At 60.4% G+C, this 48,668-nt stretch carries 40 protein-coding genes and 1 rRNA gene (1 of these 41 only partly in view); 17 read left to right on the top strand and 24 right to left on the bottom strand.

Going from position 1 to position 48,668, the window contains the following annotated elements; genetic code table 11:
- Positions 1–36: 36 nt before the first annotated feature.
- Positions 37–150, top strand: a 5S ribosomal RNA gene (rrf, locus tag B5G16_RS08370).
- Between the two features lie 309 nt (positions 151–459).
- Here rrf and B5G16_RS08365 read toward each other — a convergent pair.
- The 3 genes from B5G16_RS08365 to dapF are packed head-to-tail and all read right to left on the bottom strand — an operon-like array spanning position 460 to position 2,304.
- Positions 460–1,263 carry an alpha/beta fold hydrolase gene (locus B5G16_RS08365; RefSeq protein ID WP_087263192.1) on the bottom strand — a complete coding sequence of 268 codons (804 nt, stop codon included), beginning with the start codon at positions 1,261–1,263 and terminating at the stop codon, positions 460–462.
- A gap of 12 nt (positions 1,264–1,275) precedes the next feature.
- Positions 1,276–1,470: a hypothetical protein gene (locus B5G16_RS08360; RefSeq protein WP_087263190.1), complete on the bottom strand. Its 195-nt coding sequence runs from the start codon at positions 1,468–1,470 to the stop codon at positions 1,276–1,278.
- 27 nt (positions 1,471–1,497) lie between these two features.
- Positions 1,498–2,304 (bottom strand): diaminopimelate epimerase, encoded by an 807-nt coding sequence (gene dapF / locus B5G16_RS08355; RefSeq protein ID WP_087263214.1) that lies wholly within the window; start codon positions 2,302–2,304, stop codon positions 1,498–1,500.
- Positions 2,305–2,514: 210 nt separating this feature from the next.
- Between dapF and B5G16_RS08350 the strand changes: the two genes are divergently transcribed.
- The gene (locus tag B5G16_RS08350) at positions 2,515–3,261 is read left to right on the top strand and encodes a nitroreductase family protein (protein ID WP_087263188.1); all 747 of its coding nucleotides are present in this window, start codon (positions 2,515–2,517) and stop codon (positions 3,259–3,261) included.
- Between the two features lie 7 nt (positions 3,262–3,268).
- The gene (gene tamL / locus B5G16_RS08345) at positions 3,269–5,647 is read left to right on the top strand and encodes a translocation and assembly module lipoprotein TamL (RefSeq protein ID WP_087263186.1); all 2,379 of its coding nucleotides are present in this window, start codon (positions 3,269–3,271) and stop codon (positions 5,645–5,647) included.
- 106 nt (positions 5,648–5,753) lie between these two features.
- Here the strand turns inward: tamL (B5G16_RS08345) and tamL (B5G16_RS08340) are convergent, their stop codons facing one another.
- The 8 genes from tamL (B5G16_RS08340) to B5G16_RS08305 form a co-directional block, all read right to left on the bottom strand.
- Positions 5,754–8,063, bottom strand: a complete 2,310-nt coding sequence (gene tamL / locus B5G16_RS08340) for a translocation and assembly module lipoprotein TamL (protein ID WP_087263184.1) — start codon at positions 8,061–8,063, stop codon at positions 5,754–5,756.
- Positions 8,044–12,762, bottom strand: coding sequence for a translocation/assembly module TamB domain-containing protein (locus tag B5G16_RS08335; protein WP_335340992.1), 4,719 nt, complete (start codon positions 12,760–12,762; stop codon positions 8,044–8,046). Before B5G16_RS08335 ends, tamL (B5G16_RS08340) begins: the two co-directional genes overlap by 20 nt.
- Positions 12,763–12,880: 118 nt before the next feature.
- Entirely contained in the window at positions 12,881–13,792 is a 912-nt protein-coding gene (locus B5G16_RS08330) for a helix-turn-helix domain-containing protein (protein WP_087263182.1), read from the bottom strand.
- Positions 13,793–14,082: 290 nt separating this feature from the next.
- A complete protein-coding gene (locus B5G16_RS08325; RefSeq protein ID WP_087263180.1) occupies positions 14,083–14,625 on the bottom strand; it encodes an OmpH family outer membrane protein in 543 nt (180 codons plus the stop codon).
- Between the two features lie 29 nt (positions 14,626–14,654).
- Positions 14,655–15,164, bottom strand: a complete 510-nt coding sequence (locus B5G16_RS08320; RefSeq protein ID WP_087263178.1) for an OmpH family outer membrane protein — start codon at positions 15,162–15,164, stop codon at positions 14,655–14,657.
- A gap of 93 nt (positions 15,165–15,257) precedes the next feature.
- Positions 15,258–17,801, bottom strand: coding sequence for an outer membrane protein assembly factor BamA (gene bamA / locus B5G16_RS08315; protein WP_087263175.1), 2,544 nt, complete (start codon positions 17,799–17,801; stop codon positions 15,258–15,260).
- A 33-nt stretch (positions 17,802–17,834) separates the two neighbouring features.
- Positions 17,835–18,551, bottom strand: coding sequence for an isoprenyl transferase (locus B5G16_RS08310; protein ID WP_087263172.1), 717 nt, complete (start codon positions 18,549–18,551; stop codon positions 17,835–17,837).
- 68 nt (positions 18,552–18,619) lie between these two features.
- Positions 18,620–19,498: an NAD(+)/NADH kinase gene (locus B5G16_RS08305; RefSeq protein WP_087263170.1), complete on the bottom strand. Its 879-nt coding sequence runs from the start codon at positions 19,496–19,498 to the stop codon at positions 18,620–18,622.
- A 116-nt stretch (positions 19,499–19,614) separates the two neighbouring features.
- On the opposite strand from B5G16_RS08305, the gene B5G16_RS08300 reads away from it, so the two are divergent.
- Genes B5G16_RS08300 through B5G16_RS08290 form a run of 3 tightly spaced genes read left to right on the top strand, consistent with a single transcriptional unit; the run spans position 19,615 to position 22,389 of the window.
- Positions 19,615–20,334: a pyridoxine 5'-phosphate synthase gene (locus B5G16_RS08300; protein WP_087263168.1), complete on the top strand. Its 720-nt coding sequence runs from the start codon at positions 19,615–19,617 to the stop codon at positions 20,332–20,334.
- Positions 20,335–20,336: 2 nt separating this feature from the next.
- Positions 20,337–20,984, top strand: coding sequence for a GDSL-type esterase/lipase family protein (locus tag B5G16_RS08295; protein ID WP_087263210.1), 648 nt, complete (start codon positions 20,337–20,339; stop codon positions 20,982–20,984).
- A gap of 4 nt (positions 20,985–20,988) precedes the next feature.
- Positions 20,989–22,389 carry a CCA tRNA nucleotidyltransferase gene (locus tag B5G16_RS08290; RefSeq protein WP_087263166.1) on the top strand — a complete coding sequence of 467 codons (1,401 nt, stop codon included), beginning with the start codon at positions 20,989–20,991 and terminating at the stop codon, positions 22,387–22,389.
- A 33-nt stretch (positions 22,390–22,422) separates the two neighbouring features.
- Here B5G16_RS08290 and B5G16_RS08285 read toward each other — a convergent pair whose 3' ends face one another.
- Entirely contained in the window at positions 22,423–23,391 is a 969-nt protein-coding gene (locus B5G16_RS08285) for a DMT family transporter (protein ID WP_087263164.1), read from the bottom strand.
- A gap of 125 nt (positions 23,392–23,516) precedes the next feature.
- Here B5G16_RS08285 and B5G16_RS08280 point away from each other — a divergent pair, with 125 nt between their 5' ends.
- Positions 23,517–24,656 carry a DMT family transporter gene (locus B5G16_RS08280; RefSeq protein ID WP_239406039.1) on the top strand — a complete coding sequence of 380 codons (1,140 nt, stop codon included), beginning with the start codon at positions 23,517–23,519 and terminating at the stop codon, positions 24,654–24,656.
- On the opposite strand, the gene B5G16_RS08275 is transcribed toward B5G16_RS08280, so the two are convergent.
- Genes B5G16_RS08275 through B5G16_RS08265 form a run of 3 tightly spaced genes read right to left on the bottom strand, consistent with a single transcriptional unit; the run spans position 24,602 to position 25,989 of the window.
- Positions 24,602–24,997, bottom strand: coding sequence for an acyl-CoA thioesterase (locus B5G16_RS08275; protein WP_087263162.1), 396 nt, complete (start codon positions 24,995–24,997; stop codon positions 24,602–24,604). The genes B5G16_RS08280 and B5G16_RS08275 overlap by 55 nt on opposite strands.
- A 1-nt stretch (position 24,998) precedes the next feature.
- Entirely contained in the window at positions 24,999–25,598 is a 600-nt protein-coding gene (locus B5G16_RS08270) for an L-threonylcarbamoyladenylate synthase (RefSeq protein WP_087263160.1), read from the bottom strand.
- Positions 25,599–25,605: 7 nt separating this feature from the next.
- Entirely contained in the window at positions 25,606–25,989 is a 384-nt protein-coding gene (locus tag B5G16_RS08265; protein WP_087263158.1) for a VOC family protein, read from the bottom strand.
- A gap of 227 nt (positions 25,990–26,216) precedes the next feature.
- On the opposite strand from B5G16_RS08265, the gene B5G16_RS08260 reads away from it, so the two are divergent.
- A complete protein-coding gene (locus B5G16_RS08260; RefSeq protein ID WP_087263156.1) occupies positions 26,217–26,942 on the top strand; it encodes a YebC/PmpR family DNA-binding transcriptional regulator in 726 nt (241 codons plus the stop codon).
- Between the two features lie 154 nt (positions 26,943–27,096).
- On the opposite strand, the gene B5G16_RS08255 is transcribed toward B5G16_RS08260, so the two are convergent.
- On the bottom strand, positions 27,097–27,735 hold the full coding sequence (locus B5G16_RS08255; protein ID WP_087263154.1) for a rubrerythrin family protein: 639 nt from the start codon (positions 27,733–27,735) through the stop codon (positions 27,097–27,099).
- Between the two features lie 163 nt (positions 27,736–27,898).
- Between B5G16_RS08255 and B5G16_RS08250 the strand changes: the two genes are divergently transcribed.
- Positions 27,899–28,387, top strand: coding sequence for a hypothetical protein (locus B5G16_RS08250; protein ID WP_087263152.1), 489 nt, complete (start codon positions 27,899–27,901; stop codon positions 28,385–28,387).
- Positions 28,388–28,524: 137 nt separating this feature from the next.
- Here the strand turns inward: B5G16_RS08250 and B5G16_RS08245 are convergent, their stop codons facing one another.
- The 6 genes from B5G16_RS08245 to B5G16_RS08220 all read right to left on the bottom strand — a co-directional run bounded on the left by B5G16_RS08245 (position 28,525) and on the right by B5G16_RS08220 (position 36,862).
- Positions 28,525–31,095, bottom strand: coding sequence for a calcium-translocating P-type ATPase, PMCA-type (locus tag B5G16_RS08245; protein ID WP_087263150.1), 2,571 nt, complete (start codon positions 31,093–31,095; stop codon positions 28,525–28,527).
- 4 nt (positions 31,096–31,099) lie between these two features.
- Positions 31,100–32,545 carry a rod shape-determining protein RodA gene (gene rodA, locus B5G16_RS08240; RefSeq protein WP_087263148.1) on the bottom strand — a complete coding sequence of 482 codons (1,446 nt, stop codon included), beginning with the start codon at positions 32,543–32,545 and terminating at the stop codon, positions 31,100–31,102.
- On the bottom strand, positions 32,535–34,361 hold the full coding sequence (locus B5G16_RS08235) for a peptidoglycan D,D-transpeptidase FtsI family protein (protein WP_087263146.1): 1,827 nt from the start codon (positions 34,359–34,361) through the stop codon (positions 32,535–32,537). Before B5G16_RS08235 ends, rodA begins: the two co-directional genes overlap by 11 nt.
- Complete coding sequence (locus B5G16_RS08230; protein WP_087263145.1) at positions 34,358–34,876, bottom strand: rod shape-determining protein MreD; 519 nt, start codon at positions 34,874–34,876, stop codon at positions 34,358–34,360. The genes B5G16_RS08235 and B5G16_RS08230 overlap by 4 nt, the downstream gene beginning before the upstream one ends.
- A 1-nt stretch (position 34,877) precedes the next feature.
- Complete coding sequence (mreC, locus tag B5G16_RS08225) at positions 34,878–35,732, bottom strand: rod shape-determining protein MreC (protein WP_087263143.1); 855 nt, start codon at positions 35,730–35,732, stop codon at positions 34,878–34,880.
- Between the two features lie 110 nt (positions 35,733–35,842).
- Positions 35,843–36,862 carry a rod shape-determining protein gene (locus B5G16_RS08220; RefSeq protein WP_087263141.1) on the bottom strand — a complete coding sequence of 340 codons (1,020 nt, stop codon included), beginning with the start codon at positions 36,860–36,862 and terminating at the stop codon, positions 35,843–35,845.
- 294 nt (positions 36,863–37,156) lie between these two features.
- Between B5G16_RS08220 and B5G16_RS08215 the strand changes: the two genes are divergently transcribed.
- The 5 genes from B5G16_RS08215 (at position 37,157) to B5G16_RS12565 (ending at position 41,533) form a co-directional block, all read left to right on the top strand.
- Positions 37,157–38,164, top strand: coding sequence for an NAD(P)H-dependent glycerol-3-phosphate dehydrogenase (locus B5G16_RS08215; RefSeq protein WP_087263139.1), 1,008 nt, complete (start codon positions 37,157–37,159; stop codon positions 38,162–38,164).
- 6 nt (positions 38,165–38,170) lie between these two features.
- Complete coding sequence (locus B5G16_RS08210) at positions 38,171–39,502, top strand: glucose-6-phosphate isomerase (RefSeq protein ID WP_087263137.1); 1,332 nt, start codon at positions 38,171–38,173, stop codon at positions 39,500–39,502.
- Between the two features lie 393 nt (positions 39,503–39,895).
- Positions 39,896–40,471 (top strand): hypothetical protein, encoded by a 576-nt coding sequence (locus B5G16_RS12570; RefSeq protein ID WP_143260851.1) that lies wholly within the window; start codon positions 39,896–39,898, stop codon positions 40,469–40,471.
- A gap of 37 nt (positions 40,472–40,508) precedes the next feature.
- Positions 40,509–41,075: a hypothetical protein gene (locus B5G16_RS08200; RefSeq protein ID WP_143260850.1), complete on the top strand. Its 567-nt coding sequence runs from the start codon at positions 40,509–40,511 to the stop codon at positions 41,073–41,075.
- Between the two features lie 26 nt (positions 41,076–41,101).
- Positions 41,102–41,533, top strand: a complete 432-nt coding sequence (locus B5G16_RS12565) for a hypothetical protein (protein WP_143260849.1) — start codon at positions 41,102–41,104, stop codon at positions 41,531–41,533.
- A 90-nt stretch (positions 41,534–41,623) separates the two neighbouring features.
- Here the strand turns inward: B5G16_RS12565 and gdhA are convergent, their stop codons facing one another.
- Both gdhA and B5G16_RS08190 read right to left on the bottom strand, forming a co-directional pair.
- Positions 41,624–42,961 (bottom strand): NADP-specific glutamate dehydrogenase, encoded by a 1,338-nt coding sequence (gene gdhA / locus B5G16_RS08195; protein WP_087263130.1) that lies wholly within the window; start codon positions 42,959–42,961, stop codon positions 41,624–41,626.
- Positions 42,962–43,056: 95 nt separating this feature from the next.
- The gene (locus tag B5G16_RS08190; protein WP_087263128.1) at positions 43,057–46,038 is read right to left on the bottom strand and encodes a PEP/pyruvate-binding domain-containing protein; all 2,982 of its coding nucleotides are present in this window, start codon (positions 46,036–46,038) and stop codon (positions 43,057–43,059) included.
- Positions 46,039–46,124: 86 nt separating this feature from the next.
- Between B5G16_RS08190 and B5G16_RS08185 the strand changes: the two genes are divergently transcribed.
- The 3 genes in view from B5G16_RS08185 to B5G16_RS08175 are tightly spaced (at most 20 nt apart) and all read left to right on the top strand, a layout consistent with a single transcriptional unit that may run on beyond the window.
- Positions 46,125–47,330 carry a hypothetical protein gene (locus B5G16_RS08185; RefSeq protein ID WP_087263126.1) on the top strand — a complete coding sequence of 402 codons (1,206 nt, stop codon included), beginning with the start codon at positions 46,125–46,127 and terminating at the stop codon, positions 47,328–47,330.
- Positions 47,331–47,345: 15 nt separating this feature from the next.
- Complete coding sequence (gcvT, locus tag B5G16_RS08180) at positions 47,346–48,449, top strand: glycine cleavage system aminomethyltransferase GcvT (protein WP_087263124.1); 1,104 nt, start codon at positions 47,346–47,348, stop codon at positions 48,447–48,449.
- Between the two features lie 20 nt (positions 48,450–48,469).
- Positions 48,470–48,668, top strand: the 5' end (the start) of a protein-coding gene (locus B5G16_RS08175) for a dihydroorotate dehydrogenase-like protein (protein ID WP_087263122.1). It continues 770 nt past the right edge of the window; only the first 199 of its 969 coding nucleotides appear in the window; its start codon is at positions 48,470–48,472; the stop codon falls past the right edge of the window.

Here is a 48,668-nt window from a genome sequence, read left to right as displayed (position 1 = left end):
TATCGGGAATGTATCTCCCTCTGTGAAAACGTTCTTTTAGGTGGTTATAGCAGTGAGGTTCCACCTCTTCCCATTCCGAACAGAGAAGTTAAGCTCACTAACGCCGATGGTACTGCGGTCATCCCGTGGGAGAGTAGGTAGCCGCCTCTTCAAGGTCAGATCGAAAGGTCTGACCTTTTTTGTTTTTATGTTTATAGCCGGGAGCGAGGGAGGAGAGTTCGTGATGCCTTGCCGGCTGAACGGGAGGGGCCGGATCTGAAAGGGTCGGAGGAGGGGACAACGAGTTTTACGTTCGGGATTCTGGCCCGATAACCGATGCCGGGAAAGGCGACAGGCCGCCAAAGTTGCAGACAGATTTTGAAAATCTCTCCTTGACAGAAACAGGCTACGATGAAAAAAGAGGACCGGCTTTCATAGGACCGTTCCTCTTTGGCTTTTTGGTTGGATCTTCTTACCGGATTATTTCGCCGTCCTGACAAAGTCAAGTAATGCCTGGGCCGTTGCTTCGGGCTCTTCGAGAAAGCCCATGTGTCCCGAATTTTCGAGCCAGACAACCCGGGCTTCGGGATGGTCGGCGACCATCTTCTCGGCTACCTCTGCCGGAATGTATCCGTCCTTGCGCCCGAGAATGAAGAGCACCGGGACCTTTGTTGCCCGCAACATCGCATTCTGATCCTTGCGGCCGATCATGCCGTTCAGAAGCGCTACGATCCCGTCGTCTTCGGTAACGAAAACCTGCTCGGTCAGATCCTCGATGTAATCCTTCATCCGGTCGCGGTTCTCCTCGGCAAAGCCCGCCGCCGGGGCGACCCGCGCCAGCAGTTCCTTCTTTCCCGCCCGTACAAGGGCGATCTCGCGTCGTCGGTTCTCGGCCTTCTCCGGCGTGTCGGGGTTGGGCGTCGAGCTCAACAGCACCACTCCGTCGAGCATCTCCGGGTGGCGTTCGCAGAAGGCAAGCGCCACGTAGCCGCCCATCGAGTGCCCGACGAGCGTACAGCGGGCAATTCCCAACGCCCGGAGGGCATCGGCCACCGTGTCGGCCAGGAAATCCATCGAATGTTCTTCGCCCTGAACGACCGAGATGCCGTGTCCCGGCAGATCGAGCGTCACGACCCGGACCTCCTTATATAAATAAGGTATGAAATCCTCCCAGACGAGCATCGATTCGAGATAACCGTGCAGCAGGACGATGCAGTGGTCGCCTTTCTGGGAGTCGCAGATGTGCAGGGCAGTGGGACCTGCCATGATGAATTTTTCGATCATGCGCAATCTGGGTTATTCTTCCTCGTCATCGAGGTAATCGAGAGCGGATTCGCGCTTGACATAGGATGTGTACTCCTCATCGTCGTCCTCCTCGAATTTGCTGTACAGTGCATGCCGTTCCTTGCCGCTTTTGCGCATGGGTTCGAGGCGTTTGGCTTTTCGAAGTTCGTCCGCGTCGTGTTCGCGGATTCCCTTTTGTGTTTTCATGGGTGGGGAAATGGAGATGGTTGGTGTTTAGAAATTTTCGCTGTCGAACGTGCCGGTGAAGACACGGCGGGCCGGGCCCGTCAGACGGACGTCCGTATAAATCTGCGTTTGTGCCTCATGCGAAAAACGTACCGCAAGCTCACCGCCCGGCACCGAAACCGCATAACGCTCCGTGAGGGGCTGCCGTGCGAAGTTGGTGACGATGGCGGCTGCGGTGGCCCCGGTTCCGCAGGCGAGGGTTTCGTTCTCCACGCCGCGTTCGTAGGTGCGGACCCGGATGTTTCCGGGGCCTGTGATTTGGACGAAGTTGACGTTCGTACCCTGCGGGAAGCGGCCCGTGTCATAGCGGATCGGGCGTCCGCGTTCCACGACGTCGACCGACGCGATGTCGTCGACGAACTCCACGTAGTGAGGGACTCCCGTATTGAGGAACCACCACCCGTTGCCTTCGCGGATGTCGCGTACGGCGATCATGCCCAATTCGATCTCGCCGAAGAGTCCTTTTGTCCGGCGGATCCGGGCGGTGTGGAGTCCGTCCGGGGCGTCGAAGAATTTGGTTTCGCCGCCGATTCCGAGGTGCTCGGCGAAGAGCGTGAAGCAACGGGCGCCGTTTCCGCACATCTCGCCTTCGGAGCCGTCGGCGTTGAAGTAGCGCATCGAACAGTCGATCTCGGCGTTGTGTCCGAGGGTCATCAGTCCGTCGGCTCCGATCCCGAAATGGCGGTCGCACAGTCGGGCGATCCGCTCCGCCGCGGGCGTGAAGAGCCCTTCGCGGTTGTCGATCAGGATGAAGTCGTTTCCGGCTCCTTCGTATTTTGCAAATTCCAATTGCACCATTCGGATGTTTAGTCCCGACAAATCGGTAACCTGACGGTTGTTCCCGGGACGGGCGGCATCCGGTCAGACCTCTTTGTGCAGCGGTTTATCCTACGCAAAAATAGTAAAACTTCTAAAAGTTTTGCTACTTTTGTAAAAAATATCCGCCGATCCGCCGTGACGAGCGGAGGATTTGTTTTACAAGCCTGTATTTTAATCGGTTCATCTATGAAAAGTGTGCTTTTCAAGCATCGTTCGATACGCAAGTTCCGCCCGACCCCGATCCCCGATGAGGTGCTGCAAGAGTGCCTCGAAGCGGCCACGCGGGCCTCGACATGCGGCAACATGCAGCTCTATTCGCTGATCGTGACCCGCGACCGGGCCCTGCGCGAGAAGTTGTCCCCGTGCCATTTCAATCAGCCGATGGTCCTCGAGGCGCCGTGCCTGGTGACGGTCTGCGCCGACGTGCATCGTTTCACGATGTGGTGCGAACAGCGCGATGCCGATCCGGCCTACGACAACTTCGCGTGGTTCCTGAACGCCTCGGCGGATGCGTGGCTGGCGACGCAGAACCTCTGCGTGGAGGCCGAACTGCACGGACTGGGCATCTGTATTCTCGGCACGACGATCTATACCGCGGGCGATATTTCGCGGATCTTGGAACTCCCGAAGGGCGTGATTCCGCTGACGGCCGTGGTGCTGGGCTATCCGGACGAGTCGCCGGCACTGACCGACCGTCTGCCGTTGGAGGCGGTTGTCCACTATGAGAAATATACGGATTATACGGCGGCGGAGATCGACGAGCTGTGGGCCGAACGCGAGGAGTCGGAGCTCACGAAACGGCTGCTGGCCGAGAACGGTCTTCCGAATCTGGCGAAGATCTTCACCGAACGCCGCTATGTGCGTCGGGACAATCTGGCGATTTCGGAGTCCTATTTCGAACTGTTGAAGGAGAAGGGATTTTTCAACCAGTGAGCGAATCGTGCGAGGGTCGTGCCGCATACTTTTAGCCGTGCTGTCGGGCCTTGTCTGCTCGGCGTGCAGCGTCACGCGGCAGATTCCCGAGGGGCAGTACCTGCTCCGGAAGGTGAAAATCGAGGATGACCGCACGGTCCCGCGGCGGGACCGGATTCTGGCGTCGGAGTTGGAGAAGTACGTGCGCCAGACGCCGAACAAACGCTTCCTGGGTACGAACTTCTATGTCTGGCTCTACGAACAGGCCAATCCGGCGAAGGAGAACCGCTGGAACGAGTGGAAGCGCAAGATCGGCGAGGCCCCCGTGCTGCTGGACCAGAGTCTGACGCAGAAGAGCGCCGAGAACCTGAAAGTCTATATGGACTCGAAGGGCTTCTTCAATTCGCAGGTGTCGTTCCGGATCGACACGCTGTCGCGGCGACGCCGGGCGAAGGTGGTCTACCGCACGCATCAGGGCGCGCCGTACCGCATCGACTCGATCTCGTACGAATTCCGGGACAAGTTCCTCGAACAGCTCGTTCTGCCCGACACGTCGCGGTCGCTGCTGCGGCGGGGTGCGATCTACGACGTCACGGTGCTGGATGCCGAACGGGAGCGTATTACGGAGTACCTCCGGGACCGGGGCTACTACAACTTTTCGGTCAACAACATCATGTATCTGGCCGACACGCTGGGCGGCAACCGGGAGGTGGACCTCCGGGTGGTCGTCAAGCAGTATCTCGCGGGCTACGACGAGCGCGGGCAGGCCGTCATGGACAACAACATGGTCTACCGCATCGACCGGATCAACATCTTTCCGGATTACGACCCGACGGACCTCCGCAACGATACGACCTGCTTTTCGCGCCTCGACACGCTTCACTACCGGGGTCTGAACATCATCTACGAGAAGCGCCCGAATCTCCGTCCGCGGGTGCTCCGCCAGACGGTGCCGCTCTACCCGAACTATATCTACAATGCGTCGCAGGTCAACCGTACCTACGGCGAGCTGATGTCGCTGGGTTACTTCAAGAGTACGCGCATCGCCTTCGAGGAGCAGCCCCGGCGTGAGGACACGACGAGTTACGTGTCGTTCATCGGGGCTACGGCCGACTCGACGCAGATGCTCTATACGCGCGAGGGCTACCTGACGTGCAACATTCTCTGCACGCCGACGCTCCGTCAGAGCGTGAAGGTGGACCTCGAAGGGAGCACGACGTCGAGTTTCTACGGTTTGAAGGCCACCGTGGGGTACCAGAACCGGAATATCTTCCGCGGGGCCGAGTCGTTCGACATTTCGTTTGCGGCGGGCTACGAGTTCATGAAGGCTCCGGACGCGCGGACGAAACGGGCCACGGAGTTCGGTATCACGACGGGTCTGACCTTCCCGCGGTTCCTGGCGCCGTGGCACATGCGGCGTTTCCGGAACGTGAATCAGCCGCGGACGAAGATCGAGGTGTCGGTGAATTTCCAGGACCGGCCCTATTATGCGCGGACGTTGTCGAGTGCAGGTTTCACCTACCTGTGGACGAACAACCGCTATTCGAGTTTCTCGCTGCGGCCGATCGATATCAACGTGATCGACATGACCCGGCCCGTGGACCCGGAGTTTCTGGGCAATACGCAGAACAAGTACCTGATCAACAGCTTCCAGACGCAGTTCATCGGAGGGCTCTCGTTCGGATACAGCTACAACAACCAGCGGAAGAACTTCGGTGGGAATGCCACCACGATCCGCTTCAATGCCGAGACGGCGGGCAACCTGATCGACGCCGTGGAGCACGCCTTCTACCACCCGGCGGCGGGTAAGGAGTACTATACGATCTTCGGGATCCGCTATTCGCAGTATTTCCGTGCGGATTTGAGCATCAGCCGCAAGGTCATGCTGGGCGAGGTCGCGGCGCTGGTCGGGCATCTCTACGGCGGCGTGGCCATGGCCTACGGGAACTCGGAGTCGGTTCCGTTCGACCGCCAGTTCTATTGCGGCGGCAGCAACGGCATGCGGGGCTGGACGCCCCGGACCCTCGGCCAGGGCTCCGTGGCGGACCCGCACAATGCCTATCCGGTGCAGACGGGCGACGTGAAGCTGGAAGCGAATCTGGAACTGCGTTTCCCGATCTGGGGCATCGTCCACGGTGCGACGTTCTTCGATCTGGGCAACATCTGGTACATCCGCCAGCATCCGACGGAGTATTCGGACGATGCGGTCTTCCATTTCGACCGCTTCTACAAGCAGCTGGGATTCAATACGGGTCTCGGACTGCGTTTCGACATCAAGTTCGCGGTGCTGCGCCTCGACTGGGGTATCCAGCTGCACAATCCGAACAATCCGGCCGGGGAGCGCTGGATCCACAATTTCAAGTGGAAGAATACGGCGCTGAACTTCGGTGTGGGCTATCCGTTTTAGCTTCGGCTGATCCTCTTCCGGCCGACACGTCTCTCCTGTCCGACATTCTCCCTGTCCGACACGTCTCTTCCGGCCGACATTCTCCCTTCGCCCTTGCTCGACAGGGTCAGAAGGGATATCCGATGGCGAGGTGGAATCCCAGTCCGTCCCTGAAACTCGAAATGTTGTAATACCCCTTCTTGTCGGGGTTCGGATAGGGGGTGTGGAGCCCGATTCCGAGGTCGGCGCGGATGACCAGATAGCTGATGTCGTACCGCAGTCCGAATCCGGTTCCGAGGGCGATCTCGTCGAGCAACCCTTTCCATTTGAGTTCGGCGCCCGGGCGGTTCGGGTCGTTTTTCAGCAGCCAGACATTCCCGGCATCGAGGAAGACGGCGCCGTTCAGCCGTCCCATGATTCCGAAACGGTATTCGATGTTGGCTTCGAGTTTGAAATCACCCGTCTGATCGAGGTATCCGTCGCTGTCGTCGGCAGGCGGGCGGTAGCTTCCGGGGCCGATCGACCGGACGGTGAAGGCGCGGATGCTGTTCGCTCCGCCGATGTAGAACTGCTCGCTGTACGGCATCACCTCGGAGTTTCCGTAGGCATACCCCACGCCGACGAGGAAGCGCGTGGCGAGCCAGTTGTTGCGGCGGCCGATGCGGTGGTAGAACTTCACTTCGCTGATCTCCTTGGCGAACTGCGAGAAGCGGTTTCCGAAGAGCTCCTGGGGCTGCCGTTCGCCGAAGGCGCGCAGGATGCCGGAGAGGAGGTTGCCGGCGGCCGTGAGGCTGTTCTGCCAGTAGAAGCGGCGGTTTCCGGTGGCCCCGTAGGTCTTGTCGAAGGTGTAGGTGTAGCTGATCGAGGGGACGAACTGGTTGCGGAAACTCATGGCGATGGAGGGGTTCTCCTCCATGGTCTGGTCGAAGCTGGCGGTCGTATGCAGGAGCCGGTTGTAGGTGAGCTTGAAGACGGTCAGGCCGTGGTGGCTGTACGGCGAGGTGCGGAAGTTGTATCCGGCCGATCCGCTGAATGCGATCAGGTGGAAGAAGCGGGGGCGGTTCATCAGCTCGACGCCTAACTGGAAGGCCGTGGAGCCGGGATAGCGCAGCCGGGAGACCCATCCTTCGGGAAGCAGCAGCCGCGGAAGATTCAGGTTCGAGGTCAGACCGAGTTCGTAGGAGTTCATCCGCGAGGTCTGGCCTCCGGAGTTTTTGTTTCCGGTCTGCCACTCGTAGGAGCCGGTGAGTTTGACGTCGAGGACCTCGCCGCCGCGGAAGAGGTTGTTGTTGCTGACTTTGAGCGTTATGCCGGGGCCGATGAAGCTGTTCGACTTGGAGGTCGCATCGGTTTCGAGGGCGACTTCCAACGGGTAGTCGAACTGTGCGTCGATCGCCACGTCGAGGGTGTCGCCCCCGCGCAGCGAGTCGAGCGGCGTGACGGAGAGGTTCACCGAGCGGAAGATCCCCAGTTGGTTGAGTTCGTTTTGGGTCCGGTTCTGGGCATCGACGGTGAAGAGCTGCCCGGGACGGAGCGTGAGGGCGCGCTGCAATACCCGGGGACGGATCTTCATCGGGCGTTGAGCGATCACCGTGGCGTTGCGGAGCCGGAGGGTGTCCCGGGGCCCGGGTCGGAGGTTCCGCAGGCGGACGGTGACGTCGCCCACGCGGTAGGGTTTCAGCGCCACGGCCGGGAGGTTGGGTTTGAGCGTCAGCCGCAGGTCGACGCGCTGCGGCCGGAGGGTGGTGTCGGCGAGGAATTCGAGGTATTCGGGCCGGAAGTAGTAGTATCCGCGGTTGCGCAGGAGGCCGGTGATGCGCTGCCGTTCGGCGGTGAGCGTGTCGAGGTTGTACTGGGCGCCGGTGCGGAGCAGCGACGTGGCGCGGAGGCTGTCGATGAGCGGGTCCATGCCGGGGTTCACCGTCGGATAGGCGATCTCTCCGTAGAACCAGGGTTCGGCGATGCGGAGCGTGTAGTCGACTTTGGCCTTTCGTCCGTGCTTGCGGTAGCGCAGCGAGTCGGAGACCGAGGATCCGAAGTATCCGAAGTTGGCGAGGGCCTGTTCGGCAACCTGGGTGCGCAGCCCGGGCTGGACCTTCGAGAGGAGGACGGGCTCCTTGGCGAGGCGTTTGAAGAACCAGTATTTGAATCCCTTTTCGCGGGGCGTGTAGCAGTAGTTCCAGGCCCAGAGTCCGATCGGGAGGGGAGTCCGGAGCCAGGGGCTGTACAGCGGGTTGTTGGGGGCCACGGAGAGGGGCTGGCGGGCGGCCTCCTCGGCGGCCGTGGAGAGCACGACCCCCGAATCGGGTTGGATCCGGAGCTTCTTCACGCCCGTGTAGAGCACCTCGCCCTCCGGGATGCGGCGGACGGTGGAGCAGGCCGCGGCGGAGAGCAGCCCCACGGCGACGAGAATCCTTCTAATGCGCATCGTCTTCATGTTGCTGCTTCGGTTTTGCTGCGGGCTTCGACGACCGGAAGAGATCGCCCAGCCGCGAGAGGCGTTTGCGGATGACGAATCCGACGCCGGTTTCGGTGATCTCGCCTTCGAGGATGCTTTCGTAGCCGGTGTGTCGGAAGACGCGGATGTACATGTTGTCGCGTTTGTCGAGCATGTATTCGATCGAGATGTCGTCGATGAGGTTCTCCTTGAGGTTCTGCGTCGGGTCGGCGTCGGTGCTGAACTTGCCGCCGATGACGGCGCGTATGCGGTTGCTGAACAGGTTTTTGGAGAGCCGGTAGGAGTAGTCGGTACGCTGTCCGTTGGGGTCGTCCTGCCCGTAGGAGTCGATGCCGAACGAGAGGTCGACGCCTTTGAGGTTGTTCTGCGCCCACTGGTTCAGCTCGTTCTGGATGAAGGTGTTGAGCGGGTTCTCGGAGCTGACTTTGGCCGTGGTTCCGGGACCCGTGTAGGTGTTGTATATCAACAGGTTCATGGCCTGGTTGGCGCGTTGTTCGGCCGTCAGCGAGTTGAGCTGGTTCTGCATCGTGAGGTCTTCGGGGGCGGCGAGTCCGAAGCTGATCGCCAGATCGGTGAGCGTGTTGCGGATGTTGATCGAGATGTCGAAGTTCACCGGGCGAGTCTCCTGCCCGTCGTCGGAGGAGACGTTGGCGCGGACGCTCTCCACGGCGGTGATGTTGAATGCGGGGTCGGCGGGATTCCCGTTCCATTCGACATAGCTCCCGGGTTGGATCTTGAAGACCTTCTGTGCGATGACGGGCGGGTTGTAGCGGACGGTGCCTCCGGAGAGGACGTATTTGCCCGCCAGCCGGGTGTCGCCCAGCGGATTCATCGTGTAGGAGAGGTTCCCGCCGCCGCGCAGGTCGATGCGGTTGCTGCCGTCGGGCGAGAGGTCGACGGCGGCCTTGACGTCGCTGTTGATGTCGACGTTCAGCGCCATGTCGAGCCCTCCGATCCGGATGGGCGGGAGATCGGAGGGCGGCTCCTGCGTGTCGAGCTCCTCGAACGAGACGAACGAAACGACGTTCTGCGACTGCGGCTTGACCTCCAGCGGGGAGCTCTGCATGACGTAGTTGATGTCGGTGCCGCCGAGCAGGGCGACGTTGCCGCGGATCGAGAGTTCATCGACCGGGCCCTTGACCGAGGTGTTCAGGTCGAGGTAGGCTTCGCCGTAGACGGTCGTCCGCTCCTTGCGGGGGACGTTCACGAGCTGGAAGTCGGCGGCACGTAGCGTGAGGTCGGTGCTCATGCGGCTGAAATCCGAGAGGTCGACTTCGCCGTCGATCGTGAGCGGCTTCCGGTTCGGAGCAAGGAGGGCGTAGCGGTCGAAGCGGACGCGGCTGCGGTCGAAGCGGATGGTGTCCCCGGCGAATCGGAAGGCCGTGCCGATCATCGGGACGCGGACCGAGGCGGCGGCGAAGTGCAGTCTGCCGTTGAGGAGCGGCTGTGCGGGGGAACCCGTGGCGTCGATCCTTCCGGCGAGGACGCCGGAGAGCTGCACGAGGTCGTCGGGCAGGAAGACGTTGGCCCGTTGCAGGGGGAATCCCGGAATGAGGAGTGCCGCGTCAAGCGGATCCGCTGCCTCTTTGCGGTAGTCGGCGCGTGCCGAGAGCACGTCGAGCGAGTCGAGCGTGAGCCGCACGTTGGCCCGCTGCCGGCCCTCGCCCTGTGCATAACGGGCCGCAAGGGCGACGTCCCCGAAGCGCTGCCGGTCGTAGGTGAGGCTGTCGACGGCCACCTCGCCCCGCAGCGCGAGGGTGTCGGCCCCCATGTGCAGCATGAGATCGCTTCCCAGCACGCCGTCGAGGGGCGGGGCCGCGGGCAGCAGTCCCAGAATGGACCCGATCCCCAGTCCGGCCATCCCGACACGAATTCCCTCCATGCCGGCCTCGGCTGGCTGCGAGTGGATGGCGAACCGCTGCGGGCCCCGGGTGAGGTCGAGGTCGGCGCTCAACCGCTTGTCGAAGCGGTAGACGAGGTAGTTGCCGGGATTGACGCTCCACGGCTCGAATCCGAACCGGGGATCTTCGCCGAGCGAGATCCGCACGAGGGAGTCTGTCCACGCGGCGTCGATCTCCGAGCACAGCCCGACGCGCCCGCTCCGGTCACGCTGGGAGAGGAACAGACGCGCGGTGTTCTGCACCACGTCGCCGTAGAGGGCTGCGGTGGCTATGTGGTCCAGATTTCCGGGGGCGTTGGCGGCCCGGAGCGCATACTGCAAGCGGGGACCGTCCTGCCGGAGCGAGAGCTCCGTGGTGTCGATCCGGATGCCGCCCGAGGTCAGCCCCTCGATGCGCAGGGCAAGGGCCACGGGCAGCGAGTCGGCGTTTCCGCCGTGGAGTTCCAGCCTCCGGAAGGAGGCGTTTTTCGTGCGCAGGAAGTTGTTCAGGATATTCTCCTGCCCGGCCGAGAGTTCCATCCGGAAGTCGGGCAGGGCGGGTTTCAGCGAATCCATGTCGACGCATTGGGTGTCGATCTGCCGCATCAGCGTCGCAAGACTCCGGGGCAGGGCGGCCCGGAGCGAATCGAGCGATTCCGGAGCGCGGAACGTCCACCGCAGATCTCCCGACTGCACTTCGGCCCGGACCGACGTCGAATCGGTGCGGACTTCGAGAGTGGTCGGTCGGATGCGGTCCGTCTGCATGCCGTTGCGGATGGCGATGCTGTCCAGCGCGATGCGGGCGTCGTAACACCCCGGTCCGGCGGCCGAGGCCTCGGCGTCGAGGAGGAAGAGCCCGCCGATCGGCTCCGGGAGGAATCCCAGTGCCGCGAGGTCGAACCATCCGACCTGTCCCGACACGCGGACCTGCTGTTGCTCCCGGCTCATCCGGCCGTCGATTCCGAGGGCGATCCGCAGCGCCGAGTCGCGGTCTTCGATCCGTCCCGCGAGCTGCTGCTCCGCCAGATTGGCCTCCACGCCGATCCCTCCGAAGTCGCGGCCTCGATACTCCGCATGGGAAATCTCCAACCGGATCCGGCTCCGCGTCGCCGCGCTGAACGGATCGAACCCTTCGCCCTGTGCGTCGAGCGTCAGATCGAGCCTTCCGAGCGAATCGTGGGGCAGGAAGCGGTTCAGCGGGAAACTGTCGCAGCGGAGTTCGGCCGCATATTGCTGCCGCCGGCCGTCGAAGCGTCCCTTCACTCCGATCTGCCCTCCGCCGGCGGTCAGGAGCGACGTCAGGGCATAGGCTCCGCGGTCGGCCGCGGCCGTGCCCTGCAATCCGATGCGTTCGGGCAGCGCCACCCGGCGGCGCAGCGCCGTGTCGGGCAGGATCTCCAACAGGAAGGCCGGGTCGCGGAGATCGCCCCGGAAGCGGGCCGATGCCGCTATCCGTTGCGGGTCGAGCGGATATTTCGCCGTCCCGTCCACGGTCAGCGCGAGATGCCCGGGCGAGGAGAGTTCGAGACCGATGCGGGCGAGCTCCTCCAACGTGCCGTTGGCTGCAAGATGCAGCCGCAGCGGCCGGTTGTCCAGCGGTGCGGGGAGCAGTGACGGTGCCAGCAGCGCCAGTTCCGCGGTATTCACGTCGGCCTCCGCATCGGCCGTCAGCGGGGCGGCAGGATTCGTTTGCAATATGCCGGGGCCGGTCTTGACGTCGGCCCGGATGTGCGAATTCCGCGTGGTGAGATCGAATCCGGTGAGCGCGATCCCCTCGGGCCCCATTTCGAACCGGCCGCGGGTCTGTTCGACCGAGAGCCCGCAGCGCTCCTTGAATGCCAGTTGCCGGATTTGCAGGGCGATGTCGCTGCCCCGGTTGCGGAGCGAATCGAGCGAGAGTTCAAGCCCGGAGATCTGGATATACTCCGGATCGAATCCTGCCGTCGGGTGGTGTCCCCATACGCCGTAGGTGACCTGGTCCTCTGTCAGTGCAATCTCCCCGATCCGGACGGTCCAGGGTTGTGCGGATGGCTCCGCCTCGGGTTGAACCTCCGGTGCCGCCTGCTCCGTTTCCGTCCCCTTCGGAAGGGTCAGGTAGGTGCAGGCGCTGCGGTCCAGCCGGAAGCGTGCGACGCTGACCTGCTGCCCGCCCAGCTCCACTCGGCACGTATCGGCTCCTGCCTCGCCCACCTGTACGGAGAGCCCCCGGATGTCGGGCGCGGTCTCCATTTCGAACGAAGTGTTCCGGATGGCGATTGCCGCGAGGCCGATCGTCCACGGCTGGGCGGGCGCCGTGTCGGGTTTCTCGACGCTTTCGCTGCTTCCCGGACGCAGGAACGCCCCGGCATCGTCGAGCACGATCCGCCCGACGGCCGCCTCCCGGGTGCGCAGATCGGCCGCAACCCGTTCCACATCCAGACGTCCGGCCGTCAGCCGCATGCCGAACCCCGTCACGGAGTCCCGGTAGCAGGCCGCGAGACGTTCGATCCCGAACGTCCGGACGACGGCCTTTTTGCGCAGCAGGGGCCACGGATCGACGTCGAGACGGATCCGTCCGCAGTCGACCAGCGTGTCGCTGCGGTCGATCAGCCGCACCTGCTCGACCGTGAGCCGCAGGGGAAATGCCAGCCGCAGCCCTCCGACGGAGAGCTCCATGCCGAGGGCCTTCGAGACCGGGCCGACGGCCTTGTGCAGGGCAAACTCCTGCACGGTCGGCACGTACAGCAGGACGATGCAGATCAGCGGAAGCGACAGCAGGACGAGGAGTGTGCGGAACGCATATTTGAGGACCTTTCTCACGATCGACCGGAAAACTCGGAAATTCTCCTGCAAGGTACAAAAAGCGGACGATTAAATCTTCCTCCGCGGCAAAAAAAGGTCCGAAAGAGCGTGTGCAGCGTCTTTTTCGAGGGGCGTTTTACGGTTGGGCCTTGTAGTGGGAGGGCGACATGCCGGTGTTGCGCTTGAAATAGCTGCCGAAGAACGACTGGTTCGGGAAGTTCAGTGCGTAGGCGATCTCCTGCACGCTCATGTCGGAGTATTTGAGCAGCGTCTTGGCTTCGAGAATGACGAAGCTGTCGATCCATTCCGACGCGGATTTCCCGCTGATGCGTTTGATGAGTGTCGTGAGGTATTTCGGGGTGATGCACAGCTGCCGGGCGTAGAATCCGACGCTTCGTTCGTGCTTGTAGTGTTGGCCGAGGAGCTGTGTGAACTGCGTGAAATACTCTTTGGCCCGGCTGCGGTCGGGGTTTTCGATTTCGGGGTGTTCCGCCAGATAACGCCGCAGGATCTCCCCGACCTTGTAGAGCATGCTGGAAATCAGACCGCCGATGATTTCGGCCGAGAATTCGCTCTCGGGACCTTTGAGCTCCTGTTCGATCAGAACGATGAAATTCCGCAGAGCCTGACACTCCTTGTGGGAGATTTCCAGACACGGACAGGCCGTGAATTGCAGGAACAGCGGCAGCATGCGTTTGGTGTCGAGGTTGATGCGTTTGAGGAAATCCGGCGAGATGGCGATCACGTGTGCCTTTACGGACTCGGCCGAACGGGCTTGCAGGATGCTGTTCGGGCTGAATATGAACATCGAATCCTTTTTGAGCCGGAACTCTTGCAGGTTGAGCAGCCCGGAGGCTTCGCCCTCGGTCCCGACGCCGATGATGAAGGCGTTGATGCGGCACGGGTAGCGGAAGGCTTGCAGATGCGATTCCGTGCTGGCGGCAAGGCACTCGCCCATCAGCCCCGGACGGCTCTCGCCGCCCGAGATCGTGATCAGTTCTTGCAGGGTGAAGCGGTTTATCGGTGCGGAGGCAGATTCTCTGTTCATGGGACGTAAAAAGTTTGCACAAATTTATGTCTATAACGGGAAAGAGTCCCCGAATCGTCTTTTTATGCGACATAATGAACACTACGCGCTCCATTTTGAGGAACGGCAGCCCTGCCAGCCTTGCCAGCCCTGCCTTGTCCTGTCCTGCTCTGCTTTGTCCTCTCCACTTCTCTCTGCTCTGCTCCGCTCCTCTCCGGCCCAGCCCTGTCCTGTTCTGCAAAGCGAACGCCGGATCCCTTCGAAAGGATCCGGCGTCATGGGGAAAATCTCGGAATCAGGCTTCGGACCGATTATTCGGCTGCGGGCGTGGCCGCAGGTTCTTCGGTGATGCCGAGTTCCTTCTTGACTTCGGGAGCGATGTCGGTGAGGTTTGCCTCGTCGAAATAGGCCAGCGAGCCCGTCGAGGTGTCGAAGACAACCAGGTATCCGCCGGCCGCCGAGATCTTGTCGATGGCGTTCTTGGCCTTCTCGATGATCGGGGCGAGGAGTTCGTTCTGTTTCTTCTGATACTCCTGCTGTGCGCGCTCCTGGAACTCACGGATGCGGTTCTGCAAGTCATTCAGATCCTTCTCCTTCATCTCCTTGGCGATGTCGGTGAGCGTGTTGAAGTTCTTCTGGAAATCCTGCAACTTGGTGTTGAACTCGACCTGCATCGTCTCGATGTTGTCCTGGAGCTCCTGTGCATAGGTTTCCATGTTGGTCTGCATGGTCTTGGTTTCGGGCATCGACATGATGATCTCCTGCGTGTTGATGCGTCCGAACTTCTGGGCGAAGAGCGACGTGGAACCCGTCAACAGCACGACTGCAAGGGTTAATTTAAGTGCTTTTTTCATAAAACTTATGCGTTAATGTTTTGATGTTTCTACTGTTGTTTCAGCAGGTCGATGATCTGCTGGGTGCGTTCGACCGTGGGGTTGTTGTAGAGCAGCGTGGGGTTGTTCGACGAGTCGAGCACGAGGTCGGCGCCGATCTCTTTGGCATAGGCCTCGATGGCGGCGAAGACCCGCTTCTGGATCGGCGAGATCTTTTCGATGCGGGTTTTCATCAGCACACCCTCCTTTCCGAAGAGGCTTTCCTGATACTCCTGGGCCTCCTTCTCCTTGGCGAGGATCTGGTTTTCGCGGGCCTGGCGGGCGGACGACGAGAGCGAAGCCTTCTGGTACTGGTAGGTGTTGTAGAGGGACTCGACCTCGGCGAACTTCTCATCCACCTGTTTCTGATACTGTTTGGCCAGCGAATCCAACTCTTCGATGGCGCTGTTGTAGATCTCCATCGACTTGAAGATCTTCTCGCTGTTGACGATTATGTAATTTTGAGCCGTGACGACTCCTGCCATGAGCAGACCTGCCGCTATTGAGATCAGCCGTTTCATAATTTGAAATTTTAAGTGTCGCTTCCGGGAAATCCGGAGTTGTTGTCATAAATATAACTCTTTTCTTTCAAATTTATTGCCATCAGGCTGATTTTAGAACTGCTGTCCGAGTACGAAGTGGAACTGGCTGCCGCTCTTGGTCGTGGAGTTGGCCGGGGGATCGAATCCGTAACCCCAGTCGATTCCGAGCATGCCGACCACGGGCAGATAGAGCCGCACGCCGAAACCGGCCGAGCGCTTGATCTTGAAGGGCGAGAACTCCTTCCAGGAGTCGAAGGCATTACCGCCTTCGAGGAATCCGAGGACATAGATCTGCGACGAGGGTTTGAGGATGATCGGGTATCGCAGCTCGGCGGTGTACTTGTTGTATCCGCGCGAGTAGTAGTTCGAGGGGTCGAGGGCTCCGTCCTCGTAACCGCGCATGCCGATGATGTCGATACCGTAGATGTTGTATCCGGTCATTCCGTCGCCGCCGACTTCATAGCGCTGGAAGGGCGAGACCTTGTTCTTGTTGTAGCTTCCGAGGTATCCCATCTCGGCTTTGAGCATCAGCACGAGGTTCGAGTTGTTGAGGAATCCCTGGAACCACTGGGCCTTGAACTGCCACTTGTGGAACTCGATCCAGCGGTAGCGGTCCTGGTCGCTCATCGACTGGTCGGAGTAGTCCTTTCCGTCCCAGAGCGAGTAGGGGAGCGTGGCCTGCACCGAGGCACTGAACTCCGAACCGCGGCGCGGGTAGATGGGCTGGTCGACGGAGTTTCGTCCGAAGACGAGTTTGAGCGAAAGGAGGTTGGAGTTTCCGTTTTCGACGACGAATCCGGTCCAGTTTTTCAGGTTGTAGCGTTCGTAGCTGGCCTCGGCGTAGAACGTGAAGTAGGGGTCGGGCCAGTTGAGGCGCTTTCCGAGACCGGCGGCGACACCGTAGGTCCGGAAGTACTGCGTGGCGGTCTGCCAGACGTAGTAGGCGTTGTTCTGCTCGGAGATGTGGGCCGAGAAGGTGAACGAGTTGGGTTTCTTGCCGCCGAGCCAGGGGTCGGTGAAGCTCAACGCGAAGGCCTTGTAATAGGTGCCGTTGGTCTGTGCCGAGAGCGAGAGCCGCTGGTTCTGGCCCATGGGGTAGGGCCTCCACGCGCCCTTCTTGAAGAAGTTCTTGACCGAGAGGTTGTTCAGCGTGATGCCGACCGATCCCACGAAGGTGCCCGAACCCCAACCTCCGGCGATGTTGAACTGGTCGGAAGCCTGCTCTTCGAGGGGCCAGTTGATGTCGACCAGCTCGTTCGTGACGGGTTTGATGTCGGGCATGATGGCCTCGGGGTTGAAGTGCCCCATGGAACCCAGCGTGCGGATGGTCTGCATCAGCAGCGAGCGGTTGTAGAGTTCTCCCGGGCGGGTGTAGAGTTCGCGGCGGATGACCTCGTCGTCGACTCTCTGGTTGCCGGAGATGCCGACGTTGTTGATGGTGAACTGCTTGCCCTCGAAGACCTTGACCTCGATGTCGATCGAGTCGGCACCGATGATCGTCTCGGCGGGTTCGATCTGCGACATGAGGTATCCCTCGTTCTGGTAGAGCGACGACACGGACATGGCTTCGGGATCGGTCTCCTTGCCGATGCCGAGTCGTTTGTGCATGGTCTTCTTGTCGTAGGTGTCGCCCGTCTTGACGCCGAACATGCGTTGCAGGTCGTCGGTCTCATAGACCGAGTTGCCGACCCACGAGACGTTGCGGATGTAGTATTTGTTGCCTTCGGAGACTTCGAGGTCGATTCCGATCCGTTTTTCGTTGATCGGGTAGATCGAGTCGCGGACGATGTTGGCGTTGCGGTATCCCTTCGAGTTGTAGAAGTCGATGAGCAGCTCCTTGTCGGCCTCGTAGTCCGTTTCGTTGAGTTTGGCGCCCTTGAAGAAGTTGATGGACTTCTGGTGGGTTTTCTTGAAGGTGCGGCGCAGGCGCTTGTCCTTGAACTGTTCGTTTCCGATGAAGTTGATCCGGCCGATTTTGACCTTCTCCTTGCGGTCGATCAGGAAGGTGACGTTCACGGCCTGTCCGGGTCGGAGCGTGTCGTTGTCGATGCGTACGTCGACCTCGGTGTTGCGGAAGCCCTTTTCGGACCAGTAGTCGCGGATGAGCTTCTTGTTCTTGTCGATGACGTAGTCGGAGAGTTCGCTTCCGCGTTTGAGTTTGAGTTTTTCGAGCAGGTCCTTCTGCTTGCCTTTGGAGATACCCTCGAAGGCCCAGTTGTAGACGCGGGGCCGCTCTTTGAGGAAGACTTCGAGGTCGAGGCTGTCGCCGTCGATTTCGGCGCCGATCTTCACGTCGGAGAAGAAGCGCTGGCTCCAAAACCGGGTGATGGCGTTTGCGATGAAGTTGCTGGGCAGGTAGATCGAGTCGCCCTCGATGAGACCTGCGGATGATTTGAGGACGTCGGGGTTGAGGTATTTTATGCCGTGGACGTTGATTTTGCGGATGTAGTAAAGTTTGGGCTCGCCGCTGTTTTTGAACATCGGGGCGTTTTCCGGGACGGCCGGACGGGGCTCCTGGGCCGTGGAATCCTGGGGGATCCGCTCTTGGGCGAACATATTCGTGCAGCCGAGCAGGAGAAGGGCGGCTGCCATGAATATCTTACGGGAACAGTTCATCTATTATCGTCTGTTGTCAAACTGAAACTTCATTTACTTGGTCACGAGACCGAAACGGCGGTCGCGTCGGGCATACTCCTCGATGGCCTGATCGAAGGTCTCTTCCGTAAAATCGGGCCAGAGCACCTCGGGGAACCAGAACTCCGCATAGGAGGCCTGCCAGAGGAGGAAGTTGCTCAGGCGTTGTTCTCCGCTGGTGCGGATGATCAGGTCGGGATCGGGATAGGGTGCCGTATCGAGGTTTTCCGTGATGGTGGATTCGCAGATCTCCTCGGGCCGGATCTCTTTGTCGGCGACCCGGCGTGCGATGCGCTGCACGGCGCGGGTTATTTCGCTGCGCGAGGAGTAGTTGAGGGCGAGGACGAGGGTCAGGGTCCGGCCCCCGGCGGTCTGCCGTTCGATTTGTTCGAGGGCCGTGCGGACCTTTTCGGAGAAACGTTCGCGCTGGCCGATCATGCGGACGCGGACACCCTGCCGGACGAGTTCGGGGGCCTCGCTGACGACGCACTGGCAGAAGAGCTCCATCAGGGCGTCGACTTCGGGAGCGGGGCGTCCCCAGTTTTCGGTCGAGAACGCATAGAGGGTGAGGACCTGCACGCCGTGGCGTGCGGCCGCGCGCAACGCCGCACGGACGGGTTCCACGCCGGCCGCATGGCCTTGGTGACGTTCCAGTCCGCGCAGTTCGGCCCAGCGGCCGTTTCCGTCCATGATGATGGCGACGTGTTGCGGTATGCGTCTCTGCTCGCTCATAGTAGGGCACAAATATAGGGAAAAATCTGTTAACTGCCGGAAAAAAACCGATAAATGATGCTCCGTACCTAACTGCGTATGTCGATTCCCCACATCATCTTATTGCGTAACGTGTCGTAAAATGATATATTGTGCGGCACGGCGAGAAAAATGGGCTGGTCGGCGCGTCGGATGGTGAACGTGGCGCCGTGGGGGACGGGGTAGTTCCGGTTGTCGAGGGTGACGAAAGCGTCGGAGCGCCGGGCCTGGACCTGGAACGAGATAACGCTCGAATCGGGGATTACGACGGGCCGCATCGTGAGGTTGTGGGGCGCGAGGGGCGAGATGATCAGGCAGCGGCACGTCGGGGCCACGACGGGGCCTCCGGCGCTGAGCGAATAGGCCGTGGAGCCGGTGGGGGTCGAGACGATGAGCCCGTCGCCGTGATAGGTTCCGACCAATTGCCCGTCGACGCGGGTCTCCACGGAGATCATGCCGGCGCCGTGGCGCTGGACGGTGAATTCGTTGAGCGCCAGATAGGAGTCGGGCTGCTGGGGAAAGACGCCCTCGACGTGGAGCAGCGAGCGGGGTTCGGTCTGGATGCGGCCCTCGGCGATCTGGCGGAAGAGGAGTCCGATGTCGCTGTTGGGGGCGCTGGTGAGGAATCCGAGGTGCCCGGCGTTGATGCCCATGACGGGGATGGGGGCGCCGTGGAGACGATGTACGCCTTCGAGCAGGGTTCCGTCGCCGCCGTAGCAGATCATGAGCGAGTTGACGGGCTGGTCGCCGACCTGTTGGCCGTAGATTCTGCGGGGCGGGAGGGTGCATCCGGTGGCATGCCGGAGGATGGGTGCGAACTCCACGTTGACGGCGAAGTCGAATCCGAGTTGTTCGATGGCGCGGAGCATTTCGCGCAGCACTTCGGGTTTGTGTGCGACCCTGGGGCGGGAAAAAAGTATGATTTTCATCCGCGGAGTTTCGAAAAAATCCGTAACTTTACCACGCCGGAAGTCTCCTTGTGCCGCGTTCGGCGCGGCGTCGGGATACGGAAGGCTGGCATATCGACGCAAATATAGCGAAATTTATGACAAAATTGAGTGTAAATATCAATAAGATTGCCGTGATCCGGAATTCCCGCGGGGGCAATCTTCCCGACGTGGTGCGGGCCGCCACGGACATCGAGCGCTTCGGTGCGGACGGAATTACGGTACATCCGCGTCCGGACGGGCGCCATATCCGTTATGACGACGTGCGGAACCTGAAACGGGTCCTGACGACGGAACTGAACATCGAGGGAAATCCCATCCCGTCGTTCGTGGATTTGGTGCTGGAAGTTGTCCCGTCGCAGGTGACGCTCGTCCCGGACGCCCACGACGCCATCACGTCGAATGCCGGCTGGGACACGCTGGCGCACCGGGAGTTCCTGACCGACGTGACGCGGCGTTTCCACGAACGGGGCATCCGGGTTTCGATCTTCGTGGACCCGGTTCCGGCGATGGTTGCCGGGGCGAAGGCGTGCGGCGCCGACCGGGTGGAGCTCTACACCGAGGCCTATGCCCGGGAATATCCCGCGGATCCGGCGCGGGCCGTGGCGCCCTATGTGGCGGCTGCCGAGGAGGCGCGCCGGCAGGGGCTGGGTCTGAATGCGGGGCACGACCTGTCGTTGGAGAACCTCCGCAGCTACGTGGAGCGCATCCCCTGGACCGACGAGGTCTCGATCGGACACGCGCTGATCAGCGACGCCCTCTATTACGGACTGGAAAATACCGTGCAGCTCTACCGCCGGGAACTTAAAAACGCATGAACATGAAACGCATTCTGATTCTTGTTGCCGCGCTGTGGGTTGCCGGTGCGGCCTTCGCCCAGGGCGAATACCACTACCAGCGGCGGAGCCTTTTCAACGTTCTGCCGCTGCATTCGAGCGACATCGTGTTCCTGGGCAACTCGATCACCGACGGATGCGAGTGGGCGGAGTTGTTCCAGAACCGCCACGTGAAGAACCGCGGGATCAGCGGCGACCGCACAGCCTGGCTGCTCGACCGGCTCGATTCGATCATTGCGGCGCATCCGAAGAAACTCTTCCTGATGATCGGGACGAACGATCTGGCGGCGGGGATTTCGCCCGAGGAGATCGTGCGCAACGTTGCGCGGCTGATCGACCGTTTCCAGACGGAGTCGAAGTGGACGAAGATCTACGTGCAGAGCATTCTTCCGGTGAACGGCAAGGACTTTTCGAAATATCGGGGTCACTACGAACATGCGCATCTGATCGTTCCGACGAACAAGCGGCTCGAAGCGCTGTGCGACGAGAAGGGTGTCCAGTACCTCGACGTGTGGGGGGCGCTGGCCGACCACGAGGGGAAACTCGACAAACGCTACACGAACGACGGCCTGCATCTGATGGGGCCGGGCTATCTGGTGTGGCGGGATGCGATCAAAATCCATGTGAAATAGCCGCGTGCCGCTTACCGATCCGATATTCCGGCGCATTTCGCGTCTTGCCGACGAGCAGGGCGTGCGGGCATTCGTCGTCGGGGGCTACGTGCGGGACCACTACCTGCACCGTCCCTCGACGGACATCGACGTCGTGGTCGTCGGGAGCGGCATTGCGCTGGCCGAGGCGTTGGGGCGCGAGTTGCGGACGAAGGTTTCGGTCTTCAAGACCTTCGGCACGGCGATGGTCCGGGCCGGGGGGATCGAGGTGGAGTTCGTCGGGGCGCGCAGGGAGTCCTACACGCGCGATTCGCGCAAACCGGAGGTTGCGCCCGGGACGCTGGAGGACGACCAGCGGCGTCGGGACTTCACGATCAACGCCATGGCATGGTCGCTCAACGGGGCGACGTTCGGCGAACTGGTCGATCCGTTCGACGGGATGTCGGACCTGGAGGATTGCATCATCCGCACGCCGTGCGACCCGGACGTGACCTTCTCGGACGACCCGCTGCGGATGATGCGGGCGGTGCGGTTTGCGTCGCAGCTGGGCTTCACGATCGAGGAGGAGACCTTCGACGCCATCTGCCGCAACGCGGAGCGGATCGGCATCGTCTCGCGCGAACGGATCGCCGTGGAACTGAACAAGATCGTGCTGTCTCCGGTCCCGTCGATGGGTTTCGAACTGTTGGAGATGACGGGGCTGTTGAAACTGATTTTCCCGGAGATGCAGGCGCTGAAAGGGGTCGAGCGCCGAGGCAGGCATGCCCACAAGGACAATTTCTACCATACGTTGAAGGTGCTGGACAACGTTTCGCGGCGTTCGGACGACCTGTGGCTGCGCTGGGCGGCGATCCTGCACGACATCGGCAAGCCGCAGACGAAGGTCTACGACCCGCGCGTGGGGTGGACCTTCCACGGCCACGAGGTCGCCGGGTCGAAGATGGTCCCGGGGATCTTCCGCCAACTGAAACTCCCGCTGAACGAGCACATGAAATTCGTGCAGAAGCTGGTCTTCCTGCACCTGCGCCCGATTATCCTTTCGGAGGATCTGGTGACCGACTCGGCGGTGCGGCGTCTGTTGTTCGAGGCGGGCGACGACGTGGAGGCGCTGATGACGCTGTGCGAGGCGGACATCACGTCGGGGATCGATGCGAAGGTGAAGCGTTACCTGGCGAATTTCGAGTTGGTGCGGCGCAAGATGAAGGATTTGGAGGAGCGCGACCGGATCCGGAACTTCCAGCCGCCGATCACGGGCGAGATCATCATGGAAACCTACGGAATCGGCCCCTGCCGGGTGATCGGGGAGATCAAGGAGGTGATCAAGAATGCGATCCTCGACGGCGAGATCCCGAACGAATACGACGCAGCCTATGCGCTGATGGAGCGTCTGGCGGCCGAGCGGGGGCTCGTGAAGGCGGTGAAATAGGCCGCCGGTCCGGCCTCCGTGTCCGGCCGGCGGTTATTTTGTCTCCTGCAACGGCCCGGCTTCGGCGGCCTTTTTCCGGGCCTGCTCGGCCTCCAGCTGCGCGCGGGACTTCGACTTGGTGACGAGCCATACGCCGACAAAGACGCAGAGCGCGGCAAATCCCTTCGTGGGGCCGAAGGTGTCGAGCCCGATGGCGACGGTGAAGAGCACGGCGACGATCGGCTGGACGTAGTTGTACATCGAGACGACGGTGGGCCGCAGGTAGCGCTGGGCGATGGGGACCATCAGGTAGGAGACGAACGTGGCCCCGACGACCACGAAGGCGATCCCGCCCCAGGTGCGGGACGAGAGGGCGGCGTAGTCGACCTCGACGAGCGGGCGGTAGTAGATGCCGACGGCGACGATGGCCGCGAAGAGGAACATCCACTTCATGACCGTCACGGGCGAGTAGCGGACGATGACGTCGCGGAAAGCCGTGAGGTAGGTGGCGTAGCTGACGGCGCTGATGATGCAAAGGACGTCGCCCTTGACGCTGGACGTGTGCCCCGAGCCGTGCTGGCTGACGAGGATGAGGAGCACGGCTCCGGCGCATCCGAGGAATACGCCTCCGGCTTTGAGCCATGTGATCGGCTCGCGCAGGAAGAGCGTGGCGAGGACCATCGTGAGCACGGGGACGATGGTGGCGATGATCGAGGTGTCGATGGGCGAGGTGAGCGACAATCCCCAGAGGAAGAGCATCTGGTTGAGCTGGATGCCGAAGAGCGAGGCGAAGAAGAGCAGCACGATGTCGCGCCGCGTGACCCGCTCGCGGGGCAGGAAGAGCGAGGCGCCCCAGAAGAGCAGTGCGGCCCCGACCATGCGGTAGACGCTCATGGCGAAGGGGCTCACGCCGCCGGGATTCGCCGCGGAGGCGAGGACGCTCTTGCCGATCGGGGCGTTGAGCCCCCAGATGATGTTGGCGACCCAGAGGGCCGCATGACCTTTGAGTTTTCCTTTGTCCATGTCCGAAAACGCTTTGAACGGTGGCCCATCTTCCCCGGTTTACCGGGAGGATGGCCGGAAGGGAGCGTTGCAGTCGGCAAATATATGGAAAAAATTCGGTGCGATAATTGCCGGGAGACCCGTTTGTGGAAAAAACGCGCTATCACCTGGATCTGATCTTCGCCAACCTCTTTTTCGGGGCGAACTTTTCGTTTTATGTCTCGCTGACGCGCAACTATCTGGATTTCCAGCAGATCTTCATGTTGCAGGTGCTTTCCGCGGCGCTGTTTTTCATTCCCTTTGCGCTCTTTACGCGCGGTTTCTGGCGCATCGGCTGGCGGGATGCGGGGCAGATCGTGCCGGTTTCGCTGCTGGTGATCTACGGCTGGATGTACCTGCTGCTGTGGGGGTCCTCCTATACGACGCCGATCGACGCCTCGGTCATTGCGACGCTCGGCCCGGCCTTCACGCTGATGCTCGACCATCTGCTTCATCCGCACCGCTACCTGCCGGGACGCCTCGTCGGGATTCTGTGTGCGCTGATCGGGGCGGGAATTCTGCTCTTCAACGAGGGGTTCGACCTCACGCACGGCAGCCGTGCGGAAGGGAATCTCTTCGTGCTGCTGGCCGTGGTGGCCATTGCCGCGAACACGGTGCTGATCAAGCCGCAGCTCGAACGTCTCGGAACGCTGGTGGTGATGGGGTGGTACTACATCATCGGACTGGCGGTGACGGCGCCGTTCTTCTGGAAATACATCGACCATACGGCTTTTTTGCGGCTCCCGCTGTCGGCACAGGCCGAACTGGCCTACATCCTGATCCTGGGGACCGTACTGCCGATGTACCTGCTCTACCGGGGGACGGAGAAACTCACCTCGGTGCATACGGCGCTCTACCGCTACATCCAGCCGGTGATCGCCGGGTTGCTGGCCGTCACGCGAGGCCAGGCGCACTTCAACCGGGTGAATCTCACGGCCGCAGGCTTCATCTTCACGGGGGTGATTCTCGTGGCCGTGGGCTATCGGTACAGCCTGCGGCACGGCCTGCACCGAATCCTCCGCAGACGGGCGGCCTCCGCATCGCCGGCATCATCGGCCGCCCCGGCAGGCTCTTCCGCTTCCGTTGCCCCGGCGGCTTCCGTTGCCGCCGCTTCTCCCGCCCCCGCCGCATGGCCGGAGCTGCCGTCGCGCTACGGGTTGCCGCGTCTGCGGAGCGACGGCCGCCTGCCGCACTATTCGGCCAGCAGCCGGCGGCGCCACTCGTCGGGGACGGGGCGGCTGCACTGATTCGGGAAGTCGAAGACGACCATGACGGATCGGCTCTCGCTGCGGACCTCTTCCCCGACGAGCATCTGCTGGAAGAGCGTGAGACTCTTGGTCCCGATCCGCTCGCAGGTGGTCGTGATGCGTACCGGGTCGGTCATGCGGACCTGCCCCAGGTAGGAGGTGGAGGTCGAGACGGTCACGATGCGCAGGTCGCCCAGCAGGGCATCCGCTCCGAGGATCTTTTCGTAATACTCCATTTTCCCCACGTCGAAGTACATCTGCTGCGAGACGTTGTTCACGTGCTGGAAGGGGTCGATGTCGGAGAACCGCTTCTGAATGGAGGTCGTAAGCGTGCGTGCCATCTTACTCGCGGATGATTTTGACCTCGCCGCCTTCGCCGAATGCGATGATCGACGACGCCTTGCGGGTGGGGCGGCCTTCGAAACGGGGATTGACGACGAAGTCCACGCCGTCGATGATCTCGCGGGAGACGTCCTGCAACCCGACGGGGGTAGCCTCTCCGGAGATGTTGGCCGAGGTTGAGACGATGGGTTTTCTGAATGCCCGGAGCATGCGCTGGCAGAATTCGTGGTCGGGGATCCGCACGCCGAGCGTCCCCTCGTCGGGAATGAGGTTGGGGGCGAGACCGCCGGCTCCGGGGAGGATGGCCGTCAGGGGCGATGTGGCGAGCTCCATGACTTCGAAGGCGATGCCGGGGGCCTTGTTGACGTAGCGCACGACCATGTCGGCCGAAGCACACAGGACGAGCATCGACTTTTTGTTTTCGCTGCGTTTGAGGCGGTAGATGCGGTCGACGGCCCCGGCATTGGTTGCGTCGCACCCCAGCCCCCAGACCGTATCGGTTGGGTAGAGAATGATGCCGCCGTCGCGGAGGGTGCGCACGGCCTTCTCGACCTCCTGTTGGAGGGCGCTCTCCTTTTTCTCTTTCAGATCGTTCTTCATGTCCGGGCTATTTTTCGAGCGGGAGGATTTCGATCCAGTAGTCGTCGGGGTCGTTGATGAAGTAGAGTCCCATGTCGTGGTTTTCGAAGCAGACGCAGCCCATTGCACGGTGATACTCGCGCACTTCGTCGTAGTTTCCGGCGACGCGCATGCAGAGATGGCTTTCGTTTTCGCCCAGTTCGTAGGGGGATGCGGCGTGGTCGCGGAGCCAGGTGAGTTCGAGTTTGAAGGGCGACACGCCGTCGCCGACGAAGACGAGTTCGTAGGAACCGTCGGCAGCCTTTTTTCGGTTGATTTCTTTGAGTCCGAGGGCCTTGTCGTAGAATTCCAGGCTGCGCTGGAGGTCGGTTACGTTGATGTTGAAATGGTCGAAACGGCTTTTGATTTCCATAGCTTTATGCACTTTCGGTTCTTGTATTCGGGGGATCTGTGCCGCATCGGAGGGCGGCAGTCGTCCCGTTTCGGGGAAATCCCGTTGCAAAAATAGGGAAATATCGGCACAATTCTGCGGTTTCGAGCCGAAACATCCCGAATATTTTCGGGTATGAAATCCGTTTTTTTCTTGTGAATTTTATACCTTTGCAGTCTGAACGAAAAAATCCGAAAAATTCATAATCTATGGGAAGAGCCTTTGAATACCGCAAAGCGCGGAAATTGAAGCGTTGGGGGCACATGGCCCGGACCTTCACCAAACTGGGTAAGGAGATCGAAATCGCCGTGAAGGCCGGAGGCGCCGATCCTTCGGGCAATACGCGCCTGCGCATTCTGATCCAGAACGCCAAGGCCGAGAACATGCCCAAGGAGAACATCGAACGGGCCATCAAGCGCGCCACGGAGAAGGATTCGGCCGATTACAAGGAGGTGATCTACGAAGGATACGGCCCTCACGGCATCGCCTTCCTGGTGGAGACCGCCACGGACAACACGAACCGCACGGTGGCCAACGTGCGCATGCACTTCAACAAGTGCGGCGGAACGCTGGGCAACAGCGGCTCGGTGGGCTTCCTGTTCGACCACAAGTGCGTCTTCAAGTTCCGGGCGTCGGAGGGTGCCGATCCCGAGGAACTGGAACTCGAAATGATCGACCTGGGCGTCGATGAGTTCTACCCCGAGGAGGACGGCATCACGGTTTATGCCCCCTATGAGTCGTTCGGCGCCATCCAGAAGTGGCTCGATGACAAAGGTTTCGAGATCGTTTCGGGCGAATCGGTCCGCATCCCGACCGATACGAAGGAGCTCGATGCCGAAGGCCGCGAGTCGGTGGAGAAACTGGTGGAGAAGCTCGAAGAGGACGACGACGTGGTGAACGTTTACCACACGATGAAGGAGCCCGACGAGGAGTAGTTCCGTGTCGGAGCCGGCGTCGGCCGGCAGGTTTGCAGGGCGCGGGAGGCGAGGGACGGAGACGTCCGGAGCATCCGGGCCCTGTCCGTTGGAGAGTCCGGATGCTCCGGACTCTGTTTTTTTTGTGGAGGCGGAAGGCCGTGGGGCGGGACGGTCATTCGAAGCGGATGAACTGCTCTCCCGCGGTGAGACAGTGCGGACAATAGCGGTCGAGGTACTTCGAGGCGTATATGTTCCCGCAGACGGGACATACGGCGAACGACTGGTCGTCGACGCTGTTCCGGCACTCCATCAGGAAGATATTCCGCAGATCCGTCGCCGAGGCCCAGATCAGGATGCGGGCTGCGTAGCGGTTGCCGCGGTCCAGCGCGCGCCGGATCTCCGCGCCGTTGCGCTTTTCGAAGCTGCGCCGTTCGACTCCGATGCTGCGTTCGAGATTGCCGTCGGTCGATCCTCCGAACAGATGGATCTGCTGCGGGGTGGTGTAGCTTCCGCCGAGCCGCTGGATGGCCTTCACGCAGTTCTGCTCTTGAAGCCGTTCGGAGAAGGCCAGTGCGCGGAAGAGGCGTTCGGCCTCCTGCCGTTGTTCGGAGATGGCGATGTCTGCGAAATGTTCGTATTGCAGGGCGCGGATGTGCTTGCGGCGGGCGCAGGCATCGAGATCGGCGATGATGTCGTCCCAGGACGACCTGCGTCTCCCGGACGCCGGGTCGGAGGCTACTCCGTAGAGCCAGACGAGGATGGCGGCCGCAACGACGGACAACAGGAGGATCAGAATCAGACGACGTTTCATGACGGTTTCATGCCGGGGTGGATCTCGGCAAGCCGGGAAGGTACACATTTTGTGCCACGGCGGGGCGATTGCTCCGAAGTGAGAAAATTTGCCGGAGTTTTTTGGGAGTTGTCGATTCGATTTCTATATTTGCGGAAATGGCTTTTGCCGCATTACGATATTCATGAAGATGATTTTGCGATTTTTTACCGCTTTGTTCGTCGTATCGACGCTTTTTGCCTGCTCGAAGAAGTCCGGCGGAGAGAATCCCGACCTGGCGGTGAACGTGGAGAATGGTTGGAAACTGGTCTCCTGGGATGGGAGTACGGCGATTTCCGGGTATGTCTACCTGCGGCTCGAAGAGGATCAGACGTTTGTCCTGTACCAACAGGTAGGAGACCTCGCGACGTACGGGTATCGCCGTTATACCGGGACCTATGCGCTGTCCGAGGTCACGGATGCCGGGCTGCTGCTTTCGGGAATCTATTCGGACGGCAAGGCGTGGAAAGACTCCTATGTGGTGGAACTTCGCACGGAGCAGGAGCTGCGTCTTCGTTCGCTGGAAAAGGATCTCGTTTCGGACTACTCCTGGTCGGAGATTCCGGCCTATGTGACGGCGGACCCGGTTTCATCCTCTTCGCGCGGTGCGGAGACCATGACGCCCTTCCTTTGAGGTTGCGGAGCGGGGCCGGCGGACAAAAGAGCGGCAGTCTGATACAGACTGCCGCTCTTTTTGTTGGGACCGTATCGGCTTTTGCGGTTCTTCCGGGCTCGGATTGTCTCTTTCCTGCGCCCCGCCGCTTCTTCGGATTATCTCCGGCGGAGGGCCCGGACGGCTTCGCCGCCGATGGCCAGCAGGGAGGTGAGTCCGATGATTTCGACCCACTCTTTCCAGGAGAGCGGCTCGGTGCGGAATACGGAACCTCCGAATTCGACGATGAGGAACTGCCCGATGCCGATGGCGGCGAGGATCAGGAAGAACTCGCGGCAGCCTTTCAGACAGGTGAAGACCGAATGTCGGGTTTCGAACCCCTTGGCGTTGAACATGTTCCAGAATTGGAGGAACACGAACGTCGAGAAGAAGAGGGTCAGCTGCCGGACCGAGAGTCCTCCGTCGCGGAGCGTCCACCCGAAGAGCATGCCTAACAGGACGACGACCATGACGATTCCGCAGGTGAAGATCGTGCGGGCCATGCCGCGGGAGATGATGAATTCGTCGCGGGCGCGGGGTTTGTCCTTCATGACCTCGGGGCTGGGCGGCAGCGAGGCCATGGCCATGGCGGCGAAGGTGTCCATGATGATGTTGACCCAGAGGATCTGGACGACGGTGAGGGGCATTTCGGTGCCGAACAGCGCGCCGATGAAGCAGATGAGGATCGCCACGAAGTTGATCGTGAGCTGGAAGAGGACGAAGCGCTGGATGTTGCGGTAGAGCGAGCGTCCCCACATGACGGCCGTGGCGATCGAGGCGAAGGAGTCGTCCAGCAGGGTGATGTCCGAGGCATCTTTGGCCACGGAGGTCCCGGAGCCCATCGAGAGCCCGACGTTGGCGAAGTTGAGGGCCGGGGCGTCGTTGGTTCCGTCGCCCGTTACGGCGACGACCTCGCCGCGCTGCTGCAACAGCCGGACGAGCCGCTGTTTGTCCAGCGGGCGGGCACGGGACATGATTTTCAGCTCCTGTACGCGGTCCAGCAGCTCCTCATCGCTCATGGCGGCGAAGTCGGCTCCGGTGATGTGGTTGCGTTCGCCGTCGGCGGCATCGTTCCAGAGCCCGATCTGGCGGGCGATTTCGCGGGCCGTGGCCGGGGTGTCCCCGGTGACGATCTTCACGGCGATGCCGGCTTCGAGACAGCGTCCCACGGCCGCCGGGACGTCTTCGCGCACGGGATCCGAGATGGCGGCCACGGCTGCGAAATGCAGTCCGCCGCGGCGGACGGCCTCCGTGCACTCTGCGGCGTCGGTTTCGGCCCAGGCCACGGCCAGCGTGCGCATGGCGCGGTTCTGGAATCCGGCAAGCTCCGCGGCGATCCGCTCATCGAGTCCGTCGGGGGCGCACATCCCGCGCACGATCTCCGGAGCTCCCTTCACGCAGAGGATGCGGTGTCCCGAGAGTCCGCTTTCGATGATCGTGGCCATGTATTTGCGCTCGGTGGAGAAGGTCAGGCGGTCGACGATCTTCGCTCCGGCGCGCAGCGCTTCGTAGTCGTTCCCGCCGCGGCGCATCCATTCGAGCAGGGCGCCTTCCGTGGGGTTGCCGATGATGCGGCCCTCGGCGTCGAGGAACGCCGTGGAGTTCAGCGCGACGACCTCGGCGAATTCGCGGTCGGGGAGCGCGTCGTAGCGGACGAGCTCCTGGACGTGCATGCGGTTCTGGGTGAGGGTTCCGGTCTTGTCGGTGCAGATGACCGTCACGGCGCCCATGGTCTCGCAGGCGTGCATCTTGCGCACGAGGTTGTTGGTTTTGAGCATCCGCCGCATGGACATGGCCAGCGAGAGGGTGATCGACATGGGGAGTCCCTCGGGTACGGCCATGACGATGATGGCCACCGAGACCATGAAGATGTTGAGGATCTGCTGCGAGATCGTGAGCCAGTCCTTTTCGAGAAGCCCGCCGACGAGGATGGCCTTTCCGAGCATGACGCAGAAGATCAGCACCGAGAGGATGATTCCGATGCGTCCGATGAGTTTCGAGAGCCGGGTCAGCTGCCGGTCGAGCGGGGTCTGCTCGTCGCTCTGGACGGTGGACTGCTCGGTGACGCGTCCGGCCTCGGTGGCGTCGCCGACGGCCGTCGTGACCATCACGCCGTATCCGTCGGCGACGGTCGTGCCGCGCATGGCGGCGTTCGACGGATAGGTGGCCTCGGGGTCGAAGTGCGCCTCGTCGACGGTTTTGTCGACTTCGGGCTCTCCGGTGAGGGTCGATTCGTTGATTTTCAGCGAGACGGCCTCGACGAGTTCGCCGTCCGCGGGGACGGTTTCGCCGCCCTCGATGTAGACGACATCGCCGACGACGACGTCGCGGCGGGGGATCTCGCGGATCGAGCCCTCGCGCATGACCTTCACGGGGATGTCGTCGTTGACCTGATTCAGGCGTCGGAACCGGCGCTGGGCGTCCCATTCGAACCAGAAACCGACGCATGTGGCGAGGATGATGGCGCAGATGATTCCGATCGACTCGGTGAAGTCGCGGTGTACGAATCCGATGGCGAGCGAGAGCACGGCTGCGAGCAGGAGGATGCGGATGATCGGGTCCTGGAACTTTTCGAGGAGGAGTTTCCAGGCGGAGTCGTCCTTGGGGGGTGTGATGATGTTGTTGCCGTGTTCGGCGCGGCTTTTTTCGACCTCTTTGGCGGTCAGACCTTTGGGATTGTAGTGTATCATGTTGTCAGGAAAATTTGTTCAGTGAAAACTGTCGGGTGGAGGCATCGAGGCGCACGGCGATGAAGAGCAGGATGGTGAATGCGATGAGCGACGAACCTCCGTAGCTCATGAAGGGCAGGGGGATTCCCATGACGGGCATCAGACCGATGGTCATGCCGACGTTCACGAGGACGTGGAACAGCAGGATCGAGGCCACGCAGTAGCAGTAGATGCGCCCGAAGGGCTCCTCCTGCCGTTCGCCCATGCGCATGAGCCGCAGGATCAGCAGGCAGAGGAGCGTCAGCACGAAGGTTGTGCCGAGGAATCCCCACTCTTCGCCGACGGTGCAGAAGATGAAGTCGGTGTGTTTTTCGGGGACGAATCCGTATTTGATCTGGGTTCCTTGCAGGAAGCCCTTTCCGGCGAATCCGCCGGAACCGATGGCGATTTTGGCCTGATTGACGTTGTAATCGAGGTTGCGGGGGTCGTCGAGCAGCCCGAGGTAACTTTTGATGCGGTTCTGCTGGTGTTCCTTGAGGATCGAGTTGAAGATATAGTCGGTCGTGGGGAGGAAGATCATCGATCCGGCGAAGAACCAGATGAGGATGAAGATGTTGCGCAGATTGGAGCGGTATGCGTATGCGGCGGCCCAGACCACCGCGAGGAGGCTGACGATCAGCAGGCTGTGGTACAGGTCGAGCTTCCCGGGGGCGATGATTGCGGCGGCCGTGCAGAGGAGAATGCTGCCCAGGGCGATGCCGGCCAGGAAGACGATCCTCGATTTCCAGAGTCCGTTCATCATGGCCTCGGAGAGTACGCAGACCAGGATGACCGTTACGAGCAGGGTCATGGGCGAGAGCAGGAACGAGACGATGAACAGGGCGGCGATCAGCAGCACGGGGATGCAGAGCCACTTGTTGAGCCCCTCGCGGTAGAGGACGAAGAGGAACGATCCGAGGACGATTCCCGATCCGGTGTCGTTTTGCAGGACGATGATCAGCAGCGGGACGCAGATTACGACGGCGACTTTGGCGAGGTTTCCGGCGCGGTTGATCGAGAAGGAGTACCCGCTCATGACGCGGGCCAGTGCGAGTGCCGTTGCGATCTTGGCGAACTCCACGGGCTGCACGCGCACGGACCCGAATTCGAACCAGGCCTTTGCTCCGTTGACCTCGCGTCCGAAGAGCAGGGCGGCGACGAGGAGTCCGAGGCCGGCGAAATAGGCCGGGTAGGCGAACATGTGGTAGAATCGGTCGTCGAGCAGCAGCACGATGAGGGCGGTGATCCAGGCGAATCCGATCCAGACGAGCTGCTTCATGTAGAAGTGCGCGAAGGAGAAGGTCCCGCTGATGGAGTCGTCGTAGGAGGCCGAGACGATGGAGACGAATCCGGCCAGTACGAGGAGGACGTAGAGGAGGACGGTTCCGCGGTCGACGCCGTCGAATATGCCGTTGAGCCGGTTACTTGTCATAGACGGGGTAGTGGATTTGCATGTTCTTGACGTATTCCAGCAGGGCGGGACGCCGGATCGTGTCCGTGAGGTAGTACTCTTCGAGAAGGCTGGCGATGGGCAGGGCCGCGGAGGCTCCGAATCCGCCGTTCTCGACATAGACCGAGATGGCGATCCGCGGGTTGTCCTTCGGGGCGAAGGAGAGGAACGTCGAATGGTCGCGGCCGCGGGGGTTTTCGGCCGTACCGGTCTTTCCGCAGACGTCCCAGCCTTCGAGGCGGGCCATCGTGGAGGTCCCGCCGACGTTCACGCCGCGCCACATGCCCTCGACGATGGGCTCGAAGTGCCGGGGGTCGACCTTCGTGTAGTGCCGTTCGTAGAAGCGGCGGTCGAGCGAATCCTGCCCTTCGACCCGCTTGACGATGTGCGGGATGTAGTAGTACCCGCGGTTTGCGATGATGCAGGCGAGGTTGGCGAGTTGGAGGGGGGTGCACCCGAGGGCATCCTGCCCGATCGAGAGCGAGAGCACCGTGAGGGAATTCCACGAGCCGCGGTACTGGCGGTCGTAGTAGGCGCGGTTTGGGACGTATCCGTTTCCCTCGTCGAGGAAGTCGGAGCCGAGTTTGCGGCCGAATCCGAAGCTCTCGACATACTCTTTCCAGACGTCGAAACCCTCCTTGACGTTTTCGTATTTCGGGTTGTCGAGGATGTCGCGGAAGACGTAGCAGAAGTAGGCGTTGCAGGAGGTTGCCACGGCAAAGCGCAGATCGAGGGGCGAGGCGTGGGCGTGGCAGGCCATTTTGAGCCGTCCGGCCTGATAGCCGTTGTGGCAGACGTGGAGGTCCGAGGGGCGCAGGACGCCCTCCTGCAATCCGATGAGTCCCTGCACGAGCTTGAAGGTCGATCCGGGCGGGTACTTGGCCTTGACGGCACGGTTGAAGAGCGGTTTGCGCTTGTTGTAGAGCATCCGCATGTAGTTGTTTCCGCGCTCGCGACCGACGAGTTCGTCGGGGTCGTACGAGGGCGAGGAGACCATCATGAGGATCTCGCCCGTGGCGGGTTCGATGGCGACGGCGGCTCCGACCTTTCCGCGCATGAGCTCCTCGCCGAGGAGTTGCAGCCGGGCGTCGATCGTGCTGACCAGATAGCGCCCGGGTTCGGGCACGGAGTCGTAACGGCCGTCCATGTAGGAGCCCTTGATGGCGCCGTGGGTGTCGATCTCCTGGATCTTGACGCCCTTTGTGCCGCGGAGTTCGGGTTCGTAGGCCGATTCGACGCCGCTCATGCCGACGTAGTCGCCGACCTTGTATTCGGGATGTCGTTTCAGGTAGGTGTCGTTGACCTCGCTGACGTAGCCCAGCAGGTTGCCTCCGATCTTGCGGGGATACTGCCGCACGGTGCGGTAGACGGTGTAGAAACCGCGGAAATTGCCCTCGTCGAAGCGGAGTTTGTCCTCTTTGGGGATGTAGCTGGTGATCAGACGCGGAGCGCGGGGCCGGACCCGGGCGTTGGCCAGTTCGCGGTCGAGTTTCGTGCGGGAGATTCCGGCAACCTCGCAGAGGCGTGCGGTGTCGAATCCGCGTTTGTCGATTTCGCGGTAGATGACCATCAGGTCGTAGCACTCGCGGCTCTGGACGAGGTATTCGCCGTTTCGGTCGAAGACCTCGCCGCGCGGAGGGTATTGCACGACGTGCCGCAGGACGTTGGCTTCGGCCAGTTCGGCGTATCGTTTGTCGAAGAGCTGGATGTAGGCGAGCCGGGCCATGATCACCGCGAAAATGAGGATCACGATGAATTGCAGGGTTCTCATTCGGCGGAAGCTTTCGGAGTCGCTCATATTCGTCCGGGGAGTTTTGCGGTGAAGATGCGTGCGATGATCCAGATGAAGGCCGTGGAGACGACGGTGGAGACGGCGATGCGCAGCACCGTGTGGAAGATGTGTCCCCAGGAGAGGGCTTCGAGCAGGAAGAAGACCGTATGGTGGAGGATCGTCAACAGGAGAAGGTACTCCACGAATTTCCGGTGTCCGAGCCGTTCGGGAGAGGGGATACCGCCTTCGCGGACGTTTTCGCGACCGCAGGCCATTCCGGCCAGATAGGTCCGGAAGAAGGCGATCGGGAGCGTGGCGATGGTATTGATGCCGGCGGCCCCCATGGCGAAATCCATGGTCACGCCCAGCAGGAGCCCGGCGCCGAGCAGGGTGACGGGGCGTGCGTCGAGCGGGATCATCGCGATGAATACGATGTAAACGAGGGGATTGAGATAGACGCTGATCGAGAGGTTGTCGAACAGGAATATCTGCAACAGAACGGCCGAGACGAAGAGGCCGAGATATGGGAAGATTCGGGGCATGTCAGTTCACACGGGTATGTTGTTCGACCTGTTCGCTCTCTTGGAGTTTCCGGATCTCGTAGCGGTCGCGGTCGGCGACGAGGATGACCTCGTTGAGGCGGGACATTTCGGCGGCGAGCCGCACGCGGACGGTGTATGCCGTTTTGGTTTCGTTGAGTTGGGCGCTTTCGACCCATCCGATGAGGACGTCGGCGGGGAAGTACCGGGAGAATCCGGCCGTCACGACCTCCTGTCCGGGTTGCGGTTCGGCGTATTTCGAGAGTTCTCCGAGGATGACGGTATTCGGGTCGGTGCCGTCCCAGTAGATGGATCCGGAGTATTCGCTGTCGGCGATTCTGCCGCTGGTTCGGAACGAGGTGTTGAGCACGGACATGGCCACGGAGTAGCGGTCCGTGCATGCGACGACGTATCCGACCAGCGCGCCGTCGGGCGCGAGCACGGCCATCTCTTCCTCGACGCCGTTCAGGAGTCCCCGGTTGAGAGTCAGGAGGTTCTGCGCCCGGTTGAGGGTGTTTCCGACGACGACGGCGGTGGTGAAGCGATATCTGGACTCTCCGAGGTTGCGGACGTAGCTGTCGAGCCGTTCGGCGGTTTCGGCCTCGCGGTATTGGGCGAGTTGTTCTTCGAGCAGAGCGACGCGCTGTGCGAGATCCCGGTTTTCGCGTCCGAGGAAGAGGTAGCGGCGCACGCCGGCGAAGAATCCGTGCACGCCGCCGATGACCTGGTTCGACCGGGCGAGCAGGCGGGCCTGCGTGTAGCTGGACGAATGGGCGTAGTAACTGACGGCCAGCACTTCGAGGATGACGAACAGCACGGCGACGTAGACACTGCGTATGAAGGCGATCAGCTTGCGCACAATGGTTTCCGGTTAAAAACGAATCTAACGGTCTTATAATTCAAGATTGCGGACCGAGGCCCGCAATCCGAGTATTGAATCCTGTTCCGCCGTGACGGTCCGGCCGCTCCCTATTTCATCAGGAACGAGAAACGGTTGATGTTTTTCAGGGCGATGCCGGTTCCGCGGGCGATGGCGCGCAGGGGGTCTTCGGCGATGTGGAACGGGATTCCGGTCTTTTCGTTGAGTCTGCGGTCGAGGCCCTTGATGAGGGCGCCGCCGCCGGCGAGGTAGATTCCGTTCTTGACGATGTCGGCGTAGAGCTCGGGGGGCATCGATTCGAGGACCTTCATCAGTGCGGCGTCGATCTTCGAGAGCGACTTTTCGAGGGCGTAGGCGATTTCGCTGTACGAGAGCGAAACGGTCTGGGGCAGGGCCGTGAGCATGTTGGGGCCCGTGACGACGAAGTCTTCGGGCTCCTGTTCGAGGTCGGAGACGGCGGCGCCGATCGAGCATTTGATGGCTTCGGCCGTCCGTTCACCGATGCGGATGTTGTGCTGCTGGCGGACGTAGCTCTGGATGTCGTTGGTGAAGACGTCGCCGGCGGTGTTGATCGACTCGGAGCAGACGATTCCGCCGAGCGAGATGCAGGCGATTTCGGAGGTTCCGCCGCCGATGTCGATGACCATGTTTCCTTCGGGGGCTTCGACATCGAGGCCGGCTCCGAGGGCTGCGGCCATGGGTTCATAGATCATGTAGACCTCGCGGCCTCCGGCGTGCTCGGCCGAGTCGCGCACGGCGCGGATCTCGACGTTGGTGGATCCGGAGGGGATGCAGATGACCATGCGCAGCGACGGTGCGAAGAGGCTTCCGGAGGTCTTGACCTTCTTGATCATGCCGCGGAGCATGAGTTCCGTGGCGTTGAAGTCGGCGATGACGCCGTCTTTGAGAGGGCGGATGGTCTTGATGTTCGGGTTTGTCTTCTCGTGCATCTGGCGGGCCTGTTGTCCGATTGCGACGAGTTTTCCGGTGTGGACGTCGAGGGCGACGATCGACGGTTCGTCGACGACGACCTTCCCGTTATAGATTATCAGCGTATTGGCCGTACCGAGGTCGATGGCCAACTCCTGTGTCAAAGAAAAGATTCCCATAAAGCTACACCCAACACTATTTTGTAAAAATCGTTATTGTCAACATGATCAACGGGATCGTCAGAAATCGGGAGGTCCGTTCTTCCGAAAGCCGACATATCCGGACAAAGGTAACAAAAAGCCCCGGAAAATGGAGCGTTTCCGGGCGTATTTTTTTCAGCGACCGTCCATTTCGGGGCTCGGCGGGCCTGTGCGGCCCGCTCCGTTGGGTCGGGAAGCGTGTTTTTGTGCGGCGGAAGAAGCGCAATATTCCCATTTTTTTATACATTTGTATGATATAAACGAAGATTCTGCATGGAATATAAGATCGGAACCGACGCCCGCTGTGCGGTGATCGGTTATGGCAGCTGGGCGACGGCTCTGGTGGGGCTGCTTGCGGGCAACGGCCGGCAGGTGGGATGGTACGTCCGCAATCCGGAGGTTCTGGAATCGCTGCGCAGCGAAGGCCGCAATCCGCGTTATTTGAGCGATTTGGAGTTCGACACCTCGGTCATCGCGCCGTCGGACGATCTGGATACCGTGGTCCGCGATGCGGACATCGTGATCCTGGCGACGCCGTCGGCCTATTTGAAGGATTTTCTCGCACCGCTGACCGTTTCGCTGAAAGACAAGTTCGTGGTTTCGGCCATCAAGGGCATCGTCCCGGGAGACTACCAGACCGTCGTGGAGTACATCCACGACCGCTACGGACTCTCATACCGCCAGATCGGCCTCTTCACGGGCCCCTCGCACGCCGAGGAGGTTTCGCGCGGGAAGCTCTCCTACCTGACGGTGGTCTGCACCGATCCGGAGAACGCGCATCTGATCGGGAGCCGCTTTGCGGGTCCGAACATCCGGTTGAGCTACTCGACCGACCTCTATGGCATCGAATATGCGGCTATCCTGAAAAACATCTACGCCCTTGCGGTGGGCATGGCCGTCGGACTGGGCTACGGGGACAACTTCCTGGCGGTGCTGATCGCCAACTCGGTGGGCGAAATGGCGCGCTTTCTGGAAGAGAGCTATCCCGACCGGCGCGACACGCTGGTTTCGGCCTATTTGGGCGACCTGCTCGTGACGTGCTACTCGACGTACAGCCGGAACCGGCGTCTGGGGCTTCTGATCGGCCACGGCTGCACGGTGAAGAGCGCGCTGAACGAGATGACGATGGTGGCCGAGGGGTACTTTGCGGCGGACTGCATCCGCCATATCAACTTCCGCCATCAGGTGGATATGCCGATCGCGGAGATGGTCTACCGGGTGCTCTACGAGAAGGGCTCGGCACGCAAACTGATGCAGGAACTGACAACCAAACTAATTTGACACGATATGAAAAACGTAAAAGTGGACATCTCGAAGGCCGGTGTTTCGATCACGGCCGAGATGGAGTCGAAGGCGCAGGCCGCCAATTCGCTGTTGCACTCGGGCAAGGGTGCGGGGAATGATTTCCTGGGATGGGTTCACCTCCCGTCGTCGATCACGGAGTCCGACCTTGCGGAGATCGGGCGTGTGGCCTCGAATCTGCGTGCGAAGGCCGATGTGGTGATCTGCATCGGTATCGGAGGGTCGTACCTGGGAGCGAAGGCGGTTCTGGAAGCGATGAGCGATCCGTTCCAGCTGCTGCACAGGGAGCGGAAGAACCCGACGGTGCTCTTCGCCGGGCAGAACATCTCGGAGGATTATACGGCCGAGCTGCTCGACGCCGTGAAGGAGCACTCGATCGCGGCGATCGTGATCTCGAAGTCGGGCACGACGACCGAGCCGGCCATCGCATTCCGCCTGATCAAGGCCGAGATCGAGCGGCGCTACGGCAAGAAGGAGGCCGCGGAGCGGATCGTGGCCGTGACGGACAAGGCGCGCGGGGCGTTGAAGACGCTGGCGACGCAGGAGGGCTACCCGACGTTCGTGATTCCGGACGATGTGGGCGGACGCTTCTCGGTGCTGACACCCGTTGGCCTGCTTCCGCTGGCGGTGGCCGGTGTGGATGTTGCGGCGCTGGTCCGCGGAGCACAGGAGATGGAGAAAGCCACTTCGGAGGAGGTTCCCTTCGCGGAGAACCCGTCGGCGATCTATGCCGTTACGCGGAACCTGCTCTACGCTTCGGGCAAGAAGATCGAGATCCTGGGCTCCTACGAGCCGAAGCTGCAATACATCAACGAGTGGTGGAAGCAGCTCTACGGCGAGAGCGAGGGCAAGCAGGGCAAGGGCATCTTCCCGGCGAGCGTGACGCTGACGGCGGACCTGCACTCGATGGGCCAGTACATCCAGGAGGGCGAGCGGACCCTGTTCGAGACGATCATCTCGGTGGCCAAACCTGCCTCGAAGGTGGTTATCGAAGCCGATTCGGAAAACCTCGACGGTCTGAACTACCTGGCCGGGAAACGGGTTTCGGAGGTGAACCGCATGGCGGAGCTGGGCGTACAGCTGGCACACGTGGACGGCGGGGTTCCCAACCTGCGGGTGGAGATTCCGGAGATTTCGGCCGAGGTGATCGGCTCGCTGCTCTACTTCTTCGAGAAGGCGTGCGGCATCAGCGGTTACCTGCTGGGCGTGAATCCGTTCGACCAGCCGGGCGTGGAGGCCTACAAGAAGAATATGTTCGCCCTGCTGGAAAAGCCGGGCTACGAGGAGGCTACGAAAGCGATCAAGGCGCGCTTGTAGGCGGTTGCCGATCCCAATTCGAAAAGCCGGTACCCGACGGGGTGCCGGCTTTTTTCGTGCCGGAGCCGAGGGCCCGAAGGGGTGCTTCGGGGCTTTGGGGAGAAAAAATTTTGCGGAATCCCTGAAAATCCGTATCTTTACAAAGCAATCTGTGAGGGTTGCGACATACGACGTAAAAAGCGCATCGGCTTTACTTTCTTACTGATGAAACTTGGCGGTTTTTAGGAAGAGAAAGTGGCAAGGTTGATGCTCGCGCTGTTTTATACGGCGTGGGCAGATTTGCATATCTTCTCTTCCGGGTACGCCAAGACCTCATCAGTGGATCATGTAGATTGTCCACGTTTTTTTATGTCTTATGACAAATACAAACTTTTAACCCTTTAAATTTTTGTTATGAAGGTATGGATTCTTTTTTTGACGACGGCATTTGCCTTGACTTTTGCCGCGACCTCTTGTTCAAAGGACGATGATTCAGGAGGGCTGATGCCTGAAGAGGAAAATCAGGAACCTGTTTTGGGTGAAATGTCCATTAGTGATCTGAGCGCACCAATACGTTGTGTTTTTACATCGCTCGAAGATGCAGAGAATGGATGTGATCCGATCTGGAATCTTTATTTTTACGATCAAATGTATGTAAGCCGACCGGATTATTCCGATATTGAAAGTCATATTCAGATACCGGAGTCTTTTTTCGGAAAAACGATTGATCTAACTCAACCTCTTGATCAGGAGGCGAATCCACAACAGCAAATGTCTATTTTTATCCGATTCAAAAGGGATCTTCAACAACTTATTCTGCTCTATCATGATAATCGAATTAGTGTTTTAAATTCGATCGATGGACTTTCTACGGTTGTAAGAGGAACCCTTCGTATCGATCGTAATGGAAATTGGTTTGTCATTGAAATGACGACAGATCTTTCGGATGGACAGACGGCGGCTATTCATTGGTGTGGCCCTGTCATCTAAAGGAATTTTACGGTTTTATTCTTGAAGGTGTTGAATTATGAGGCAATTCTTTTATTTATTGTTTTTCCCTTCTGTAGTATTTATCATTGCCGCTTGTTCCAAAAATGATCATGTGGAAGAACATTCCAGAAATGAAATGGAAGTCAATGGGCAAAGTGGCTCGGTTGCGATGGCTATGTATTATGATTATCCAAGAAATACTATTTATGAGCCGCATTTTTCTCTGATATTGTATAAAGAATCTGAGAACTCGAGCGAGGAATTCGATCCAAATGTTTATGTAATGATTGATATATCGGAATCTTTGATTGGAAAAAATATCGATCTCGCAAGATCTCTTGGTGACTATGATGAGTTGGTGCCTACGTTATCTTTATTGATCTCGTCGAAACGTGGGCAGAAGATCTCTATTTACTATTTTCCTGATTCTGTTGATCTGTATTTAAGTGGTGACAGTCCTGAAAACGTAACGATTTCAAAAGGTCAACTCTATGTATCAAGATTGGAAGAGAATAAATTTGTCGTTGAATTTTCGCTCATGCTTTCGGATGGTCAATCTTCGAAAATCGCATGGCAGGGTAGTGCTATTGAGGAGATTTTGTAATAGCAACAATTAATTGTAATATTCGTATGAAAAAAAATCTTTGCATTCTGGTTGTAAGTCTGTTAGCAGGCTTTGTGTTCATTTCTTGTTCGAAGAATGATAAAGCTTCGGGCATTCCTACATCTCTGGCTGCAGGAGATGAAATTATATTGAGCTCAATGTCTCCACTTGGACATGGCTTTTTTCGGGCATTGAGTTCTTCGACTGGACAATGGGCCCAGACAAGTCAGCCGACCATCTCACCGTCTTATTCTTCGGCAACTTATACTTATCAGTTAACTGGAGATAATACGGCGCGATTGAGCAGTAATGATAGACAATCTCTTACTGGCCGTAGCTGGATTATCATGTTGGATTTAACTTTTGATACACCTAATTCCGGCAGTTATCAACTCAAAGATATAGCCACAGCTTCTGGGGTGTCTTATACCACCAAAGGAACTTTTACTCTTAAATAATGTAGATGTTTTCTTGAAACAAGTTTGCAAATATAAAGAGGGCCGCCCCATTGGGGCGGCCCTCTTCGTATGTGTCGGTCGGCAGCCGGTTTACAGGATGCCCTGCTCGACCATCGACTTGGCGACCTTCATGAAGCCGGCGATGTTGGCGCCCTTCATGTAGTTGATGTATCCGTCGTTCTCGGTGCCGTATTCCAGGCAGGCGTGGTGGATCGACGACATGATCTGATGCAGTTTGGCATCGACCTCTTCGGCCGTCCAGTTGAGTTTCTGTGCGTTCTGGGTCATTTCCAGTCCCGAGGTGGCCACGCCGCCGGCGTTCACGGCCTTGCCCGGTCCGTAGGGGATCTTCGCGGCGATGAAGGCGTCGATGGCCTCCGGGCGGCAGCCCATGTTCGAAACCTCGGCCACGACCTTCACGCCGTTGGCCAGCAGCTTCTTGGCATCCTCGCCGTCCAGCTCGTTCTGCGTGGCGCACGGCATGGCGATGTCGACCTTGACCTCCCACGGCTTGCGGCCCGCAAAGAACTTCGCGTTGGGGAACTTCTCCACGTAGGGTTCCACGACGTCGTTGTTCGACGCGCGCAGTTCGAGCATGTAGGCGATCTTTTCGGCGTTGAGACCCTCCTCGTCATAGACGTATCCGTCGGGTCCCGAGATCGTTACGACTTTGGCTCCGAGTTCCGTGGCTTTGGTAGCGGCGCCCCAGGCGACGTTTCCGAAGCCCGAAATGGCGATCGTCTGACCCTTGATGTCCATGCCGGCCTTTTCGAGCATCTGGCGCAGGAAATAGACGGCGCCGAAACCGGTGGCTTCGGGGCGGATCAGCGAACCGCCGTAGGTCATGCCCTTTCCGGTCAGCACGCCGGTATTCTCCTGTGCGAGTTTGCGGTACATGCCGTAGAGGTATCCGATTTCGCGGCCTCCGACGCCGATGTCGCCGGCGGGGACGTCGGTTTCGGGGCCGATGTGGCGCCAGAGTTCGGTCATGAAGGCCTGGCAGAAGCGCATGACCTCACGGTCCGACTTGCCTTTGGGATTGAAGTCCGAACCGCCCTTTGCGCCGCCCATGGGGAGCGTGGTGAGGGCGTTCTTGAAGATCTGCTCGAATCCGAGGAATTTGAGGATCGAGAGGTTGACCGAGGGGTGGAAACGCAGACCGCCCTTGTAGGGGCCGATGGCGTTGTTGAACTGTACGCGGTATCCGATATTGGTTTGTACTTCGCCTTTGTCGTCGACCCATACGACTTTGAACGTAAAGATCCGGTCGGGCTCGACGATGCGTTCCGCGATGCGGTTGGCTTCGAATTCCGGATGCTGGTTGTAGGCGCCCTCCACGGTCATCAGAACCTCGCGTACGGCTTGCAGGTATTCGCTTTCGCCGGGGTGCTTGCGTTCGAGGTCCGTCATGATTTTGTTGACGTTCATAGGATTGAAGTTTTAAGGTTTTGTGTTCTTCTGTTACAAATATAGCAATATTTATTATAGATTGTAATCTTTTTTGGAAAAATTCGGAAAATTTTTCATTCTTCGTCATTTTCGCGGATCATTCCCTTGTTGGAACGGCCGTCGACGCAGACCCAGAGCGGGCGGTCGAAGCGCACCTGCCGCAGATAGGTCCCGTCGTAGAGGGCGGGCATGGCGTCGAGACGGTCGGCGCGGAAGATGCCGTCGCCGCGGAAGGGGCTGATGGTCAGATACCCGACGCCGAGCGAGGTGACGTTCTGGAAGAAGTGGGTTCCCTGCGAGGGTTCGACCTCGAACTTCTCGATGCCGCACTCGACGATGACCTTCGCCTCGGAGATGTGGTTCCACTTGACGGGCACGCCGAGGAACGGATCGGAGGAGCCCCAGCGTCCGGGTCCCACGAGGATGTACGACCTTCCTTCGTCGTGCATGCGGTTGTTCAGCGTGAGGAGTTCGGCGGCGATCTTTTCGGTGGAGAGCGAGTCGAAGGCGTCGTCCTTGACGTAGATGATGTCGGCCAGATCGGCCATCATGCCGATTCCGAGGGCCTGTTCACCATAGATCAGAGCCCGGTCGGGGTTTTCGGCCGACCAGTCGATGGCGCGGTTGTCCTGATTGTCGATGATGGGGCGGATTTGCAGCAGGTTGAAGATCTGCTGCTGGCCGGGTGCGACGTCCATGTTGACGGCGAACTCCACCTCCACGGGACAGCGCATCTCCTCGGCGCCCATGCGGAGGATGTCCGAGATGATTTCGGCCAGAGGGAATGTGTTGTATTTCAAGATATTGTTGAACGTGATAACCCGGCGTCCGCGGTCGAACGGGCTGTCGGAGATGCGTTCGTTCTCGCGGTCCCAGACCGAGCAGACGAAGCGGGCGTTGCGGTATCCGTCGATTTCGCGCAGGCTCAACCGGTGGAGGTTCACGGCGTCGTCGATCGAGGTGCGGAACTCCTCGGGGCGCATGCTGAGGGCGAGGACTTCGGTCTGGGTCTCGCTCAACGCGAGCTCCGGCGTGGAGGTTTGGAGGACCTTCTGCGGATATCGGGGCGAGAAGCGGAGGGTGCGGCCGCCGTCGACGACGAGTTTCCCGAGGCCCATGGCGACGTTGCAGACGCCGTCGGAGGCGTGTTCGTCGCCGATGGGGTAGTAGTTGATCGAGCGTGCGACGCCCGAGCAGGTCGGGAACCAGAGTCCGTTCTGCTCCGTGCCGCAGACCTCCTGGATGATGACGGCCATCTTCTCCTCGGAGATGAGGTTCTGCGAGGTGGTGATGTAGGCCCTCGACGCGGCGAAGTAGACCGAGGCGTAGACGCTCTTGACGGCGCGCAGCAGCAGGCGCAGCATCTGGTCCTCGTTGTCGGCGTAGGGGATCATGTAGGTGGAGTAGATCCCGGCGAAGGGCTGGTAGTGGGAGTCTTCGAGCTTGGAGGAGGAGCGCACGGCGAGCGGTGTGCGGACGGTGCGGATGTAGGCTTTGAGCTCCTGTTGGAGGCGCTGCGGGACGGTCGAGGAGACGAACTCCGAGAGGACCTCCTCGTCGGAGAAGTCCTGCGAGATGATGTATTCCAGGCCGTTGCGGCGGATGAACTCGTCGAAGTACTCGGTGGCGATGACCACCGAACGGGGGATCATGATGCGGACGTTTTCGTGCTTGTCGTACTGGCGGTGCTTCATGAGCATGGAGTTCATGAAGGCCAGGCCGCGGGCCTTTCCGCCGAGCGAACCCTCGCCGATGCGGGCGAAGGCCACGGCGTCGGAGTAGGTCTCGGGGTCGAAGCGCGCGACGACGCCCTGTCCGAGGAGCGTGCGGTAGTCGCGGATGAGGTTCACGAGCACGCGGCGGTGCTCCTCGACCGACGTGAAGTGGCTCTTGTTGTACTGGCGGATCGAGGCTGCCAGCGGGAAGAGGCCGCGGGAGTACAACCACTTGGAGAGGTGGTTCTGGGAGGTGTGGAACTCGAAGGCGTCGTCGGGGATCGAGGCGATCATCTGCTGCATCTGCGTGAGGTCCTTGGCGCGTCCGATCTCGGCTCCGGTTTCGGGGTCCTCGAAGACGAAGTCTCCGAACGCGAACTCCTTGGCGATGTATTCGCTCAACTGGGAGAGGAGCGTCTTGGAGTTCTTGGCGATGAATCCGGCGCCGAGAGCGCGGGCCTGCTCCTCGAAGGAGGTCTGGGAGGATTGCAGCAGCACGGGCATCAGGGGGTTGTCCTCCTTGATCCGTCGGCAGAGGTCGATTCCGGCGTCGAGTTTCTCGCTTTCCGAGGGGTCGTCGCGGTGGAGGACGAAGCCCACGTCGGAGATCACGCCGAGAAGGTTCTTGCGGTATCGGTCGTAGAGCTCGGCAGCCTCGTCGTAGCAGCGGGCGAGGAGGATCTTGGGCCGGGCGCGTTTGCGGAGGACCTGCTGCTGCTCGTTGAAGGCGTCTTTGAGGAACTCGGTGTTTTGGAGCAGGATCAGCTTGTAGAGCTCGGGCAGGTAGGTCGAGTAGAAGCGGATCGAGTCCTCGACCAGAAGGATGGCCTGCACGCCGCCTTCGAGGATGTCCTCGTCGGCGTTCATCTTGTCCTCGATGAGCTTGATGATACCGATGATCAGGTCCGTGTTTCCGTGCCAGGAGAAGATGTAGTCGAGACCCGAATGGTCCTGCTCCTCGATGCGGCGGTAGATGTCCTTCGAGAAGGAGGTGAGCAGCGCCACGGGGGTGTTGGGGTGTCGCTCCTTGACGATCTTGGCGAACTGGAAGACGTCGGGCTCCCCGACGTTGTACATCGTGAGGATGAAGTCGTAGGAGTCGTCCTCGCGCAGGGCTTCGAGGGCCTCGGCCGTGGAGCTGACGCGCGTCAGCGACGGCGGGTTCGACATGTTGAGGTCGATGTACTCCTGGTTGATCTGGGATTCGATGTGTCCGTCCTCCTCGAGGATGTAGCCGTCGTAACTGCAACAGACGAGCAGGATTTTGTGGATCCTGTATTTCATGAAACGATAGGGGAGTTTGCTCCCGTCGGGCATGTACTGTTCGAGGCTTTTGTTCATTCGGATTCGAAATTTGATAGATGAACAAAAATAAGGAAAAAATTGTTACCTTTGAAAATCGGAAACAAGGAAAATAACCCATAGTCATGAATCAGGAGAAATATACGTTGCAGGAGGTGACGACGCCGGCCGTCGAGCGGGAGTGGCTGAACCTGCCGAAACGGATCTACAAGGGCAACCGCAACTGGGTCTGCCCGCTGGACCAGGATGTGTTGGAGGTGTTCGATCCTGCGCGGAACGAGCTGTTTGCCGACGGCGAGGCGATCCGGTGGGTGGTGCGCGATTCGCGCGGCGAGGTCGTGGGCCGCATCGCAGCGTTCTACAACCGCGAAAAGGCCGCCATCGAGGAGCAGCCGACGGGCGGCTGCGGTTTCTTCGAGTCGATCGACGACCAGCGGGTGGCCGACATGCTGTTCGACGCCGCGCGGATGTGGCTGGCGAGCCGCGGCATGGAGGCGATGGACGGACCGATCAACTTCGGGCAGCGGCGCGACTGGTGGGGTCTTCTGGTCGAGGGCTACGAGTTCCAGCCGCTGTACAAGAACCCCTACAACCCGCCCTACTACAAGGATCTGTTCGAGAATTACGGTTTCCGGAACTACTTCAACCAGCACAGCTTCATCTGGCGGGTGAACAATTCGGAGGCGAACAAGCAGATCTTCGCGCGGGCCGAGCGGCTCTATACGGTTCCGGGCTACCGGGTCGAGACGATCGACATGAAGAATCTGGAAGAGGCCGCCGAGAGCTTCCGGGTGATCTACAACAAGGCGTGGGCGCTCTTTTCGGGCGTTCGTCCGATGTCGCAGGAGGAGGCGCTGGCGATGGTCCGCGAGATGAAGCCGATCATCGACCCGAACATCATCTTCTTCGCCTATTTCAACGACGAGCCGATCGGCTTCTTCATCACGGTCCCGGACCTGAACCGTCTGATCGGGAAGTTCAACGGCAAGTTCGGGCTGTGGCAGAAGCTGCGGCTGATGTGGGATCTGAAAGTGCGCAAGTCGTGCGACCGGATCTTCGGGATCATCTTCGGGATCACGCCGGAGTTCCACGGCAAGGGTGTGGAGTCGGCGATCATGGTGAAGTACTACGAGTTCCTGGAGCTGACGAAAAACCCCTACAAGACGATGGAGCTGGCGTGGATCGGGGATTTCAACCCGGTGATGAACCGGATGATCGAGACCTACGTCTGCGCGACGCGACACAAGGTGCATACGACGTACCGCTACCTGTTCGACCGCACGAAGGAGTTCCACCGCTGCCCGCGTCTGGGCGTCAAACGCCGTGAATAACACCAACCAACCGATATGAAAACCACCGTATTTACCGATTATCACATTGCCGCGGGGGCCAAAATGGCCGAATTCGCCGGCTACAACATGCCCATCGAGTTCACGGGCATCACCGACGAGCATCTGACCGTGCGTCAGGGCGCCGGCGTTTTCGACGTGAGCCACATGGGCGAGATCTGGGTCAAGGGCCCGAAAGCGGAGGCGCTGTTGCAGCGCATCACGACGAACGACGTGGCGAAGCTCTACGACGGGAAGGTGCAGTATTCGTGCATGCCGAACGGCCGCGGGGGGATCGTGGACGACATTCTGGTCTACCGGATCGACGCCGAGACCTACATGCTGTGCGTCAATGCGGCGAACATCGACAAGGACTGGGCGCATATCTGCGCCGTGGGGCGCGCGGAGTTCGGCATGGAGGCAGGTCCGGGCAAGGAGCTCTACAACGCTTCGGACGAGATCTGCCAGCTGGCCGTGCAGGGACCTCTGGCGATGAAGATCGTGCAGAAGATGTGCGCGGAACCGGTCGAGGAGATGGAGTACTATACCTTCCGGAAGATGGAGGTTGCCGGCTGCCGGGCGATCCTCTCGATCACGGGCTATACGGGCGCCGGGGGGTGCGAGATCTACGTGGCCAACGAGGACGGCGCAAAACTCTGGAAAGCGCTCTGGGAGGCCGGGGCCGGGTACGGACTGAAAAACATCGGACTCGGGGCGCGCGACACGCTGCGTCTGGAAAAGGGCTTCTGCCTCTACGGCAACGACATCGACGACGGGACCTCGCCGCTGGAAGCGGGCCTGGGCTGGATCACGAAGTTCGCCGAAGGGAAGGATTTCATCGACCGTCCGCTGCTGGAACGTCAGAAGGCCGAAGGGCTGACGCGCAAGCTCGTGGGATTGAAGATGGTCGAGCGCGGGATTCCGCGTCACGGCTACCGGCTGGCGGCTCCGGACGGCACGGAGATCGGGCATGTAACCTCCGGTACGATGTCGCCCTGCCTGAAAACGGGCGTGGCGCTGGGCTACGTGGCTTCGGCGTATGCGAAACCCGGTACGGAGGTTGCGGTCGTCATCCGCGAGAAGCCCGTGAAGGCCGAAGTGGTCAAGATACCTTTTGTTTAACGAACCAAATACGCAAAATCATGAAAACCGAATATCTGGGGCTGGAACTGTCGAGTCCCGTGATCGTGAGCAGTTCGCCCTATACGTCGACCCTCTCCCATATCGAGTCGTGCGTCCGTGCGGGTGCGGGAGCCGTGGTGTTGAAGTCGATCTTCGAGGAGCAGATCTACCGCCAGGCGGCTTCGCTGGACAAGATGGAGGGTTACGGCGATGCGGGCG

Source organism: Alistipes sp. An66 (assembly GCF_002161445.1).
Taxonomy (GTDB): Bacteria; Bacteroidota; Bacteroidia; order Bacteroidales; family Rikenellaceae; genus Alistipes; species Alistipes cottocaccae.
This window is presented reverse-complemented; position numbering and strand designations above follow the sequence as displayed.

Bases quoted from the DNA above. Each gene is read 5' to 3' on its own strand.
- B5G16_RS08365 (WP_087263192.1), bottom strand. From the start codon at position 1,263: ATGATCGAAAAATTCATCATGGCAGGTCCCACTGCCCTGCACATCTGC.
- B5G16_RS08360 (WP_087263190.1), bottom strand. From the start codon at position 1,470: ATGAAAACACAAAAGGGAATCCGCGAACACGACGCGGACGAACTTCGA.
- B5G16_RS08350 (WP_087263188.1), top strand. From the start codon at position 2,515: ATGAAAAGTGTGCTTTTCAAGCATCGTTCGATACGCAAGTTCCGCCCG.
- tamL (WP_087263184.1), bottom strand. From the start codon at position 8,063: ATGAAGACGATGCGCATTAGAAGGATTCTCGTCGCCGTGGGGCTGCTC.
- B5G16_RS08330 (WP_087263182.1), bottom strand. From the start codon at position 13,792: ATGAACAGAGAATCTGCCTCCGCACCGATAAACCGCTTCACCCTGCAA.
- B5G16_RS08325 (WP_087263180.1), bottom strand. From the start codon at position 14,625: ATGAAAAAAGCACTTAAATTAACCCTTGCAGTCGTGCTGTTGACGGGT.
- B5G16_RS08320 (WP_087263178.1), bottom strand. From the start codon at position 15,164: ATGAAACGGCTGATCTCAATAGCGGCAGGTCTGCTCATGGCAGGAGTC.
- bamA (WP_087263175.1), bottom strand. From the start codon at position 17,801: ATGAACTGTTCCCGTAAGATATTCATGGCAGCCGCCCTTCTCCTGCTC.
- B5G16_RS08310 (WP_087263172.1), bottom strand. From the start codon at position 18,551: ATGAGCGAGCAGAGACGCATACCGCAACACGTCGCCATCATCATGGAC.
- B5G16_RS08305 (WP_087263170.1), bottom strand. From the start codon at position 19,498: ATGAAAATCATACTTTTTTCCCGCCCCAGGGTCGCACACAAACCCGAA.
- B5G16_RS08300 (WP_087263168.1), top strand. From the start codon at position 19,615: ATGACAAAATTGAGTGTAAATATCAATAAGATTGCCGTGATCCGGAAT.
- B5G16_RS08295 (WP_087263210.1), top strand. From the start codon at position 20,337: ATGAAACGCATTCTGATTCTTGTTGCCGCGCTGTGGGTTGCCGGTGCG.
- B5G16_RS08285 (WP_087263164.1), bottom strand. From the start codon at position 23,391: ATGGACAAAGGAAAACTCAAAGGTCATGCGGCCCTCTGGGTCGCCAAC.
- B5G16_RS08275 (WP_087263162.1), bottom strand. From the start codon at position 24,997: ATGGCACGCACGCTTACGACCTCCATTCAGAAGCGGTTCTCCGACATC.
- B5G16_RS08270 (WP_087263160.1), bottom strand. From the start codon at position 25,598: ATGAAGAACGATCTGAAAGAGAAAAAGGAGAGCGCCCTCCAACAGGAG.
- B5G16_RS08265 (WP_087263158.1), bottom strand. From the start codon at position 25,989: ATGGAAATCAAAAGCCGTTTCGACCATTTCAACATCAACGTAACCGAC.
- B5G16_RS08260 (WP_087263156.1), top strand. From the start codon at position 26,217: ATGGGAAGAGCCTTTGAATACCGCAAAGCGCGGAAATTGAAGCGTTGG.
- B5G16_RS08255 (WP_087263154.1), bottom strand. From the start codon at position 27,735: ATGAAACGTCGTCTGATTCTGATCCTCCTGTTGTCCGTCGTTGCGGCC.
- B5G16_RS08250 (WP_087263152.1), top strand. From the start codon at position 27,899: ATGAAGATGATTTTGCGATTTTTTACCGCTTTGTTCGTCGTATCGACG.
- B5G16_RS08245 (WP_087263150.1), bottom strand. From the start codon at position 31,095: ATGATACACTACAATCCCAAAGGTCTGACCGCCAAAGAGGTCGAAAAA.
- rodA (WP_087263148.1), bottom strand. From the start codon at position 32,545: ATGACAAGTAACCGGCTCAACGGCATATTCGACGGCGTCGACCGCGGA.
- B5G16_RS08235 (WP_087263146.1), bottom strand. From the start codon at position 34,361: ATGAGCGACTCCGAAAGCTTCCGCCGAATGAGAACCCTGCAATTCATC.
- B5G16_RS08230 (WP_087263145.1), bottom strand. From the start codon at position 34,876: ATGCCCCGAATCTTCCCATATCTCGGCCTCTTCGTCTCGGCCGTTCTG.
- B5G16_RS08220 (WP_087263141.1), bottom strand. From the start codon at position 36,862: ATGGGAATCTTTTCTTTGACACAGGAGTTGGCCATCGACCTCGGTACG.
- B5G16_RS08215 (WP_087263139.1), top strand. From the start codon at position 37,157: ATGGAATATAAGATCGGAACCGACGCCCGCTGTGCGGTGATCGGTTAT.
- B5G16_RS08210 (WP_087263137.1), top strand. From the start codon at position 38,171: ATGAAAAACGTAAAAGTGGACATCTCGAAGGCCGGTGTTTCGATCACG.
- B5G16_RS12570 (WP_143260851.1), top strand. From the start codon at position 39,896: ATGAAGGTATGGATTCTTTTTTTGACGACGGCATTTGCCTTGACTTTT.
- B5G16_RS08200 (WP_143260850.1), top strand. From the start codon at position 40,509: ATGAGGCAATTCTTTTATTTATTGTTTTTCCCTTCTGTAGTATTTATC.
- B5G16_RS12565 (WP_143260849.1), top strand. From the start codon at position 41,102: ATGAAAAAAAATCTTTGCATTCTGGTTGTAAGTCTGTTAGCAGGCTTT.
- gdhA (WP_087263130.1), bottom strand. From the start codon at position 42,961: ATGAACGTCAACAAAATCATGACGGACCTCGAACGCAAGCACCCCGGC.
- B5G16_RS08190 (WP_087263128.1), bottom strand. From the start codon at position 46,038: ATGAACAAAAGCCTCGAACAGTACATGCCCGACGGGAGCAAACTCCCC.
- B5G16_RS08185 (WP_087263126.1), top strand. From the start codon at position 46,125: ATGAATCAGGAGAAATATACGTTGCAGGAGGTGACGACGCCGGCCGTC.
- gcvT (WP_087263124.1), top strand. From the start codon at position 47,346: ATGAAAACCACCGTATTTACCGATTATCACATTGCCGCGGGGGCCAAA.